The sequence below is a fragment of the Adlercreutzia shanghongiae genome, from assembly GCF_035830635.1.
GTDB lineage: Bacteria > Actinomycetota > Coriobacteriia > Coriobacteriales > Eggerthellaceae > Adlercreutzia > Adlercreutzia shanghongiae.
On sequence record NZ_JAYMFI010000006.1, the window covers coordinates 1 to 57,671 of the forward strand.

At 66.0% G+C, this 57,671-nt stretch carries 21 protein-coding genes (1 of these 21 running past the window's edge); 19 read left to right on the forward strand and 2 right to left on the reverse strand.

Translation table 11 applies throughout. From position 1 onward, the window contains the following. Window positions 1-13: 13 nt before the first annotated feature. From VJ923_RS03800 to VJ923_RS03840, 9 genes are all read left to right on the forward strand, one after another. Window positions 14-28,456, forward strand: coding sequence for an LPXTG cell wall anchor domain-containing protein (locus VJ923_RS03800; protein ID WP_326438722.1), 28,443 nt, complete (start codon window positions 14-16; stop codon window positions 28,454-28,456). Window positions 28,457-28,665: 209 nt separating this feature from the next. Further along, window positions 28,666-29,403 (forward strand): AzlC family ABC transporter permease, encoded by a 738-nt coding sequence (locus tag VJ923_RS03805; RefSeq protein WP_326438724.1) that lies wholly within the window; start codon window positions 28,666-28,668, stop codon window positions 29,401-29,403. Then, window positions 29,400-29,729, forward strand: coding sequence for an AzlD domain-containing protein (locus tag VJ923_RS03810; protein WP_326438726.1), 330 nt, complete (start codon window positions 29,400-29,402; stop codon window positions 29,727-29,729). Before VJ923_RS03805 ends, VJ923_RS03810 begins: the two co-directional genes overlap by 4 nt. Before the next feature lie 14 nt (window positions 29,730-29,743). Further along, on the forward strand, window positions 29,744-31,795 hold the full coding sequence (locus VJ923_RS03815; RefSeq protein ID WP_326438728.1) for an ABC transporter ATP-binding protein: 2,052 nt from the start codon (window positions 29,744-29,746) through the stop codon (window positions 31,793-31,795). Window positions 31,796-31,887: 92 nt separating this feature from the next. Continuing rightward, window positions 31,888-33,687, forward strand: coding sequence for an ABC transporter ATP-binding protein (locus VJ923_RS03820; protein ID WP_394355969.1), 1,800 nt, complete (start codon window positions 31,888-31,890; stop codon window positions 33,685-33,687). A 220-nt stretch (window positions 33,688-33,907) separates the two neighbouring features. Further along, window positions 33,908-34,798, forward strand: coding sequence for an HAD family hydrolase (locus VJ923_RS03825; protein ID WP_326438732.1), 891 nt, complete (start codon window positions 33,908-33,910; stop codon window positions 34,796-34,798). A 105-nt stretch (window positions 34,799-34,903) separates the two neighbouring features. Continuing rightward, window positions 34,904-36,349 carry an ATP-binding protein gene (locus VJ923_RS03830; RefSeq protein ID WP_326438734.1) on the forward strand — a complete coding sequence of 482 codons (1,446 nt, stop codon included), beginning with the start codon at window positions 34,904-34,906 and terminating at the stop codon, window positions 36,347-36,349. 549 nt (window positions 36,350-36,898) lie between these two features. Then, on the forward strand, window positions 36,899-37,792 hold the full coding sequence (locus tag VJ923_RS03835; protein WP_326438736.1) for an HhH-GPD family protein: 894 nt from the start codon (window positions 36,899-36,901) through the stop codon (window positions 37,790-37,792). A 10-nt stretch (window positions 37,793-37,802) separates the two neighbouring features. Next, window positions 37,803-38,366, forward strand: coding sequence for a manganese efflux pump MntP (locus VJ923_RS03840; RefSeq protein WP_326438738.1), 564 nt, complete (start codon window positions 37,803-37,805; stop codon window positions 38,364-38,366). 691 nt (window positions 38,367-39,057) lie between these two features. On the opposite strand, the gene VJ923_RS03845 is transcribed toward VJ923_RS03840, so the two are convergent. Beyond that, complete coding sequence (locus VJ923_RS03845) at window positions 39,058-40,035, reverse strand: hypothetical protein (RefSeq protein ID WP_326438740.1); 978 nt, start codon at window positions 40,033-40,035, stop codon at window positions 39,058-39,060. Between the two features lie 135 nt (window positions 40,036-40,170). Here VJ923_RS03845 and pheA point away from each other — a divergent pair, with 135 nt between their 5' ends. The 8 genes from pheA (at window position 40,171) to VJ923_RS03885 (ending at window position 52,083) form a co-directional block, all read left to right on the forward strand. Further along, entirely contained in the window at window positions 40,171-41,160 is a 990-nt protein-coding gene (gene pheA / locus VJ923_RS03850) for a prephenate dehydratase (RefSeq protein WP_326438742.1), read from the forward strand. 674 nt (window positions 41,161-41,834) lie between these two features. Next, window positions 41,835-43,112 (forward strand): hydrogenase small subunit, encoded by a 1,278-nt coding sequence (locus tag VJ923_RS03855; RefSeq protein ID WP_326438744.1) that lies wholly within the window; start codon window positions 41,835-41,837, stop codon window positions 43,110-43,112. Between the two features lie 17 nt (window positions 43,113-43,129). Further along, window positions 43,130-44,803 (forward strand): nickel-dependent hydrogenase large subunit, encoded by a 1,674-nt coding sequence (locus tag VJ923_RS03860; protein WP_326438746.1) that lies wholly within the window; start codon window positions 43,130-43,132, stop codon window positions 44,801-44,803. Window position 44,804: 1 nt separating this feature from the next. Further along, window positions 44,805-45,491 (forward strand): cytochrome b/b6 domain-containing protein, encoded by a 687-nt coding sequence (locus VJ923_RS03865; protein WP_326438748.1) that lies wholly within the window; start codon window positions 44,805-44,807, stop codon window positions 45,489-45,491. A 180-nt stretch (window positions 45,492-45,671) separates the two neighbouring features. After that, window positions 45,672-48,365, forward strand: a complete 2,694-nt coding sequence (locus VJ923_RS03870; RefSeq protein WP_326438750.1) for a YhgE/Pip domain-containing protein — start codon at window positions 45,672-45,674, stop codon at window positions 48,363-48,365. After that, window positions 48,358-50,550, forward strand: coding sequence for a YhgE/Pip domain-containing protein (locus VJ923_RS03875; RefSeq protein WP_326438752.1), 2,193 nt, complete (start codon window positions 48,358-48,360; stop codon window positions 50,548-50,550). The genes VJ923_RS03870 and VJ923_RS03875 overlap by 8 nt, the downstream gene beginning before the upstream one ends. Window positions 50,551-50,953: 403 nt before the next feature. Next, the gene (locus VJ923_RS03880; RefSeq protein WP_326438754.1) at window positions 50,954-51,406 is read left to right on the forward strand and encodes a viscotoxin-A3; all 453 of its coding nucleotides are present in this window, start codon (window positions 50,954-50,956) and stop codon (window positions 51,404-51,406) included. Further along, window positions 51,403-52,083 (forward strand): hydrogenase maturation protease, encoded by a 681-nt coding sequence (locus VJ923_RS03885; RefSeq protein WP_326438756.1) that lies wholly within the window; start codon window positions 51,403-51,405, stop codon window positions 52,081-52,083. Before VJ923_RS03880 ends, VJ923_RS03885 begins: the two co-directional genes overlap by 4 nt. 53 nt (window positions 52,084-52,136) lie before the next feature. Here the strand turns inward: VJ923_RS03885 and nth are convergent, their stop codons facing one another. Next, window positions 52,137-52,799 (reverse strand): endonuclease III, encoded by a 663-nt coding sequence (gene nth, locus VJ923_RS03890; protein ID WP_326438757.1) that lies wholly within the window; start codon window positions 52,797-52,799, stop codon window positions 52,137-52,139. A gap of 129 nt (window positions 52,800-52,928) precedes the next feature. Between nth and mfd the strand changes: the two genes are divergently transcribed. Both mfd and VJ923_RS03900 read left to right on the forward strand, forming a co-directional pair. Further along, window positions 52,929-57,053, forward strand: coding sequence for a transcription-repair coupling factor (gene mfd / locus VJ923_RS03895; RefSeq protein WP_326438759.1), 4,125 nt, complete (start codon window positions 52,929-52,931; stop codon window positions 57,051-57,053). A gap of 98 nt (window positions 57,054-57,151) precedes the next feature. Next, on the forward strand, window positions 57,152-57,671 hold the beginning of the coding sequence (locus tag VJ923_RS03900; RefSeq protein ID WP_326438761.1) for a DMT family transporter. The gene runs 563 nt beyond the window's last position; 520 of the gene's 1,083 nt are visible here — the first part of the coding sequence; its start codon is at window positions 57,152-57,154; its stop codon lies off the right edge, out of view.

The window sequence follows — 57,671 nt, forward strand, 5'->3', positions numbered from 1 at the left end:
CGCCGACACGGCCGTGCTCACCAACGGCAAGTGGGTCCAGAGCAACGACACCAAGATCGATACGTTCGAGGGCTTCAAGAACCGCTACGACACCCTGTGGAGCATCTACGAGCCCGCGAAGAAGAAGTACGACGTCGCCAAGGCCATCTACGACCGCGAGAACGGCATCTACAACCAGTACAAGACCGATTACCGCCACTACCTGGATGAGAAGACCGAGTACGAGTCCGAGGTCGACTACAGCGCCGGCAAGCTGCTGTTCAACCAGCACGGAGACGCGTTCCCGACCATCTATGACATGGGCGACGCGGCCCGTCTGTACAACTGGGATGCGGGCCTGGTGAAGATTCCGCGCTCCAGCATCACGGGCCTTGTGTGGGACGACTCGTTCTACGAGACCGACGAGACCACAGGAGACGTGGCCGCCCGCAACCGCGCCTACAACGGCCTGCAGGACGACGGCGAGCCCGGTCTCGCCGGCGAGACGCTGTATCTGACCCAGTGGTACTTCGTGCCGCTGAACGACTCCATCCCGGACGCCAATGCCGAGAAGGACGAGAACGGCGTCATCAAGGAGAACAACGACAGCCTTGTGGTGCTCGATCCGAAGACCGCCACGGAGGCCGACATCAAGAAGGCCGCCCACGACGCCGGCATCGACTTCGGCACCGCCGCGGTGCTCGACGAAGACGGCAACATGACCTACAACGACTTCGACCTGGGCGACCACAAGGCCACCACCCAGCAGGTCGAGCGCGTCTACGGTATCGATTACGAGCTCGCCTCCGACGGCTCGGGCTTCTGGGTGCGCAACCTGAACTTCGGTACCGACAAGTTCACCGGCACCTGGAAGAAGGAGACCGTGGTGGACCGCGACGATGCGGGCAACGCCATCGGGTCCTTCAAGCGCGACGCGTGGAGCGCCCCGCGCTCGACCGGCTCGCGCCAGGTGGTCGGCGTCAACGGCGTCATCGCGGTTGAGACCTCCGATATGACCTATGCTCCGGTGCAGGAGGTGGACGCCGACGGCAAGCCGGTGACCGACCGCTACGGCAACCCGGTCTACAAGACCGATGAGTTCGGCAACACGGTCATGGAAGTGGTGGACGCCTCCACGCTCGGCCGCTACTCCTTCGACGAGCTGCCCGCCGCCTACACTGGCGACAAGGGCGAGAAGTACCTGGCCAGCTACCGCGTGGAGCTGGGCTACACCCGCGAGGCCGAAGGCGATGAGACCACCACCTCCGACGACGAGAAGTGGCTGCTCACCCGCTACCACCAGCCCGCGCGCAACGATGCGGGTGTGGCCGGCGATGCGGATACGAGCAAGATCGACTCCGACGTGGAGAGCGCCATCGGCGCCGGCAGCGGCATGATGTTCACCGCCACTGACGAGGTCACCGCCATGGACGGCACGACCCACGAGGGCCTGCGTGCCCACTCCGGCCACATCGTGGTGGCGGGCGTGGCCGACAACACCGAGGGCGCCTATGTGGACAAGCGCACCGACGCCCTGAACGTGCAGCCCTCCAAGGTGACCGTGCCCGTGAGCGACATGATCGAGGGCACCTGGAACGAGAGCGCGACCGCCAACAGCGAGAACCTGAAGGTGAACACGGCCAACTACGTGACCTACGACTACCTCACCTACCGTCCGAAGCTGGACGAGAACGGGGAAGTGGTCATCGACCCGACGACGAAGAAGCCGGTCAGCGAGGTTCACGGCGGCGATGCCGGCGAGGTTCAGCCGCCCACCCAGAAGATCACCGGCGTGGTGTTCAACGATGTCGACAACGACGGCATCAACGGCACCCTGGCCGTCGGTGAGGCCGCCGATGTGGTCGACGAGCCGGTGGAGGGCATCCAGCTGACGCTGGAGCGCTACTTCGCGCTGGCCGAGGGCCTCTCGGTGGAGGACGCCACGGTGGCCTCCGGCACCTGGCGCGCCGACCCGACCTGGTCTGAGGATTGGAACACCCTGGACTACCAGGGCGAGATTGCCGCCACCGGCTCTGCCGAGGGCGTCTACGCCGACGATCCGACGGCGGGCCTTACCGGCGACGACACCTACGGCGCGGTCGTGCCCTTCGCCGATCCCGACGATGAGGAGGCCGAGAAGCCGACCCACAACACCGAGTCGGCCGCCGACGGCACCTACGTCTTCGACAACCTGAAGAGCCAGGGCTGGCTTTCCTTCGACGAGGCGGGCAACGTGGTGCCCGACGGCACCGAGGGCGCCACGGAGAAGCTCGTGGTGTTCGGCTACCGTGTGCGCGTCACCGATGCGGATTGGTGGAACCGCTACTGGGGTACCGCCAAGTACCTGCAGGGTGCCTCCTACGTGCAGACGGCCACCGACTGGATGAGCGACTCCGATTTGGTCCATGCGGACGGCTATCTCATGAGCGGCACCGCTGGTGCGGACGACTCCATGGAGTACACCGTGCTTTTGAACGTGGAGAGCGCCACCACCCCCGATGCCAACAAGCGCAAGTCCCTGAACCCGGACAACCCGAATATCAACTACCAGCTCGCCGTGGAGCGCGGCGACCGCTACGGCATGGATTCCCGCTACGGTGAGCCGGCGCCGGCCACGGTGCTCACCACCAACGCCGCCGCTGCCATCACGGCCGCGGCCGCCGGCATGGGCGTGGCCGCCGAGGGCGACCAGAACGCGGCCGACCGCAGCTTCCATCCGGTGCTCACCTACGATCTCGCTCGCGGCGCCGACCGCCTCGGCAACGATGCCGGCCTGCGCGCGCCCGTGCAGCAGAAGATCGCCGGCCGCGTGTTCCACGACGCCGACTACGACGGCACCCTGGCCCATAAGGCCACGGCCAACGAGCTCGAGAAGCCGAACAAGCCGCTCGAGGGCGATGGTGCGGACAAGGGCGAGGCCCAGGCGCCGGCCATCTCCAGCACCGAGATCGGCTATGCCGGCAAGCGCGTCATTTTGAAGCAGTGGTACTACAAGAACCGCGCGTGGGTGCTGAACCCGAACTTCGGCAACGATGCCTACACCGTCGCCGAGGGCTCCGTCACCTACAAGACCGAGACCGTAGGGGAGGGCGCTGACGCCATTGAGACCAAGGTCGTCGACACCGTGGACGACCCGGCCTACGCTGACGGCCTTACCACCATCATCCCGAACGCCACCTACGTGGAGGGCGTGGGCCTGTACGTCATCACCGATGAGGACGTGTACCGCACCGAGGAGACCGACGGCGCCACCACCAAGGTTCAGGTGAAGACCGCCGGCGACTACCTCTTCGACCGCCTGCCCGCCCGCTATGTGGAGGCCCGCGTGCCCGGCACCGAGGCCACCGATGACACCGAGGCCGTCGAGGGCACCACCAACGCCCCGGCCGAGGAGTATCTGGCCGGCTACACCGTGGAGGTGCTCGGCGGAGAGGTGAACGACGAGAACAGCGAGGCCATCCCCGGCCTGCCCGCCACCTTGCTGCAGACCGCCGATGGCGACGACGCCCAGAACTCCAAGGCCGTAAGCGCCCTGGCCGCGATGGGCTCTGACGAGCAGAACTTCGCCGACTACACCGACGGCAACTACCCGGTGCGCTGGAACGAGCTCACGGTGCAGACCGTGGACGGCAACGGCGTGACCACCAAGGCCACCCTGGACGGCAAGATCATCCTGGCCGCCCGTGCCGAGGCGCAGCCTGCCGAGGGCGACGCCGAGGCTACCCGCGAGCCCGCCGCCGGCAACCGCACCGACGCCGCTTCCGCGGCGGCCCGCGGCACCCAGCCCCAGTACTACGTGAAGGAGACCCGCCTGGCCGAGCTGCCCAAGACGGAGAAGCCCGCCGAGCCTTCCGAGGGCGAGGATGAGACCGAGACGCCCGAGGCGCCGGCCTACGGCTACCCGCTGGCCGGCTCCGCGGCCTCGGCCGAGGTGGCCCCGCGCGATAAGGACGGCAAGCCCGTCGACCAGACCGTCATCTACGACTGGTCGTGCGGCCGCGACGAGGTGCGCATGCACGCCGGCTTCGGCGAGTACGGCTACACCACCATCTCCGGCAAGGTGTGGCGCGATAGGAACTTCGACGGCATCCTGAACGCCACCGAGGAAGTCCTGCCCGGCTACAAGCTGGCCGTCACCCAGTGGTTCTGGGTGACCGACAAGGCTCTCATCGACGCCTTCAGGGCCGATTCCGACCACTTCGTGGTGGACGAGAAGACCGGTGCGCGCGCCAACGTGATCACCCGCGGTGCGGACGGCAAGCCGACTGCCACCGAGGACGGTGCATGGATTCACGCCAAGACCGCCGAGGAGATGGGCGGCGAGGACGCCGTGTCCCGCTCCAGCTTCACCCGTCCGGTGGCTACCACCGAAGAGGGCACGGGCGTCTACAAGTTCGAGCAGCTGCCGAGCTTCGTGTACCTGGCCGGTGACTTCACCGCCGCCACCCCGGAGGTTCCGGGCGAGGACGGCGAAGAGGGCACGCCGGGCACCGAGGCGGCAAACGACCTTACGGTCATCCAGCCCAACGACACCATCAACAACGGCGAGGCCAACGCCATCGCCCTGGACAAGCTCTACCTGGCGGCCTACCGCATCACCATGCAGGAGGTGGCGCCCAGCCATGCCCTGACGAGCCTGCATGTGGGCGTGAACATCGGCGACAAGACTCTGGGCGACCTGTCCACCATCACCGCCAAGGACGAGAACGGCAACCCGCTGCCCGGCGAGGCGGCCGACTCCGACGCCTTCCGTCCGAACCCCTCGGGCGACCGCGTCATCCAGATCGTGGAGGAGTACTTCGACAATTCGTGGGATGGCGAGGCCACCTTCGACGAGTACGAGACCAACACCGATAAGAAGTACGAGCAGGACAAGCGCGACGAGGCGAACGAGAACAAGGCCAATGCCAGCTACTGGCGCACCGACGGCTATGTGATCGTGGCCGCCCGCGGCTCTCATGCCAACCGCTACAACAACGCCGGCAAGGCCACCGACGCGGCCAGCTACCAGTACGAGCAGATTTACAACGGCGTGCGCTACGACGTGCCGCGCCCGATGTTCGCCCAGTCCGGCGGCCAGGCCGGCCTCGTGCAGATTCCGCGCACGAGCCTCACGGGCCGCGTGTGGGACGACACGGGCATCGCCGACGAGAACGGTGTGTACAACTACGCCACCGGCTACAACGGCGTCCAGGACAAGGACGAGGTGGGTCTGGCCAACCAGACCATCTACCTGACCCAGTGGTACTGGGCTCCCGTGACCCATGATGTCACCACCGGCGAGGGCGATGCGGCCACCACGGTGAAGGAGACGACGTGGGAGTGGGTGCGCAACGAGTCGTTCGGCGCCGACACCTACACGTCGAACCGCTACAGCCGCACCGATGCCGACGCCGCCATTGAGCCCATCATCTACGACGGCAACGCCGAGGCGGCCAACACGCCGCTTGAGGCCGTCGACGGCGTGGCGGGCGCCCTCAAGGTTCAGACCAACGAGGACGGTCAGTGGCTCGTGGAGAACCTGCCCACGGTCTACGTCACCGACGACGACACCTATTACCTGGCGTCCTATCGCGCCGAGCTGGCCGAGCTCTACCGCGAGCCGGCGGGCAACGCGGTGGACGGCTCCGACAACCAGTGGATGCTCACCCGCTACCACCACAACGAGACCGCCAAGAAGAAGGACGAGACTGCCAAGAAGGACGCGCTGCAGCTGACGGCCCAGATCGAGGCGATCAACGGCTCCGAGTCGGTCGTGAACGACTCCGATGCGGCCAGCGAGCTTCTGCGCGGCGTTGCCGGCGGCATGGTCATCGCCGGTCGTGTGGAGGGCGTGGCCGATGAGGCCAAGGTGGAGGCCGCTGACACCACCGGCGTTGCCTCCGACGGCGCCGCTGTGGACGGCACCGCCACCGTGCGCACCACCCGCAGCAACAACGGCCAGATCATCCTGGCCCAGGTGGCCGACACCACCAAGGACGATAAGGGCGTCTACACCCACACCAACCGCAACGCCTTCGTGGAGCTGCCCGATGGCCAGGGCATGGGCACCGGTGCCGAGGTCTACGACTGGATTGCCGATCCGCAGAAGGATGCCAAGGGCAATGTGATCCCGGTGGAGGCCGGCGACGTGGGCGAGGTTCGCGCCCCGCGCCAGTCCATCTCCGGCGTGGTGTGGTCCGATAGCGACAACGACGGCATCCGCGAGACCAATGAAGCGGGCATCGAGGGCATCGACATCGTGCTCGAGCGCTACAGCGTGACCGCCACCCGCAACAAGAACGGCATCTGGACCACCAACGGCACTTGGGAGCGCGACCTCACCTGGGCCAGCCAGGCTGCCTGGGATGCCTACGACGCCAACCCCGTGGCCGGTCTTGCCGGCCTGGGCAACGGCGCCTCCCGCCAGACGGCCACCGGCCCCGATGGCTCCTTCGCCTTCACCGACCTGCCGAGCCACCGCTTCGTGGCCGGTGCGGCCGACGACCCGGAGACGACCGACGTTGACGAGTCGACGGCTGATGCCATCGTCCTGTACGGCTATCGTGCCCGCGTGATCGATCCCGCCCTCTGGGATCGCAGCCTGGGCGTGACCCGCTACCAGCAGGGCAACGACTACGCGGTGGATTCCGACCTTATCTACGACAGCGGCTACCTCATGGCCGACGGCGAGTACGCGGTGCTGCTGAACGTGGTCACCGAGGAGACCCCGGCCGCAAACCACCTGGTGGGCCCGGCCAACGGCAGCGCCACTCAAAGCGACATCGACCGCTACGCCGAGGATGCGGCCAAGGATGCGGCCAAGGATGCGGCCTCTGCTAACGAGTCCGTGCTGTGGGCGGCGGCCCAGAAGCCCGTGGCGGTGACCGACCGCTTCGGCGCCGCTCTCGCGCCGCTCTACGACAAGGCCGACAACTACGAGGGCACCCGCGGCTACCAGATCAGCGCCAAGGCGGACGACACCACGGTGTTCACCTACGATCTGGGCCTGGGCGCCAACCGCTACGGCAACGACGCCGGCATGCGCGAGCCTGCCAAGAGCGTGCTCTCCGGCCTGCTGTTCAACGACGCCAACTACAACGGTCTCTACGACGAGGCCGTGGCCGACGACTCGGAGACCCCCGATGTGAACGAGTCCGTCGCGGCCGAGCCGGTGTTCGAGGGCAAGCGCGTGTACCTGAAGCAGTGGTACTACGTGCCCGAGAACCTGGCTACCGAGACGCTCGCCGCCGGCTGGCACCAGAACGTGAACTTCGGCAACGACTACTACACCCGCGCCGCCAACCAGACCGCCTCAGGCGCGGTGAGCGTGCGCCAGTTCGTCATCGACAACGCCACCTTCGAAGGCGCCGAGGGCGTGTGGGTGCTCAGTTCCAACGGCGAGCAGAAGGCGGGCAGCAAGACCATCGAGGCCGGCCGCTACCTGTTCGACAACCTGCCGAGCCGCTACATCGCCGAGCGCAAGGGCAACGGGTTCGCTACCGAGTACCTCGCCGGCTACACCATCGAGGTGGAGGGCAACGCCGCCGATAAGACCTCCATGCACGGCCTGCCGGCCACCCGCAAGCAGGTAGCGACCAAGAACGAGCAGGACGGCTACGCCAAGGAGGCCTATTCCTTTGATGTGGCCACCGACGAGCTCAACTCCGACGCCTTCCGCACGGTGGGCGAGGATGATGCCACCTACGAGGCGGGCAACTACCCGGTGCGCTGGAACGAGGACACCACCCAGGTGGCCCTCGATGACAACGGTGCCACGGTGCCCGCCGGCGATGCCACCTACACCAAGTCCACCCTGGACGGCAAGATCATCCTGGCCGCCAAGGCGGATGTGAACGACAACAGCACCGTCGAGGGCGATGACCGCTTCTCCTTCGGCGCCACCCACGGCGCGTACCTGCGCGAGTTCACGCGCGGCGAGGGCGACGACAAGGTCACCGTGCGCTTCGATCTGTCCGAGGGCCTCGACGAGGAGCGCATGAACGGCGGCTTCGGCCCGTTCGGCTACACCACCATCTCCGGCAAGGTGTGGCAGGACGTGAACTTCGACGGCATCATGGACGGCGCCGAGGCCGGCCTGGCCGACAAGAGCCTGACGCTGACTCAGTGGTACTTCGTCGCCGGTTCCATGAGCGGCGAAGGCGACGGAGCGCATTTCGTGCCCGCCGACGGCGAGGTCGTGCCCGCCGGCGCCAAGGTGGAGCCGGTCAAGGGTGACGGCAAGAACGCCGATACCGTGGTGGGCGCCTGGGTGAAGGTGGACAGCTTCGGCACCTTCGACACAGGAGCCTACTCCGGCATCCTGACGGCCACCACGGCCGCTGACGGCAGCTACGCCTTCGAGGGCCTGCCGAGCTTCGTCTACGCTCAGGACGGCGCCAACCCGGGCATCTACCAGCCCGGCACCAAGCTGGCCGACGGCACCACCTTCACGGGCCCCAACGGCACCGTGGAGAACGACTACAACGTGAACACCGACAAGCTTTATATCGTGAGCTACCGCCTGGTGCTCTCCGAGGTGGCGCCGAGCTTCTCGCTGACCCGCGCTCATGTGGGCGTGAACATCGAGACCGACGTCATCGACAGCGACGGCATGCTCTCCACCACGACCACGGCGGCCGACCATCCGGGCGCTGACGTGGCGAACGACTCGAACGCGGATCCCGTGCGCGACACCACCGGCACCAATGGCCGCGAGGATGCCGACTCCGACGCCATCCGCACCGGTGATAAGCTCGGCCAGATCGAGCTGCGCGAAGAGTTCTACGACGGCGTCATCGCCGCCTGGCGCACCGACGGCTACGTGCTGGTCTCCGACCATGCCCGCGAATCCGACGGTCACCAGTACCAGCGCACCTACGGTTCCGGTGCCACGGGCCAGGTGCTCTACGACGTGCCCGATCCCATGGGTACCCAGCGCGGCGGCGACGCGGGCCTCGTGTCCGTGCCGCGCGCCGATATCACCGGCCGCATCTGGGACGACGCCGCCAAGGGCTCCGATTCCCAGGATACCTACAACGGCATCCAGAACGACGGCGAGCCGGGCCTGGCCAACGAGGCCGTGCTCATCACCCAGTGGTACTACGATCCGGCCAACACCAACCCGGCAGACAACAACAGCCACTGGTTCCAGAACAAGCAGTTCGGCCTGGACCGCTACACCTCCAACCGCGACGGCGCTTATCAGGCCGCTGGGGCCGAGGTACTGGCCAAGGCGGGCGACGAGAAGACTGTCGAGAGCAAGAAAGTCATTGAGGCACTGACGCCCATCGTCTACAACGGCAACGACATGACGCCGCTGGCCTACGTCTACGCCGATGCCTCCGGCAACCGCGTGGATGCCAAGGGCAATCTGTATCATCTCGGTAAGAACGCCGATGGCACGGTCATCGCCGAGGGCGACCTCGTCGCGGGCGTTCTGGCCACCACCACCGGCAGCATGACCAAGGTGAAGGTGCCCGGCGAAAACGAGGGCGAGACGAAGGAGGAGGACAGCGACGAGATCCTCGGCCTGTACCACTTCGCCAACCTGCCCACGGCCTACGTGAACGAGAACGACCAGTACTTCCTGGCCGCCTATCGTATCGAGCTGGCCGATGTGGAACACACCGAGAACGATGACGCCACCGACAACCAGTGGCTGCTCACCCGCAACTACCAGGGCGACAACCGTCTGACCGACTCCGACGCGCTGGATGTCACCGACACCGGTATTGCCGGCGGTATCAAGGTCATCGGCAGCTTCGCCAACGGCAAGGCCACCGGCCGCTACAACAACGGCCAGGTCATCCTCGCCGGCACCCGCTCCATGGGCGAAAGCCTCATCACCGGCGGCGCCACCAGTGGAGCCAAGTCCGTGGTGACCGTGCCCCAGAAGCAGGCCATGGACACCGAGGGCGCCCGCGCCTACGACTGGATGAAGACGGCCACGGCCACCGACACCCCGGCCGCCTCCGTGGACGAGTACGGCAAGACCACGGTGGCCGGCGGCGATGTGGGCGAGGTCCGCGCTCCCGTCGAGGCCATCTCCGGCCGCATCTGGTTCGACGACAACAACAACGGCCTTCTGGACGAGGCCACCGACGCCGATGCCGGCACCGGCGACGACACCATGGCCGAAGGCATCGAGGTCACCCTCGAGCGCTACTACGCCATCGTGGGCACCGACGAGAACGGCACCTACGGCTGGACCCGCGACGACGAGGCCATCAACGGCATCACCATGACCGGCAAGTCCGAGTGGGCCACCGCCGACCAGTGGGAGGTTTACGACCATGACCCGACTAAGGGCCTCGGCGACGGCGATGCTCATACCGACGGTCTGCCGCGCACCGTGGCCACCTCGGTTGCTGCTGAGGCCACCGAGGATGACGCGGCCGTGCCCGGCGGCGTCTACACCTTCGACAACCTGAAGACCCAGGAGTGGGTGACCATCACCCACGAGGTGAACGGCAAGACCGTCACCGAGGACGTGCAGCTCATCTACGCCTACAAGGTGCGCGTCACCGACCAGCGCTGGTGGGATCGCTACTACGGCACCGCCAAGCTGCAGGTGACCGACTTTAACGGCACGAGCTACGCGAACGACTCCGACCTCAACTTCAACGACGGCTACCTCATGGGCGCCGACGAGTACGACGTGCCGCTGCAGATGGCCGACGACAACTCGCCGGCATCCAACAAGCGCTGGGCCGCCAACTCCAAGAACCCGAACAACGGCGAGGATACGGCCGCTGCCGGCACCTCCGATGTGACGAGTGCCAACCGCCACTACGACATGGCCTGGGGTATCAACCGTCTGCACAACGACGGCGGCCTGCGCATGCCGCTGTTCCAGAGCATCTCCGGCCTCATCTGGCGCGATGCTAACGACGGCTTCAACAAGGTCGATGGCACCGACTACAACGGCATCCAGGACGAGGACGAGCCCGGCCTTGCCGGCAAGCGCGTCATCCTGAAGCAGTGGTACTACGTGCCCGGCACGCCCGCCCAGGGCACCCAGGGCACCGAGGACTACGTGCCCGCCACCGATGGGCACTGGGTCCAGAACGTCAACTTCGGTAACGACAACTACACCCAGGCCGAGCAGCGCGCCACGGCGCCCACCAACACCAAGCCGGCCACCACGACCACCATCCCCGGCTCCGTCTACGACGAGCACGAGGGCGGCATCTGGGTGACTACGGCCGATGGTGCGAACGGCACCGTGGCCGGCCGCTACCTGTTCGACAAGCTGCCCACTCGCTACGTGGAGGCCCACCAGGGCACCCAGCTCGGCCGCGAGTACCTGGCCGGCTACACCGTGGAGGTGCTGGGCAACGTGAAGAACAGCGATTCGGTGGCCGCCGGCGAAGAGTCCCAGGCCGTGACCGGCCTGCCGGCGACGCTGAAGCAGCAGCTGCTGAAGGACAAAAAGCCGGGCAGCGACATCCTGAACTCCCAGGCCATCTCCACCACGGTCTCCGCCACCACGGACGCCGCGGGCAAGGCCACGGGCAACTACGCTCTGGCCTGGAACGACGAGACGGCCCAGGATACCTACGACAACGGTGCGGAGGGCGACGACAAGCTCACCTACACCAAGCACACCATGGGCGGCAAGATCGTGCTGGCTGGCGTGGCCGAACAGAACAGCCCGGCCCAATCCGTCGTGTCCGCCACCACGACCAACCGCGACGACAACGTCGAGGTCGCCTTCGATTGGAACCTCGGCCGCAACGAGGAGAACCTCGACGGCGGCTTCGGCGCCTACGAGACCGGCAAGATCGCCGGCGTGGTGTTCCAGGACAAGAACGTCGACGGCTTCTACAGCGACAAGGACATCAACGACCGCCTGACCGGCGACAAGCCCGTGGCAGGGGAGACTCTCCAGGTGGCCCAGTGGTTCTTCGTGCCCAACGGAGACACGCTGCCCTACGAGGTGACGCTGGTCGACAAGAACGGCAACGATGCCGGTAAGACCCGCGACACCTATAAGGCCCTGGTGAACGCCGGCTTCGAGCACGACGATGCCACGAGCAACGACGGCACCTGGTTCAAGTCGAAGAGCTTCAGCTACCGCACCAACGTGGACGCGCTGCCCAAGGTTTCCGTGACCGATGCCGAGGGCAACACCACCACCAAGACCGCCGAGCTGGACACCCGCATCGCGGTGGACGACGCCGACTGGTTCGAGGGCGCGGTGACCAACGCCGATGGCGTGTACCTGTTCGAGGAGCTGGTAAGCTACGTGAACCTGGACGCCCTGGGCTCGCTGGAGGCCGCCAATCTCACTGACGTGCAGCCCTACTTCCCGGGCCGCAAGCACGTGAACCTGCCCGTGGGCGAGGTCACGCTGGGTGGTGCGGCCACCGTGGCCGAGGACGAGACCGAGGATCAGGATAAGGACGAGACCGAGGACCAGGACAAGGACGACAACGAGAACCAGGACCAGGACAAGGACGACAACGAGGGCAACGATACGTCCAAGACGGGCACCGGCGTGACCATGGACGTCGTCGACAGCGGCGCCGACCCGCTGGCGACGCTCGCCGCCCAGGTCAGCAACGACCATATTTACATGACCGCCTACCGTGTGTCCCTGGACGAGACGGAGCCCGACTACGCGCTCACCTTCCCGAGCCAGGGCGCTATCGAAGATGACAAGACAGCCGGTCAGCTCGGCGATGACGACAACCTCGCCCGCGGTCTGACCATTACCAACGACTCCGATGCCATGCGCGTGGGCGACGGCAATACCGTGGAGCTCTTCGAGGAAGTGGCCGGCGAGCACGACGGTAAGGGCGCCCCCGTCCGCGTGACCGTGGTGGACGACAACAGCCAGCAAAGCGTGGTGGAGACCCGCAACGACGGCTACGTCATTGTGGCCGCCGAGATCACCGACGGCGAGAACGGTGCGGCCAACACGCCGGCCGGCGGCCAGTACCAGATGACCGGCAATGTTGCTGCGGCCTCCGGTGCGGCTCATGTGGCCACCGAGGTGTTCTACAACGGCAAGCGCTACGACGTGCCGCGCATCACCGCCAACAAGGTGACCCGCGAGGCGACCCATACCGAGCCGGGCGCCGATGCGGCCGAGACGAAGACCATCATGGACTTCGACAACGCCGTTACCGGCGGCGACGCGGGCCTCGTGGAGCTTCTGAAGGCCAACATCTCCGGCAAGGTCTGGAACGATGCGAACTACGACGGCCTGCAGGACGAGAGCGAGGAGGGCATCGAGGGCGAGGAAGTGCGCCTGTCCCAGTGGATGTACGTGCCCACGAGCAAGTGGAAGTCCTTCGTGGAGAACCACGCCGACCTGGTGCGCGACTCCTTCGGTCTGACGAACGGTATCCAAGCCGACGATCCTGCCGATGCTGATGGTATTGCCGACACCATCGAGCGCGGCGTGTGGATCCGCAACACTCAGTTCGGCAAGGAGCGCTACACCGCCTCCACCGACGAGGACGGCGTGCACCATCCTTACATGTCTAACTCTTGGTACAACGTGCCCAGTGATGATATGGAGCCGGGCATCGTATCGGTGAAGACCTACGACGGCGCCACCGCGGTCAGCGGCCAGACCATCGATAAGGGCGTGTACCTCTTCGACAAGCTGCCCACGGTCTGCGTGGTGCAGAACAAAACCTACGACGAGTTCTATCTGGCGGCCTACCGCGTGGAGATCCCGGCCATGAACGTGACCGAGGCCGTTGACAAGAAGACCGAGGCCAACAAGGGCGGCGTCGAGGGCTCTGCCGACGACACCTGGCTGCTCACGCGCTACCGCGCCACGGCCAAGGGCAAGACGGCGCTGGAGTCCTCCAAGCTCGACTCCGATGTGGCCGATCTCACCCAGACCGGCATCGCCGGCGGCTACATCGTGTCCCAGCAGAACGACGAGCTGGACACCAACAACAACAACGAGCCTGTCGAGCGCCAGAACAACGGCCAGATTATTCTGTCCACTTGGGTGAAGGACGGCGAGGGCAACAAGAACACCACCGAGAACGTGGAAAACGACAACAACATGTGGCAGGGCAAAGACGACGTCACCAAGTACGACTGGATGCTCGAGCTTCCCGACGGCACCGCCATGCACCACGGTGGCGACGTGGGCGAGGTACTGCCGCCCTACCAGACCATTACCGGCCGCGTGTGGAAGGACATGAACAACGACGGTAAGCAGGGCAGTTACACCGACGAGAATGGTGTGAGCCAGCTCGAGCCCGGCGTGAACGACATCCAGGTGTCGCTGGAGCGCTACTACAGCATCGCCGGCACCGATACGTGGGTGTGGGACGAGCAGTGGGCCGATGTCTATCCGACCGACTACAACGACGGCGTTCAGGCGAAGGGCTCTCCCATGCGCCCGGCTGTGGCCAAGAAGTGGACGAAGGATGACACCACGGGCAAGTGGTCTTATGAGCCCATGGCCTACGCCAACGTGGACACGGCGACAACCGTCGCCGGCGTGGACGGCACCTACGAGTTCAAGAACCTCAAGAGCTCCGATCGCCGCGACGTGAACGGCGACGGCGTGGCCGAGGTCATCATCTACGGCTACAAGGTGCGCATCACCGACGAGGACCTGCGCGGCCGCCACATCCTGGCCGCCAACATCCACGTGGGCGACGACTACACCGTCGATTCCGACCTGAACTACGCCGACGGCTACCTCATGGAGGAGAACGAGTACACCGTGCTCCTCGAAGTCGCCGACTCCGACGACTACGTGGCCGGCTCCGAGAAGGACATGACCGACGCGGCCACCAACAAGGCCGCCACGAAGGTGTCCGTGGCCTCGCAGCCTTCCAACCTGTTCGCGGCTGCCAACTCCATGAACCCGAACCAGGATGAGATCGACCGCTATGGCCGCATGCCGGTGAAGAGCAATACCAAGGTGATGACCGCCGCTGACGGCACTGTTACCTACCAGAAGGCCGACGCCATGGCGGCCACGCTCACCTACGACCTCGCCAAGGGCGCCAGCCGCGTGAACAACGACGCCGGCGTCATGGACATCCCGAAGCACTTCATCGCGGGCTACCTGTTCCACGATGCCAACTACAACGGCGTGTACGACTTCGACGAGACGGGCGAGAACGACCCCGAGGTTCTGAAGAAGAACGAGCGCGGCCTGGTGGGCAAGAAGGTCATCCTGAAGCAGTGGTACTTCGTGCCCGCAACCGACAGCAAGACCGCCGGCAAGGGCGGTACGTGGGTGCTCGTCGAGGACTTCGGCAAGGACGACCCGGCTACCACCGTCACCACGCTGACCGACAAGGCCGCCGTGGTGCTGGCCGCTGCGGCCAAGGCGGCCAAGGACGGCGATTCTGCAGACCTCACCGTGCGCACCACGCGCACCCTCGCTGCCAAGGCCGATAGCGCCGAGGGCGCCGGCGACGGCTGGCATGCCGGCTACTACCGCTTCGACAACCTGCCGGTGTATGTGGCCGTGGGCGGTACCGAGTACCTGGCCGGCTACACGGTGGAGGTCGCCGGCGGCACCACCGCAGGCGAGTCGCCCGAGACGCTGAACGTGCCGGTCACCAAGATCGAGGAGCCCATCCTCGGCCAGGACGGCAAGGTGGTCAATCTGGCCGACGTGAACAACAACAAGGCCTACGCCGACACGCACCAGTCCGTGGCCCAGGTCATCGGCACCCAACTGCTCGAGACCAAGACCGAGGACGGCACGGTGACCTACGTCAAGCGCGACACCACCACCGGTACCGACACCTCCATCGACACCTATGCGGCGAGCAATGCGAACTATCCGCTCGGCTGGCAGCACCACACCGGCCAGGCGCCCAAGATGTTCGACAACGACAAGACGACGCCGACCAATAGCTCCAACTCTACCTTGGACGGCATGATCATCCTGGCCGGCAACACCACCACCTACACCCAGGACGACAACTACAAGGTGGACCAGACCCGTGGCGGCGCCTCGGTGTCCTTCGACATGGCCACCGGCCGCGACGAGAGCAAGCTCTCCGGCGGCTTTGGCTACTTCGGCACCACCGAGGTGTCCGGTACCGTGTGGTTCGACGCCGACTTCGACGGCATCAACGAGGTGGGCGCCACGACCGCCGACGGCAAGCCCGCCACCGACGGCGACTACGCCATCGCGGACCAGACCGTGGAGCTCACCCAATGGTTCTACCTGGCCGGCACCGCCGAGGAATCCAAGAAGGAGGTCACCGAGAACGGCGAGAAGCGCGAGATTACCTGGGTGGAGTTCACCGCCAACCCCAAGGTGAACAAAAAGGGCCAGACTCTGCGCGAGAGCAGCACGCTTGTGTTCAAGGGCGAGAAGTACTACGACATCGAGGTTGTGGACGGCGGCGCCTGGATCAAGAACCCGTCCTTCGGCGATGTGGTTCCCACCACCGAGACCGACGAGACCACCGGTACGACCGCCGCTAAGACCTCCTACACCGGCTTCTACACCATGAAGACCGACGCGAACGGCGCCTTCGCCTTCGGCGACGCCAACACCGCAGGCCTTCTGCCCTACGTGCAGTTCGACAAGAACGGCAACCCGCTGGCGGCCGGCGACGATAGCGCTGCCGACGACATGCTGGCCATGGCCGCCTACCGCGTGACCGAGCCGAGCCTGCCGGCGGGACACGTGCTCACCGTGTACCACAACGGTGAGGCGAACTCCTCGAATACCCAGGCCACCAACACCGACTCCGACGCCAAGCGCGACATGAACCGCACGGCGATGGTGGACGGCTACGAGACGCCCATCGTCACGAGCTATCCGCAGTTCGAGGCGACCGGCGAGCAGTCCGACGCCACCTTCGCGAGCGAGACCGGCTACATCGTGACGGCCAACTCGGCGAGTCGTGCCGCCAACACGCCCTACACTCACACGGTGGACGGCGTGGGCTACGACGTGGCCAACCAGGTAACCAAGCGCGAGCATGTGAACACCGGCTTGTTCAAGGTGCCCACCTCCCAGATCACGGGCATCGTGTGGGACGACACCGAGAACGACGACAACACGGCCCCCGACGGCGTGCGCGCCGCCGACGAGCCGGGTCTGGCCGGCGAGACGGTGCTCGCCACCCAGTGGTACTACGTGCCCGCAAACTCCGCGGCCTTCACCCAGATCGACACCAGCGATGACGCCGGCTTGGTCGAGTGGGTGCCCGCGGCCGACGGGGCTAAGAACGTCGTCGCGGCCGAGAACGACAAGGCCGTGGTGGAGAAGGACGAGAACGGCAACGTGAAGTCCGCCAAGGTGGGCAGCCTTGCCGTGAAGGGCGCCTGGGTGCAGAACATCGGCTTCGGTTCCGACTGGGTGACCACCAAGCCCGTCATCGTGAAGGATCCGAACGGCCCGACCGACCAGGGCAAGGTCCAGCGCGTCCCGGTGATCACCAACGGCGAGAACCGCCCCGACGCCCGCAACAAGATGGGCGTGGTGGCCGTGAAGACCTACAAGGCCAAAGAAGCCAAGAAGGTCGTGGTCGACGCGAACGAGGCCGCCGGCTACAATCTGGCGGACGTGGCCGAGGGCGAGTACGTCTTCGACAACCTGCCCACGGCCGTGGTCGTGCTCGACGCCAACAGCGGCACCGACGAGTACTTCCTCGCCGCCTACCGCGTGGAGCTGGCCGCGCCCAAGAACTACCTGAAGACCGGCTACGAGAAGGGCGTGCAGGACCCCTGGCACATCACTACGCCGCACCAGCCCGTAAGCTTCGCCAACGACGACGCGACGGCCAAGGGCCTTGCGACAGACTCCGACGTGCCCGGCACCAAGGCCGGCGTGGCCGGCAACGCCGGTACGCTCGGCATCACCGATACCAACATCAAGGCTCTGTACCAGAGCTGGCCCATCCAGCACCGCTACGCGGCGGACGGCTCGGTGCGCGCCAACGACGGCCAGGTCATCCTTGCCAAGGTGAAGAACGACGCCTCCAAGGGCATCGCCGCCAGCTACGCGGACATCCCGGCTGCCAACGCCATGGATACCGCCGAGGCGACCATCTACCAGTGGACCCATCCGGTGCTGACCGAGGTGGCCGGCGACGTGGGCGAGATCAAGCCCGCCTACCGCTCCATCGGCGGCTACGTGTGGAAGGACAACGACTACAAGGACGGCATCTACAACCTCATCCCCGGCACCTACGCCGACATGGTGAACACGGGCCAGTTCATCGACCTGAAGAGCCCCGAGAAGCAGCCGGTGCCCGATCGCCCGACGAGGATGTACCTGCGCCAGTGGTACTACGATCCCGATCACGTCAACAAGGGCAATGCCTATCCGTCTCCCGACGCGACGGACAACCATTGGTTCCCGGTGCCCCAGGGCGCGTTCACGGAGTACGGCAACGACCGCGACTGGAGTCCGACCGAGACGACCAAGGCGCCCTTCTACTACAAGACGGTGACCACCCGCAACAAGAGCGTCACCAACAAGGAAGCGGACAGCTACTACCAGTTCGACGACCTGCCGGTGCGCGTATTCATCAACGGCAAGGAGTACCTGGCAGGCTACACCGTGGCCATCCGCGGCAACGCCGACTTCAAGCCGGGCAACTACGAGGCCCAGACCTCCGACTACCTGGTTAAGAACAAGCTCACCGCTCCGGACTACCTGGTGGACCAGTGGAACTCCAAGGGTCTGGCCAACGTGCGTGGCACCTCGTCCTACGCCTACCGCTACGGCCCCGAGACCTTCCCGCTCATCCGCAGCCAGGCGTTCAGCTCCAACGGCGACATCCACACCATGGACTCCGTCATCGTGCTGGCCGGTTCCACCACCGCCGATGCCAAGGGCGCCCGCACGGGTAGCACGCCCTACGTGGTGAACTCCGCCGACAAGAACGGCACGGCGCCGCTGGCCTCCTTCGATCTGGCCTTCGGCAAGAACGAGACCCGCATGAACGGCGGCTACATCGTGCCGCCCTCCGCTCCCATCGAGGGCTACATCTGGGAGGATGCCAACTACGACGGCGTCCGCCAGGAGGATGTCTACGACAAGAACGGCAACCTCGTCTCCAAGGGCGAGCGCGGCATCGGCGGCGTGCGCATCCGCCTGACCAAGTACTACCTGGACGACACCGATAAGACCGGCGGCCCGGACGGCACGTGGAAGCGCACCTACAGCCTGGACGAGAACGGCAACCGCGTGCTCGACCCGTACTATCCCTTCACCACCTCCTACGGCACCGACCCGGAGGACGACCTGGAGCTGGGCCAGTACCGCACCGATCTGGTGCCCACGAGCTTCAAGAAGCCCGATGCTCAGAAGCTGAACGAGCCGAGCGACCGCGAGTACCTGTGCGGCTACACCGTGGCCGTGGCCGATACCGATCCGGCCGACCTCTACAAGCAGGTGCCCAACGAGGCCATCGCCGGCTACACCCTGACGCGCCCCCATGTCGCAGGCGAGCTTGACGCCGTGGTGGCCGACGGCAACGCCGAGGGCATGCGCACCGAATCCGATGCCTTCCGCTACTACACCTCCGAGGGTCTGGACGCCATGGACTCCACCACCAAGGCCTTCGGCCTGGTGAACCGCTTCATCGACATGCAGGACTCTGTGCCCGCGCCCGGCGACACGGAGAAGAACGCCGCCTTCAAGAACCGCGTGCCGGCCGGCCGTGCCGACGGCATGGTCATCGTGGCCCACGAGGCGGTGGAAAGCTCTACCAACGACAAGACCCAGAAGAAGTACAAGGGCGTCACCTACGACACCGACGAGAACGTCCAGGTGCAGCAGGGCGGCGACGGCGGCTTCGTGAAGATTCCCGAGACCTCCATCACCGGCGTGGTGTGGGACGACTCCTACAGCGACGAGTGGGCCGCTACCGACCCGGTGCGCGACCGCGCCGAGCACGAGCGCTCCTACGACGGCGTGTACCAGCCCGAGTTCGAGGCGGGTCTCGCCGGCCGCACCGTGGCGCTGACCCAGTGGCACTACGTGACCCACGACATGTGGAAGAACTTCGCGCTGCGCCACGCGCATCTGGTCTACAACCTGCTGACCAAGGACGACCTGAAGGCGCTGGGCATTGATGCGATGGATCCCATCGAGGCCATGAAGACCATCGACAAGTCTTCCGATGCGACGCTCGAGCTGGCCTGGAAGCTGCTGTACACCCGCGCCGAGCAGGGAGCCGCAAGCGATGTGCGCGCGGCGAGCGGCGACGAGGGCGCCCTGGGCTTCTGGGTGCGCACCCGCGCCTTCGGCGGCGACGTCACTTGGGTAAACAACGGCACGGCCGAAGATCCCGAGTGGGAGCGCGTGGTGTCCTACAACCCGACCGAGACCGAGACCGTGCGCGACGGCAAGGTTCAGAAGGTCGTCAACGGCGACGGCGACCGCACGGTGACCACCGGTCCTCTGGGCCTGGACTACCAGGGCAACGTGGTGGACGACCTGAATCCGGGCACCTACGCCTTCTACAACCTGCCCACCAGCTGGGTCGGCTGCGGCGACGAGGTGCACAGCGAGATCAAACTCGCGCCGCGCTACGTCGGCAAGCAGGACGCCGATAAGGCCGGCACCACGCTCGTGAACGCCGATAGGGCCACCGACTACCCGGCCGACTCGGCCCCGATGTACGGCGATACCTACTCGCTGGCCAGCTACGAGGTGGAAGTGGACGGCCTGGCCCACGACGGCTCCGATACCGAGGCCGACGGCACCAGCTGGATGCTCACCCGCTACCATGCCGCCAGCAGCGACGTGGTGGAGTCCGACGTTGAGTCCACCGACCGCTTCGGCGTGGTGAACTTCGCCAAGTACGAGGGCGCGGGCAAGGACGTTCGCCTGGGCCGCACGGTTACCGACCGCACCGTCGTCGCGGCCGAGGTCACCGCTGCGGGCGAGAACGGCGCCGCGACCAAGAGCGTCGCCGAGATCGCCGGCACGCGCACTTCGGTGGGCGACGTGGACGGCGAGGACCACGGCGGCCGCATCGTGGTGGCCAGCAAGGGCGTGGCCGAGGGAGAGAACAAGACGAAGCTTGCCTACGCGAGCGACTTCGCCCGCGTGAGCACCGAGCAGCTGGTGCGCCCCGATGCGCCGCTGTACGGTGTGGCGGCCTACGACTGGCTGACCGTTGACATGGAGAAGGTCGTAGTGGAGACCATTCCCGACGGCAACGGCGGCGAGTGGGAGCACAAGGTGTCGCTGCCCAAGGCCGTCAAGGGCGGAGACATGGGCATCGTGCATCCCACCCTGCAGTCCATCCGCGGCATCCTGTGGAACGATGTGAACAACAACGGCATCCAGGACGTGACCTTCGACGAGGAGGAGGGCACGCGCGACGCCGAGGAGGCCCTGAACGGCTACGAGGTGACCCTGGAGCGCTACTACTTCGTTCCCAACGCCGATAACACCGACGGCACCTGGACCAAGGACGCGAGCTTCTCCAAGACCTGCACCACGGGCAAGGTCATGATCGAGAAGGGCGTGGACGCCGACCATGAGCTGGCGGTGGGCGAGAGCTTCGGTTTCGTGAATGAGAAGAAGTCGGACCTCTACCGCGACGGCACCTACAACTTCGAGAACTTGGAGACTGCGGCCCTGAAGGGCGGCAAGTGGGTCGTCTACGGCTACAAGGTGAAGGTCACCGACCCGCGCGTCACCGAGGGCGAGCTGTTCAAGGGCAAGTACCGCGTGTCCGCTGCCGCCTACACCGAGGACTCCGACCTCACCGTGGGCAACGAGCTTACGGCCGCCGACGAGTACATCGTGCTGCTGGAGACCGTGGCCAAAGACGGCACCACGCCCGACGGCCTCAGCTCGCACGCCTCCAACATCGTGTACGCCCCGGCTTCCAACAACGCCGACCAGACGCCGAATCTGGTGCTGGACGAGAACGGCGAGCCGGTGGTCGACGCGGAGGGCAAGACCCAGACCAAGGCCCCCATGGAAAGCGGCAAGCTCGTGGCCTACGACCTCATGATGGGCGCGAGCCGCGACCACAATGATGCGGGCCTCATCTTCCCGCCGGCCTACGCCATCGACGGCTACGTCTGGGAGGATGCCGACTACGACGGCCTGTACAACTACAACACCGAAGAGCGCACCACGCTTTCCAAGGACGGCCAGAAGGTCACCGAGGACTTCATCGAGTACGGCTACAACAACAAGCGCGTCATCCTGAAGCAGTGGCTGTACAAGAACGGCGAGTGGGTGCAGAACACGCACTTCGGCAACGACGAGAGCGTCATGGCTGAGAAGGTGGCCGACGGCGTGGCCGAGGGGGGCCCGACGCCCACCATCAACCCGGCTGCTAAGGACGGCAAGGTCGACGACGGCAAGGGCGGTCTTAAGGACGTCACGCCGGCCGAGCGCCTCACCTTCGTCATCCCGAACTCCACCTATCTGGGCGGCGGCAAGGTGTCCGTGCTCACCGGCGACAACGAGAACCTGAAGGCGCTGGCCAAGGACGGTGTGACCGAGCTGCACGACGTGTCCGGCTACTATGTCTTCGACCAGCTGCCGACGGCCTACCGCGAGTGGAACGCCGACAAGGGCACCTACGACTACACGCTGGTGTCCTACACCGTTGAGGTGAGCGGCGTGAAGAACGACGCGGTTACGGTGACCAACGACAAGGGCGAGACCGAGACGGTGGATGCCGGCATGGCGTCGCTGCTCGTGACGAGCTACGAGGCCGAGACCACCATCCACGATGTGGTGAACTCCCGCGTCCAGCCCATGGTCACCGCCACCGAGCAGAATCCCGAGACGAACCAGGACGGCCTGGTCACGCTGTGGTCCATGTACGACGCCAACAACTACCCGGTGTTCCTGGGCCACTCCAACATCCAGACCGGCACCGAGCTTGACAGCGATGGCGAGCCGTGCGGCGTGAAGGACCGCATCTGCACCGCCGTGGAGGGCGAGGTCACCAAGAACGACGCCGCCTACCGCATCGTGCTGGCGAGCAAGCAGGAGAGCTACGCTGCCCAGAACGCCGCTATCTGGAACAACCAGGGCGCAGGCTACGCCGAGGTGACCCCGCGTCTGACCGACGACGGCAAGCAGGTGCTTGATAGCGCCAAGAAGCCGGTCATGGACGCGACGGGCCGCTACTTCGGCTACGACTTCGCCCTGGGCCAGAACCAGAACGCCATGAACGCCGGCTTCGTGCCGCCCGACCGCTCCAGCCTGGTGGGCCAGGCGTGGTTCGACGAGGACTACGACGGCAAGAACGACGCCGACACCTCCGACGACCGCATCGATACCGACAACCGCGACAAGGACGAGGAGGGCGTCGAGGGACTGCGCGTCATCCTGACCCAGTACTACTTCGTGCCCGAGCGCGACGCCCATGGCCGCCAGCTGCTCGAGGACGAGGACGGCAACGTCTTCTACCTCGATAGCACCGAGGCTACCGACGAGTACGACCGCGGCGTGCTGCGCCTGGTGGAGAACCACGCCAACAACGTGGTCACCGGCGCCGACGGCAAGAAGGTGTACCTGATCCGCTCCGGCCGCACCTACGACTACGACGCTCTGTACTACGCCGGCATCCGCCCGATGATCGACTCCGGCTACTGGGTGGAGAACACCAACTTCAACGGCGGCCGCCAGTACAAAGACCCGCTGCCCGAGGGCAAGCCCGATGCGGGCGAGGGCGATGGCTCCTCTGCCGGCGATACCGGCGAGTCCGCCGCGGCGCAGGCCAGCCTGACCCGCACCATCACCCAGCCGGCCATGGGCAGCTTCACGCTGCGCGCTTTGGCCGAGGGCGACGGCGAGGGTGCCGGCGATGCCGGCGATGGCGACAACACCGGCGACGGTGCGGGCGACAACACCGGCGATAGCACCGGCGACGGCACCGGCAGCACCGGCGGCGAGGGCGACGGCGACACCGAGGTCACGGTGCCCGGCACCGACCCGGAGTGCACCCATGAGAACGCCACCTACGTGGGCAACAACGAGGGCCGTCACACCTGGTCGTGCCCCGACTGCGATGCCGAGGCCGTAAACGAGGAGTGCTCCGACGGCAACGTCGAAGAGGGCATCGCCGCCGACGGCGTCTGCGACAAGTGCGGCGACTGCCTGCACCTCACGACGAAGTGCGTGGATGCCAAGGACGACAAGACCCACAACGTGGTCTGCGACCGCGACGAGTGCGGCAAGCTCTTCGGCTCCGAGGAGCACGCCGATGCCAACCTCGACGGCATCTGCGACGGCTGCGGCGCCTGCCTGCACCTGAAGCTTGCGGCCACCGCTCACGAGGGCAACACCAAGCAGCACGACTTGGTCTGCAGCAACTGCGGCAAGGTGTGCGGCACCGAGAACCACGTGATCTCGGGCGACAACAAGGACCTGCAGGTCAAGAACGGCTACAAGATCAACCTCGACAACACGCACAGCACCTGGTGCAGCGTGTGCAACGCCTGGGCCGATGTGGCCGAGCCCCACGTGGATGCCGACAACGACGACGAGTGCGACCTGTGCGGCGGCTTCGTCATCGCCCCGCACCAGCTGTGGACGGTCACCGACAAGGAGGGCATCTACGACTTCGACAACCTGCCCGGCTACGTGCTCGTCGGCGACCAGGTCAACCGCCCGGCTGCTCCCGGCGAGGACATCCAGTACGTCTATCAGCCCTACGGCGTGACCAACGCCCAGGGTACGGCGCTGTCCGCCTCCGACCTGAAGGTGCTGTGGAACCGCCCGCTGTCCGCGGATATGATCGGCTCGCTCAACGCCGAGGAGATCGTCTCGCTGTCCGCCGCGCAGATTCAGGCCATCGAGGGCGATGCGACGCTCAAGGCGGCCTACGACAAGCGCCAGAAGGAGCTGGCTGCGCAGAACCCGAACTTCAAGACGGCCACGCCGTACCTGACCGGCTACTCCATCATGGTTATCGACGACTCCGGCGAGTACGTGGCCAGCCGCTTCCATGTGGACGGCGTGGACACCGGCGACAACTCCGATTTGATGTCCTTCAACTCGAAGCTGACCGACAACGTCAACGACAACGACAAGGCGAACGAGGTGTACGCGGTTGTGGCCGAGGAGATCGACGAGGACGCCGATCTGAACGGCGGCATCCTCTCCTCCGCCTACGCGGTGACCTACCGCGCCAACAACTACGACCTCGCGAACCGCATGTACTACAAGCGCGCCTTCGACGCCGGCCTCACCAAGAAGATGCCGGTGCTCATCGACGGCAACGTGTGGAACGACGAGGACTCCGACGGCGTCATGCAAAGCGACGAGGCCGGCATCCCCGGCACCGTCGTCCGCCTGCAGCGCTACTGGTACGACGTGACCGGCGCCGGCTACTGGGAGGTCGATCCCACCAAGCCCAGCTACAAGAACTCCGGCCTGACCAAGGACGAGTACGGCGAGATCGACGGCCTGCTGGAGGATTTGGCCCGCACGTGGAACAACGACGACGACAAGACTGACGGCGACAAGACCGAGGGGACCAAGCCCGAGGGCGACAAGACCGAGGGCGACGAGAACCTCGACACCCACGCCGAGGGCGACGAGACCGAGAATCCCGAGGGCGGCGAGACCGAGGGCGGCGAGACCGAGGGCGGCGAGACCGAGAAGCCCGAGGGTGGCGAGACCGAGAAGCCCGAGGTGACCTTCGACGAGGCCGTGGCCGCCGTGCTGGCCTACCTCAACGGCATCAAGAGCTCCCTGGAGGCCCTTGAGGGCGCTACCGCCGAGGAGAAGGTGGAGGCGTTCCGTGCGGCCAACTGGAAGCTGGATGCCCTGAGGAAGATCGAGAAGGACCACAAGGTCGCCATCGACTCCTTCGTCAACCCGACGACAAACGAGCGCGACCTGTACAACGCCTTCGAGGCCTGCGCGGCCCTCATCGACGAGCAGACGCCCGCCGAGGAGAAGGGCGTGTGGCGCCGCGACTGGACGTTCACCCAGGACGACGTGGTGGAGCTCACGGGCGTTCACGACCTGAGCAAGGAAGAGGACAAGGGTCTGGGCTGGCACACCTTCGAGCCGCTGAGCGCTGACGCTGTGCTGGATCTGGCCGGCGAGGACGAGATCTGCACGCGCTGGGTGAGCGAGCAGGTGCCCGAGTTCCCGTACGTGCCCGGCTCCGCCTTCGACGTGACCGACGAGAACGGCTACTGGGACTTCATGGCCTTCGGCACCGGCGAGCACCAGGCTCTGGGCGAGCCCTTCAACGTGCTGTACTCCTACAAGTCCGAGATTGTGAGCTACCCCGACAGCGACGTGTGGGCCATGACGCTGCAGCACGTCGACGACGATTACGACGATTGGACGAACTCCGACTACGACGAGGCCACCGACGGCCTGCGTCCGAACATCAAAGACCAGCTGCACGAGGGCGACCTGACCCTGCCTGCCGAGCTCGTCGAGGCGGGCAAGAAGGCCGGTGACCTGATCGTGCTCTCGCGCCTGGCCACCGACACCGAGTCCTCGCGCACCTCGGGCGCCTACGCCACCTTCGACGAGGCCTCCTCCGATACGCCCGGCACCGAGGAGCCGACCGAGCCCATCGAGCCGATCGAGCCGATCGAGCCGGTGGACCCGTGCGAGCATGTGGACGAGGTCGGCGCCACCGATGTCGACGGCAACCCGATCGGCGACGGTATCTGCGACAAGTGCGAGGCCTGCCTGCACGAGAAGGATGCCGAGACCGGCCTGTGCGTCGATCCCGATTGCGGCCACGAGACGGTTTGCTGCAAGGGCGAGCCCAAGCCCGGCGCCGGCGGCGGCATCGACTCGGGCGATACGACCGAGCCCGGCACGGATGCGGCCAGCACCTTCACGACCCGCGTGATGCCCATGGCCGAGACCGGTGAGGAGGGCTCCGAGGGCGACGAGACGCCCGAGCAGCCGGCCGAGCCCGAGAAGCCGACCTACACCGACGACTTCAAGGCCGAGGTTATCGCGTGGCTGAAGACGGCCACCATGGACGACCTTGACAAGATGAGCGACGAGTACGGCCTGGCCATCTTCGGCAAGCAGAAGACCGATGCCGACGGCAACCCGCTGTTCATCGACAAGGACGGCCATGAGGTTATCGACCGCGGTTCGGACGACGACCCCAACGAGCCGGTCTACGACGGCACGGGCGATAGCGAGCTGTTCGCCGCCTACACCGAGCGTCTGGCCGAGCTGGTGGGCGACAACCAGTGGTCCGACCTGAACTGGGAGAGCTCTCGCGCCCACGGCTTCGGCCTGTTCCGCATCGCCAAGGCGCACATCGCCGGCGTGGTGTGGCAGGACGACAACTACAACGGCATCCAGGATGCTGCCGAGACGGTGCGCATCCCCAACGTGCCGGTGGTGCTGAAGCGCTACTGGTTCGGCACCGACGAGACCGGTACCGGCTGGCATCTGGACGAGACCTTCAACAAGTCCACGTTCTCCGATGCCGACGGCCACTGGATCTTCGACAACCTCGATGTCGCCGGCAAGCGCGTGGTGAACGGCAAGGAGACCACGGTGCTCTACGGCTTCGAGGTGACGGTGGACGACCTGCCGCGCGGCTACGGCGTGACCCACATGAACCGCGGCTCCGCCGAGCAGGACTCCGACCTGAACGAGGACACCAAGCTCATCGAGCCGGGCGACCCGCAGGGCGGCCTCATCGTGCTGGCCGAGCCCTCCGACCGCCGCGATCTGGTGGGCAACGGCGCCGCCTACATCATGGGCCCGAACGGCACCGTGTGGGTGATCTCGCTGTCCGAGGATTCGAACTTCAACGACACGGGTCTGGTGCCCTACGCGCTCGCGGCCATCGCCGGCGTGGTCTTCGACGATCCCGAGGCCGACGGCCTGCAGGACGAGACGGCCGTGGCGGTGCCGGGCCAGACGGTCTACCTCGACCGCATGGTCATCGATACCGACGCCATCGGCTTCAACGGCGCCTCCTACGCGCCCACGGCCCTGGCGGCCATCGAGGGCATGCAGGTGCGCTCCGAGGACGGCTGGGTTGAGGTGGCCCATATGGACAGCGACGTCAACGGCGCCTACCGCTTCGACAACCTGCCCATGGTGGACGGCAACGACAAGCCCTACCTGTACCGCGTCCGCTCCTACATGCCGGATGGCAAGGAGTGGGTGGCCATCAACGCCGGCCGCGACGAGAACAACGACTCCGACTGGGGCGAGGCAGCCAACTCCGTCATCGGCGCCGGCGGACGGGTCGGCATCACGCCTGCCATGTCCGTGCTCGGCTCCTTCACGGCCACGCGCACCACGCCCAACGCCTACGGCCAGAAGTTCAACCTACTGGTGCCCTACAACTGGGTGCCGGAGGACGGCCGCTCGGTGGATCTGGGCATGACCGGCGACGCCGACGACTGGCGCACGCTGGTGTTCACCACGCCGTGGGGCACGCGCCTGTTCTACGTGAAGCTTCCGCAGACCGGCGACGAGCTCATGCCGTGGATGATCGGCCTGGCCCTCGTGGCCGCCCTCGGCCTGGTGCTGGCGGTGCTTGCCCGCAAGCGCGAGGACGACGAGGAAGAGGAGGACGAAGACCTTTCCGAATAGGCAGACGGCCCTGCGGAATCCTGATTACCCGCAGGGCCACCTGCCGATCGACATACGCCATCTCCGTTGAAGCAGACGGCCCCGTGGAATCCTGATTACCCACGGGGCCACCTGCTTTTTTCGGGCCCGTTTGGAGCGCTTGCGAAAAACCCGCGCCGCGGCGCGGAAGGGGTCTTGGAAATTGCCGAGAGTGGGCTATCATAGGCCCCATGTTTTCTCGCGAGCACATACTCTCGGCGTTCTCCGCCGCCGTTCCCATCATGCTGGGCTATGTGGCCATCGGCCTTCCCTGCGGCATTTTGGGCAACACCATCGGGCTGAACCCTCTGCAGGTGGCGCTGCTGTCCATCCTCCTGTATTCGGGCGCCGGCCAGTTCATGATTCCCAACATGTTCCTCGCCGGCTCGGGCGTGGCCGCCATCACGGCATCGGTGTCGCTGGTGAACACCCGCCAGATGCTCTACGCGGCCTCCTTCGCGCCCCAGTGCGCCGACAGCCCCCGCTGGCTTTCGGCCCTGTTCGCCGCCTCGGTGACCGACGAGTCCTACGGCGTGAACACGGCGCGCTTCGCCGAGGGCAACTGGTCGGTGGACCGGGCGCTGATGGTGAATTTGTTCTCCCAAAGCTCGTGGACCATCTCGAACATCGTGGGCTGCGCGGTGGGCGCGGCGGTGGATATCCCGGTGAGCATCGCCGCCTTCGCCATGACCGCCATCTTCATCTGCCTGCTCGTCACCCAGAAGTTCACTTCCGCCAATATCGTCGCTGTGGTGGTGGCCATGGCCGGCGTGTACCTCTGCAAGGCCCTGGGCCTTACCGGCCCGGCCATCCTCATCGGAGCTATCGCCGGCGTGGTGTGCGCCCTGGCGTTCTCGGCGATCTTCCCGCGCCGGGCGACGCCCGCGACTACCGCCGCTGCCCAAGCCTCGGGCGGTGAGCGCCCATGAGCTGGGGCGAGTTCTGGTTCGTGCTTGCGGGGTGCGTGCTCGCCATGTGGGCCTGCCGCGTCATCCCGCTGTTCTTGCTGAAGGGCCGCGAGCTGCCGCCGCGCCTCGCCCAGGCCCTCGGCTTCATCCCGCCGGCGGCCTTCGCGGCGCTGGTGGCCAACGACCTTCTGAACCCCGGCATGTTCGACGCGGGGGTGTGGCCCGCCGCTATTCCGCTCGTGGCCGCCGTGGCCTCGGCGCTCGTGGCGGCGAAGACACGCTCGCTTCTGTGGACCGCCGTCGCCGGCGTGGCGGTGTACGCGGCGCTTGCCTTCTTCGCGGTGTAGGGGAGGGGCGCACCGTGGGCGTGATTCGGTTTTTCGGCCAGCACAAGGGCGCCGTGGCCCTCGTCATGGTGCTGCTGCTGATAAAGGCCGGCTGCGAGCTGGCCATCCCCGTGCTCACGTCCCAGATCGTGGATGTGGGCATCGCGCAGTCCGGCGTGGAGGATGTGGATGCACTGGAGGGCTTAAAGGCCGCCGGCGTCGATTTGTTCCCCCTGCAGATGGCCTACCTTCTGCGCATCGGCGGCTTCATGCTGGCCTTCGCCGCCGGCTCCATGGCGCTCGATGTGGCCGTGGGCTACGTGTCCTCGCGCACCGGCGCCAAAATCGGGCGCAGCCTGCGCAGTCGCCTGTTCAACCGCGTGGTGGCCTTCTCCGATGCCGAGATCAACCAGTTCTCGGCCGCCTCGCTCATCACCCGCGGCACCAACGATGTGGTGCTCATTCAAAATGTGAGCACGATGCTGCTGCGCATGGTGCTCTACGCGCCCATTCTCGCCATCGGCGGCGTGGTCATGGTGATGGCCACCAACCCTGAGCTCGGCTGGATCGTCGTGGTGGCCGTGGCGGTGGTGTTCTCGGTCATCGCCGTGCTCTTCCGCTTCACGCTGCCCCGTTTCAAAATCATGCAGAAGCTCATCGATAAGGTGAATCTGGTGGCCCGCGAGATGCTCACGGGGCTGCCCGTGGTGCGCGCCTTCAACCGCGAGGGCTACGAGGAGGGGCGCTTCGATGGGGCGTCGCTCAAGCTCATGCGCACCCAGCTGTTCACCAATCGGGCCATGACCGCCATGATGCCCGCCATGATGCTCGTGATGAACCTCACCTCGGTGGCCATCGTGTGGTTCGGGTCGGCCGGCGTGGCTGCGGGCTCCATGCAGACCGGCGACCTCATCGCGTTCATCACCTACGCCATGGTGATTATCATGGGCTGCCTTATGATGGGCATGATATCCATCATGCTGCCCCGCGCCGACGTGGCCGTCCAGCGCATCAACGAGGTGCTCGCCACCGAGCCTTCCGTGCAGGACCCCGCACCAACTCCCGCGGGTGCCATGACGACTTCGGACCCAATTTCCGCAGGGGGCGACTTCGGGCGCGCCTCCTCAAGCGCGTCAATCCCGCCTGATGAGGGCGGACGGGCGTCCGCCCCTGCGGAGGGTGTCTCCCGCCCGTCGCCGGCTCGGGGTGCGCGGGTGGTCTTCGACGACGTCACCTTCCGTTACGGCGACGAGGGCGACCCGGCCCTTTCCCATGTGTCGTTTGCGGCCGAGCCCGGCCAGACGCTCGCCATCGTGGGGCCCACGGGCTCGGGCAAGACCACGGTGGTGAAGCTCATCGAGCGCTTCTTCGATGCGAATGCGGGCTCGGTGTCCGTCGATGGCGTCGATGTGCGGGCGATGCCCCAGGCCGATCTGCGCGCCCAGTTCGGCTACGTGCCCCAGAAGGCCTTCCTGTTCGAGGGCACCGTGGCGAGCAACATCGCCTATGGCGGCGCGGCGGTCGGCGGGGCCGACGGGGCCGGCGCGGCTGGCGAATGCGGTGAGGTCGGCACGGCTGGCGAGGCCGACGGGGCCGGCGTGTCCTGCGCGGTCGGCGAGTCCGGCGAGGCCGTCAGCGAGGACGTCATTCGCGGGGCGCTTTCCGTGGCCTGCGCGCTCGATTTCGTGGAGGCGCGCGAGGGCGGGCTCGCGTCGCCCATTTCCCAGGGAGGCGCCAATGTCTCCGGCGGCCAGCGCCAGCGTCTCTGCATTGCCCGCGCCCTGGCGCGCAAGCCCCGGGCCTACCTGTTCGACGACTGCTTCTCGGCCCTGGATTACGCCACGGACGCCAAGGTGCGCGCGGCGCTGCCCGGCTGGACCGAAGGCTCCACGGTCATTCTCGTGGCCCAGCGCATCTCCACGGTGCTTTCCGCCGACCGCATCGTCGTGCTCGACGAGGGCCGCGTGGCCGGCGTGGGCACCCACCGCGAGCTCATGGAAACGTGTCCCGAGTACCGCGAGATCGCCCTTTCCCAGCTTTCCGAAGAAGAGCTTTCCGGCGAGTGCGTAGAAGGGGGCGCGCGATGAGCGGGCATCCCTCCTTTATCCCCAAGCCCGGCGGCGGCCCGGGCCACGGACCCGGCGGCCACGGTCCCGGCGGCCACGGTCCGGCCGGGCGCATGATGGGCGGCGAGAAGCCGCTGCACTTCGGCGCCACCATGAAGCGCATGCTCGCCTTCATGGGCCAGTTCAAGGGCCGGCTTCTGCTGGTGCTCATCTTCGCCGTGGCCTCCACCGCGTTTTCCATCGTGGGCCCGAAGGTGCTCTCCGAGGCCACCACGGTGCTCTTCAACGGCGCTGTGGCCCAAGCGGCCGGCACCGGTTCCATCGATTTCGACGCCATCGGGCGCATTCTGCTCGCCACGCTGGCCCTCTATCTGCTCTCGGCGTTCTGTTCCTGGGTGCAGTCCTGGGTCATGAGCTACATCTCCCAGCAGACCTGCTACCGCCTGCGCGACGCCATCGCGAAGAAGATCGACCGCGTGCCCTTCGGCTATTTCGAGAAAACCTCTACCGGCGATGTGCTCTCGCGCATCACCAACGACGTGGACACCCTGGGCCAAAGCCTCAACCAGGGCATCACCCAGGCCATCACCTCGTCGGTCACCGTGGTGGGCGTGCTCGTTATGATGCTCACCATCAATTGGGTCATGACGCTGGTGGCCCTGCTCATGGTTCCTCTCTCCCTGGTGCTCGTGATGGCGGTGGTGAAGCGCTCCCAGAAGCACTTCGTGGCCCAGCAGGCGCTGCTCGGCGCCCTGAACGGCCAGGTGGAGGAGACTTTCTCGGGCCATGCGGTGGTGAAGGCCTTCGGGCGCGAGGACGAGACGGTGCGCGCCTACGAGCGCGACAACGAGGCGCTGTTCAATGCCGGCTGGAAGGCCCAGTTTCTCTCCGGGCTCATGATGCCGGCGCTCGGGTTCGTGGGAAATCTGGGCTATGTGGCCGTGGCGGTGTCGGGCGCGTTCTTCGCCGTGACGGGCGCTATCACGGTGGGCGACATCCAGGCGTTCATCCAGTACGTGAAGAACTTCACCCAGCCCATCACCCAGCTCGCCCAGGTGTCCAACGTGCTGCAGTCGCTGGCCGCGGCGGCCGAGCGCATCTTCGAGTTCCTCGATCTGCCCGAGGTGCCCGCGCAACCGTGCGCCGTCGATACCGACGAGCTGGATACGTCGGTGGAATTCGACGCGGTCCGCTTCGGCTATGCGCCCGACAAGCCCGTCATCCGCAACTTCTCCGCGAAGGTGGCCGCCGGCCAGACCGTGGCCATCGTGGGGCCGACGGGCGCGGGCAAGACCACCATGGTGAAGCTGCTCATGCGCTTCTACGATGTGGATGCGGGGGCCATTCGCATCGGCGGCACCGACCTGCGCGCTATCTGCCGCCCCGATGTGCGGGCCCTGTTCGCCATGGTGCTGCAAGATACCTGGCTGTTCTCCGGCACGGTGCGCGAGAACATCCGCTACGGCCGGCTTGACGCCACCGATGGGGAAGTGGAGGCCGCCGCCCGCGAGGCCTGCGCCGACCACTTCATCCGCATGCTTCCCGGCGGCTACGATTTCGAAATCAACGAGGACGCCTCCAACATCAGCCAGGGCCAGCGCCAGCTCATCACCATCGCCCGGGCGCTTCTGGCCGACCGCCGCATGCTCATTTTGGACGAGGCCACCTCGTCGGTGGATACCCGCACCGAGCTGCGCATCCAGCAGGCCATGGACCGGCTCATGGAGGGGCGCACCTCCTTTGTCATCGCGCACCGGCTCTCCACCATCCGCGCCGCCGACCTCATTTTGGTCATGCGCGACGGCGATGTCGTGGAGCAGGGCACCCATGAGGAGCTGCTCGCCGCCGGCGGGTTCTACGCCGATCTGTACAACTCGCAGTTCGCCTCCTGCAACGACCGGTTCGAAGAGTAGCGGCTTTGCGGGAACGAGGAGCTGCTTTGTGGAAACGAGTGGCGGCTTCGTGGGAACGAGTAGCGGCTTTGCGGGAACGAGGAGCTGCTTTGCGGGAACGAGTGGCGGCTTCGTGGGAACGAGTGGCGGCTTCGTAAAACGGGTAGCAGCTCCGTAAAACTTTCTTGCAGAAACGCGGTGCGGCTGGTCGCTAGGGGGCGGCTCGGCTATCATAGGCAAGATGCGTAACGAACCGTATCGAACCGCAACGAACCGTATCGAATCCGACCGCACCGTGAAGGACGAGCGAGTGATCATGCCTGTGGCGAGCCCCTATGTGAGAATCCCCGACGAAGATGCCTGGCGCGGCGATGGGCCTCTTCTGCCCGAGGGCGTCTGCCGCGTGGCCGACGGGGCGCTGGGGGCCACGCGCCTGCTCGGCGGCGATTTCGCGCGCAACGACGAGGGCAAGGTGCTCGTGGCCGCCTTCGATTTCGACGGCACCTGCATCCAGGGCAATTCGCCGGTCATGCTCGTGCGCTCTTTGGCGCGCCGGCGTATGCTGGCCCCCTCGGTGATCGCGCGCATTCTCGGTTGGGGCATCGCCTACAAGACGCGGCTGCCGCAAAACGAGGCCTGGGTGCGCGGGCTTGTGTTCCGCGCCTTCGCGGGGCGCCCGGCCAACGAGGTCAACCAGTTCCTGTACGACTTCTACGACCGCGCCATCGACGCGCGCTTTCGGCCCGACGCCGAGGCCGAGATGGCGGCCCACGAGGCGGCGGGGCACGCGGTGGTGTGCGTGTCGGCCACCTTCGAGCCCATCGTGGCCGCCGCTATGCAGCGCCATCCCATTCAGTACGCCATCGCCACGCGCATGAAAGTCGATTTCCAGGGCACCTACACCGATGAGGTGGAAGGCGAGCCCATCGAGGGAGCCGAGAAGGTGACGGTGCTCAACCGCCTGTGCGACGAGCTGTTCGGGGCGGGGCAGTGGGAGCTCGCCTGGGCCTACGGCGACCACCATTCCGATCGCGCCATGCTCGCCGCCGCGCGCAACGCCTTCGCGGTCACGCCCGATCGCCCGCTCACGCGCACCGCCAACGCCGAGGGCTACGATATTTTGGAATGGTAGCGCTGCAAATTCCAAATCGGTCTTGGCAATCGTACTTTTGTACGATAAAATAGCGCCGAAACACGATTGGGGCCTTCGCGCCCCCAGCATTTGAGAGGTACTGGCATGTTAGAGAACATCGACGCTTCCCCCAACCCGCGCGACGACGGCGCGGGAACTCCCGAGAACTACCTGACCCGCGCGGTGGCCGCCTGCGAGGCCGGCGATGCGCGGCTGGGGCTCCATCTGTATCTGGCCGCGTTCGAGCAGGCCTCCGAGCAGAGCGACGTTCCCTCCGAGGACGCCATCATGGGCCTGAAGCAGGCCTGGCGCGTGGCGTGCTCCACCAAGGAGCGCGCCCTGGCCGAGTATATCTTCGAGCGGCTCGAGCCCTACCTTTCCACCGACGAAGTGCAGGTCTGCCTGGAGCAGCTGCAGACCCTGGCCATGGAGCACCTCGAGGGCATCGGGTTTTCCGGTGAGGACCTGATCGAGGTGACCGAGGCCGCCGACGACGACTTCATGGATGTGATGGGGCCGCTGTTCGCCGCCATCGGGCGAGGGGAGACGCCGAGTCTGGGCCAGGCTGCGGCGGCGCTCGCGGGGCCGGTTGCGGCCTCTGGTGCGCCCGTGGCCCCCGAAGAGGGCGCGCCTGAGCCCGTCGACATTTTCTCGTACGCCAATTTGTCCGGCTACGGCTCTGCCGTGGAGCGCATGCGCTCTTTGGGCGTGGGGCTTTCCGGCACGCCGGAGTTCGACGACTTCGTTGCCATGCTGAATGCCCGCCACGGGCTCGACACCATGCCGGTGGTCGATAGCATCCTGTTCTGCTCGCCGGCCCGCGAGGACGCGAGTCGCTTCATGATGGCCACGGTGGGCGAGCTGGGGCTGCCGGCCATTCGCATGCGCATGGAGGAGACCTTCCAGGGCGTGCCGATGCTCTGCGTGAGCGCCCAGGCCACCGACGCGGAGAAGCTCGCCGGCCTGCGCCAGGGCTTCGCTGGGCCCGGCGTGCTCGTGCTGGAAGACCTCGATCTGTGGGGCTCGCCGGTGGCCGAGGCGGCCGACGATATGGCGGGCTTCCTCATGGCCGCCATGTCCCGGGGCGCCCGCGAGGCCGTGAACCTCATCCGTCAGGCGGTAGAGAACCCCGAGGTGTATGTGCTCGCCTCGGCGTCTTCCGCCGAGGCCATCGATCCCTACTTCATGGATCTTCTTTACCCGGTCACCTGCATCGATATCGATTACCCCAACGAAGAGGAGCGCGCCGATATTTGGATGGATATCGCCCGCCAGCATCCCTCTATGCGCTCGGTGTCCCGCGACGAGCTGGTGCGCCTGTCGGCCCATCTGCCCCGCTACGATATCTACATGGCGGCCCGCGAGGCTATTGAGGAGGCCTACAAGCAGGGCTTGGTGGCCCGGCGCTACATCCCGGTGTCCCGCGAGAACCTCTTCGACAAGCTTGCCGCCTACCATCCCCTCGATTCCGCCGAGTACGCCGAGCTGGAAAAGCTCGTCGTGTCCGATTTCTCGGCCTCCTTGGGCGATTTAGACGATCTGATGGGCTAAGCCGCGTCATCGTTGCGCGAGGGCTTGCGGTGGCGCGAAGTCTTGCGATCGCGGTTGCCTAAGGGCCTGCGGTGGTTCGAGGGCTCGCGGCTGCACGAGGTTCTGCGATCGCGGCAGGATGCGCGGCTGCGCGAAGCCCTGCGGTCGCGGTCGCCTAAGGGCCTGCGGTGGTTCGAGGGCTCGCGGCTACACGAGGTTCTGCGATCGCGGCAGGATGCGCGGCTGCGCGAAGCCTTGCGGTCGCGGTCGCCTGAGGGCCTGCGGTGGTTCGAGGGCTCGCGGCTGCACGAGGTTCTGCGATCGCGGCAAGATGCGCGGCCGCGCGAAGCCCTGCGATTGCGGTTGCCTGAGGGCCTGCGGTGGTTCAAGGGTTCGCGGCTGCGCAAAAGCCTTGCGTTTGCAACAAGATGCGCGGCTGCGCAGAGCCCTGCGGTCGCGGCAAGATGTGCGGTTGCGTGAGGAAGAGTGCGGGCGAGGTAATCCCTCGCCCGCGTTGTGTAGCGGATAAGTGCCGCCAGACGGCGAGCGTAGTATGCCAAGGAGCGGGCGATGATGCAAAAAGATGGGTGCGGGCAGGCAGGATGGCCTTCCCAGCCCAGAGATATCGATGAGTTCGTTTCGGACATGCTGCGCAAGGGTGATGAGCTGTACCGCGATTTGCCCTGGCGCAACGTGGACGACCCCTATGCGGTGCTCGTATCCGAGATCATGTTGCAGCAGACCCAGGTGAGCCGCGTCGGTCGGTTTTGGGAGCGCTTCCTGTCCGCCTTTCCGACCCTTGATGCGCTGGCTGCCGCAGCGGTTCCCGATGTGCTCGAGCTTTGGCAGGGGCTTGGCTACAACCGCCGCGCCCTGGCCTTGAAGCGCACGGCCGACCAATGCGCTGCAGAAGGGGAGGGGCGCCTTCCCGAAACCTGCGAGGGATTGCTCGCGCTGCCCGGCATCGGCCCTGCTACGGCAGCCGGGGTCGTGGCCTTCGCTTACCAGCGTCCGGCGGTCTATCTGGAAACCAATGTGCGCTCGGTCTTTCTGCACGAGCTCTTTCCCGCTGAGGAGGCGGTAAGCGACAAGGTGCTTCTTCCGCTGGTGGAGGCTGCGGCGTTTCATCCTGTGGCTGCCGCCGATCCGCGGCGCTGGTATTACGGCCTGCTCGATTACGGGGCCTACCTGAAGGCCACGGTGCCCAATCCCTCGCGCCGCAGTTCGGGCCATACCCGCCAGTCCGCCTTCGAGGGCTCGCGCCGCCAGAAGCGGGCCTGGATTACCCGTCGCGTGCTCGCCGCGCCGGAGGGGGTGCGTCGTGCCGTCGTGCTTGCCGACCTCAACAAGGCCGAGCTTGCCGCCGCCCGCCCCGAAGTCGATGCCGAGCTCTTCGCGTCCATCATCGCCGACCTCCTCACCGAGGGCTTCTTCCGCGAGGAAGCCGGCCTGCTCATACCTTAAAGGGGGTCCTGTGGGTTTTCTCGAGCTTCTGTTCACCGGCGTCGGTCTGTCCATGGACGCTTTCGCCGTGGCCGTGTGCAAGGGTCTTTGCATGCCCAAGGTGCGCTGGGGGCAAGCCTTCGTCATCGCGCTGTTCTTCGGCGGCTTCCAAGCGCTCATGCCGTTGATCGGCTGGGCGGCCGGCTCTCTGTTCGCCAGCTCCATTGTCGCCATCGACCACTGGGTCGCCTTCGGCCTGCTCGCCCTCATCGGCGCGAAGATGCTCGGGGACGCTTTCCGCGAAGAAACCGAGAAAACCGAATGCAAGACCAAGCTCGATTTGCGCGAGCTCACCCTGCTCGCCATTGCCACGAGCATCGACGCCCTGGCCGTTGGCATCACCTTCGCCTTCCTCGGCGTGAACATCTGGGCTGCGATCGCCATCATCGGCCTAACCACCTTCGCGCTGTCCCTTCTCGGCGTCGTCATCGGCAATCAATTCGGCTCTCGTTTCGAAAAGCCCGCCACCATCGCCGGCGGAATCGTCCTCATCCTCATAGGCCTAAAAATCCTCGCCGAACACCTCTCCTCCTAACCCGCCCCCGCCCCCGACCCCGCCCCCGGCCCTCGGTCCCCGGCCCTCGGTCCCCGCCCCTCGGTCCCCAACCTCCGACTTCAGCCTCGGCCCCCGGCCTCGCTCCCCATCTCCCAACCCTCGCTCCTGGCCCTCACCCCCCAACCTCCGACTTCAGCCTCGGCCCCCGGCCTCGCTCCCCATCTCCCAACCCTCGCTCCCGGCCCTCACCCCCCAACCTCCGACTTCAGCCTCGGCCCCCGGCCTCGCTCCCCATCTCCCAGCTCTCGGCCCTGGCCCTCACCCCTCGTCTTCGCGCGATCACGAAGAAAACCATACAAAAGTGCAGTTTGATACGGGAAAACCATGCATAACTGCCTTTAACTCCTTGCTTCCTGGAGCAAACCATACAAAAGTGCATCCAACTCCTCTAGGGGGATGGCCTTTCTGCGACCGGGGCAGCCATCTAACGACTGGAGAGCGACCTTCCGGCAGCTGGAACGACCTTCCGTCAGCCGGAATGGCCTTCCGGCGACAAGAGCAGCCATACGTCAACCGGAACGGCCCCCAGCAACCAGGAGAGCCCCAAGCAACCAGGAGAGCCTCCAGCAACCAGGGCGGCCTCCCGGTGGCCGGATCGATCTCTCGACGCCGCCGATGCTTCGGTATCGGAGGGGTTCCGAACTGATGTGGCTTTCGATTGGCGACGTATTCAGCGCCAGTAGACGGAAAGCGGAGCGGGGCGATGCAGAAGGTTGTTCCGCAGCGTACGGTGGCGCTCTTGCCAGCTGGCCGTAATCTTCCAGGTCGAGAGCCCCATCGCTCTTCTCAACTGCTCGGCGGTGTTGGCCATGAGCTGTTGCGAGTAGATTATCTGCTTCGTCACCACGATGACGGAGTATCCGAGCAGTCCCAGCTCGTTTCGACGGCGTGCGTCTTGGTGTATCTGCTTCGTTTCCGAGTGCGCTCTCTCGCCGTCGTATTCAACGATGACCCCGTGCTCGGGCCAAAGCAGGTCGGGATAGAAATGCCTCTGCGACACGCGACTTTGCAAAAATGAAGAGGGCTCAAGCTCCGGATTTGCCAACGGTTTCGGAAAACCGAACCCGCCGTGCTTGCGCGGAAGGCACAGGAGAAGATAGAGGACAGTTTCGAAGGGCGAGCCCAGGTTCCCAATCGCAAATTCAGTGGCCCTAAGCGCCTTGGCTCGTCCGCGCAGTGTGGCCACCGAGGCAAGCGTCTCGCTCATTTCGTCAAGCGTCGTCAGCGGAATTGCGTTTACGACCGAGCCATTGGAGGAGGTGGCGAAGCGATAATTGCCCGAGAGACCGCATGCGAGCTCGGCGAGGTTTTCGAAAGGAATCGACGATGCGAACTGAGCCAGGCAGAGCGCTGGAGAGGTGACGCAGAGGCGGTTGCCGATTCGCCACGAAGCGCCAGCTGCTTCAAGGCTCGCAATTTGATGGAACGTCGCTGAATCTAAAACGCGCCTTGACGAAGCGCTTGGAACGGCGAGATGCAGGGGGCGCTCGAGGTGCTCGAACCGCTTTAGCAGCGACGAAACCGTGCGAGCGTCGATTGCTCCCGCCGAGCAGTTGCCCTTTTTCTCGTAGGAGAAGGGCATGTTGCGATTGCGCGCAATATGCGACATCAAAGACAAAGCTGAGCTGTATGCTAGTATTACATCCATGAGGGCACTATAGCGCACATCTCGCGTTCGTCAAGGTGAAAATAGAGAATAAAATCCCAGTTCAGAAGATAAATATTAAGATGAGAATAGAGGGAGAAAGCACGACGGCAGCAGTGCGAAAATGGGGAGGCGGAAGTGTGGTTCTGCTGCGATCAAACAACGGCACGGTTGAAAACTCTCGCGCAGGCGGCTCAAGCAACCGCTGGGGATTGGGGCGCGATGGGTTGGGCCATCCTGGGGTATTATGGCGAAAAAACTCTAGTGGATTGGCATTTTATGACCTTCGAGAATTCCATAGCATTTTTGGGCCCTGCGGGCACGTACTGCAACGAGGCTGCCCTCAAATTCGCCCAGCGCCTTAACATCGACGACCCCCATCTTGTTGAATGCAGCTCGTTCGACGAGGTGTTCGATTGCGTTGACGAGGGCGCCACGCGCTTCGGCGTCGTGGGGAAAGAGAATTCTCTCGAGGGGCCTGTAACGGCAACGCTTGACAATTTCGCTTTCCGCACTGACTCGGTCATCCTGGCTGAAGAGGTCATCGACGTCAACCATTGCCTGGTCGTGCATCCCGAAGCTGACCTTTCCCGCATTGTCCGCGTTGCGTCCCATCCGCAGGGCATTGCGCAATGCCGCCGTTTCCTCGCGCAGAATTTCAAGGGAGTGGCAACGCTTGCGGTGTCTTCTACGGCCGAAAGCGCTCGCATGGCCGCGCATGATCCGTCGGTGGCCGGCATCTCTAACGCCCTTGCCGCAGAGGTGCACGGGGCCCGCGTGGCGCAGCGGGCCATTCAGGATAATTCGGAGAATCAGACGGCATTCGCGCTGGTGGGCCGCATGGAGGATAGTGGGCTGCTGACCGGAACACGCTTTAAAACCACCTTGGCCCTGTTCCTGCGCGCCGACAAGCCGGGCGCGTTGCAGATGATTCTTTCGGAGTTCACTTATGCCGGCATCAACCTGACCATGCTTCAGTCGCGTCCAACGAAGCGTCAGCTCGGCGACTACATGTTCTTTGTCGAACTGGACGGCTCCATCCATGATATCGATGTTCAGACCGCCCTTGAGTGCCTGCGCCTGAAGCTTCGCGAAGTGAAAGTGCTCGGAAGCTATCCCGTCGACTAGCTAAGCGGCTTCGTTGGAAAGCGCGCTGCATTTCGCCGCGCCCCTGTTCTTGCTGCTCTGCTCGGTGGCAGTTCTGCCGCACGCCCCATTTTTGTCGCCGCCCACGCCTGCCTCGCTGCGTTCCGCGCTGGTTCGCCCCGCCGCAGTTCGCCGTCCCTCTGCGTTCCGCGCTGGTTCGCCCTGCTGCAGTTCGCCGTTCCGCTACGCGTTGGCACCCTTCCGCGGACTGTCAGCTGAGCCAAACGTCGTAAACCATACAAAAGTGCGTTCATCTCCTTTAGAGCAAGGAGGTCGGGGCAGTTTTGTATGGATTGAACGAAGATAACTGCACTTTTGTATGGTTTACGCGAGGAGCGAGAGCAAGCGCGTTCCGGGGTGGTGTCGCTGAGGCCGAGGAGGGATGGATTGGCGTTGTTGCTTGGGGCGGCCGGCTGTTGCGCAGGGCGTGTGCTCCGCGGGACCGCTACAGGGCGCGCCCGCCGGCGGGCGGTTTTTCCCGTTAGCGGTGCGCAGCGAAAACCCCCTTGTTACCAGGAGGGGAGCGCGTAACATTTTCTGGCCGCTGGTAGATGATTTGGCCGTTTGCGAGCCTTTGTAAAGCAGTTGTGTTTATCGAAAGGATAATCTAGGACCCGCATGTAAGAGAGACGAGACACCTATGAGGAGGTGTACGCATGGAAAATCAGGCAACGATGTCAGACTTCGACAGCATCCTTGCCTCGCGTGGCGTTTCCCGCCGCAGCTTCATGAAGCTGTGCGCCGGCATCGCCGCCGCAGCCGGCTTGTCCCAGCTCGCGGTCCCGCGCGTGGCACAGGCTCTGGAAGAGTCTGTTATCGGCGCGACGTCTGGCAACCTGTACCCGGTCATCTGGATCGAGGGTGCTTCCTGCACCGGTTGCACGGAGTCTTTCGCCCAGGTGGAGACCCCGGATGTCGCCTCGGTCGTGCTCGACTTGATCTCCCTGAACTACTCGGAGACCCTGTCGGCCGCCGCTGGCCACTCTGTTGAGGAGGCCAAGGCCCAGACCATCGCGGCAGGCAACTACATTCTTATCTACGAGGGTGCGGTGCTCGAGGCCTTCGACGGCAACGCCCTGCGCGTGGCCGGCGAGACCGGCATCACGGCGCTCGTGGAGGCTGCCGAGTCTGCCAACGCCGTCGTGGCCGTCGGCTCCTGTGCCGTCAACGGCGGCTGGATGGCCGCCGCCCCGAACCCGGCTCAGGCCCTTGGCGTCCAGCAGTACCTGAAGAAGGTCGGCGTGGAGACGCCGGTCGTGAACGTTCCCGGCTGCCCGGTGAACCCTGAGTGGGTCATGTCGGTGCTGGTCGACGTCGTGGTCATGAAGGACATGGACCTGCTGCTGAACCGTCTGAACGACTTCAACATGCCGGGCGACCTGTTCAACCAGACCATCCACGACAACTGCGAGCGTCGCGGACACTTCGAGAACGGCGAGTTCGTCTACGAGTTCGGCTCCAAGGAAGAGGAGATGGGCTACTGCCTGTATCCCGTCGGCTGCAAGGGCCCCCAGACCCGCTCGCTGTGCGGCGTTACCCTGTGGAACAACCGTCGCAGCTGGTGCGTCCAGTCCGGCGCCCCCTGCGTCGGCTGCTGCGAGGCCAACCCGAACAACCCGGGCGACAACTGGGTGGAAGTGAACACCCCGTTCTACAAGCGCATGCGCGATCTGCGCATCGGGCCGCTGAACCTGCAGCCCACCACCATCGCCGTGACCATCACCGGTCTTGTGGCGGCCGCCCTCGTTGTCCACGGCTTCGGCATGAAGATGTCCGGCCGCATGGACGGCGGCGCTCCCTTCGAGAAGATCCGCAAGTGGGATGCCAAGCATCCCGACCAGGAGATCGGCACCTACGCCGACCCGGTCAGCGGCGGTCCGGTTCTCGATGACGAGCTGCTCCACAAGAACGCCGATCCCCGCAAAAACGACTAAGAAGGAGGTGAGCTGACTTGACACGTTCTGTTATTGATCCCATTACCCGTATCGAGGGCCATCTCCGCGTCGAGATGGAGGTTGAAAACGGCGTGGTCGCCGACGCTTGGGTGTCCGGCGGCTGCTTCCGCGGCATGGAGCTCGTCGTGCAGAACCGCACCCCCGAGGATGCGGCCCAAATCGTCGAGCGCATCTGCGGCGTGTGCCCCATTTCGCACGCCCATGCTTCCTCTATCGCCGGCGACAAGGCCTACGGCATCACCATCTCGAACAACGCCCGTATCATCCGCAACCTGCTGGAGGGCGCTCAGTTCCTGCACAGCAACATCCTGTGGCTGTACAACCTGGCGGCTCTCGACTACGTGAACCCGCTGAACGCCCTGAAGGCCAACGTGGACGAGGCTTACGCGGTGGCCCTGGAGAACGGCCTGGCGCTGCACTCCGACCTGAACCAGCTTTACGACAAGCTGGCGGCTTTCGCGGCCAACGGACAGCTGTCCATCTTCTCGGGCAACTGGTTCGACGCCGACAACGGCGAGGCCTACAAGCTCACTCCCGAGCTCGACCTCATCCTCACCTCCCATTACCTGGAGGCCCTGAAGATGCAGGCCCGCGCTTCCGAGATGAGCGCCCTGCTCGGCGGCAAGATGCCCCACATCATGACCTCCATCCCCGGCGGCAACATGTGGGTGCCCACCGAGTCGAAGCTCGACGACCTTCTGGCCATGGCCACTGAGGTCCGCGACTGGGTCAACGACACCGTGCTCGCCGACACCGTGGCGCTCGCCGGCCCCTACGCCGAGGCGCTCACCTTCGGCAAGGGCTGCGGCCGCTACATCGCCTGGGGCGTCTTCGAGGGTCCCGATTGGCCCTACGGCGACAACTACACCGAGCAGATGCTCAACCGCTACATGCCCATGGCCGTGCTCAACGAGCAGTTCCAGGCCTCTGACGTGGTGGAGAGCTCCATCACCGAGTACATGGGCCGCTCCTGGTACAAGGGCGACGACACCTACACCTCGCCCTACTTCGTCACCGAGCCGGAGTACACCGACTACAACGTGGACGACCGCTACAGCTGGGTCAAGTGCCCCGCTTACGACGGCAAGCCCATGGAGGCCGGTTCCATGGCCCGCATCTTTGCGGCCTACGTGCGCGGCGTGCCCTTCATCAAGGAGAACGTCGACGCTGTTCTCGGCATCCTCGGCGCCCAGCCGGGCGATCTGTCCGCGTTCCAGTCCACGCTCGGCCGTACGGCCATCCGCCAGGTGGAGACGATGTACATCGCCAACCTCATGGTCGACTGGGTCAACGAGCTGGCCGAGGCCATCAAGGGCGGCGACTCCGAGTACTTCCGCGAGCCCGCCCGCCTCACCGGCGAGGGCACTGGTTTCTGGGAGGCCCCCCGCGGCGCCCTCTACCACTCCGAGAAGGTGGTCGACGGCAAGATCGAGGGCTACCAGATCATCATCCCGTCCACGTGGAATTTGGCTCCCATGAACGCCGACGGCGAGCATGGCCCGCTGGAGCAGGCGCTCATCGGCGCCCCCGTGGCCGACATCGAGAAGCCTATCAACGCCCTGCGCACGGTCCACAGCTTCGACCCCTGCACCGCCTGCGCCGTCCATGTCACGGAGCGCGAGACGGGCAAGCACTTCGAGACCGTTACCAGCCCTTGGGGGGTGAAGTAAGATGGCCCATCTCGCACACTATAAAGAGGCCCATCCGATGGTGTTCGTGGTGACCCACTGGATCAACCTCATCGCCATGATCATGCTCATCCTGTCGGGCATCATCATCCACTTCCCGGTGCTGCCCTTCCTCACGGGCATCGCCCGCGGCTGCCATCTGTTCTTCGGATTCGTGCTGTTCATCAACTGCGTGGCCCGCGTGATCATGGCCTTCTTCGTGAAGACCGCGCCCACCGGCGGCACCCGCCAGCAGGTCACCGACTTCAAGACCTGGCTGCCCCAGAAGGACAACCGCCATCAGGCCCTGGAGTGGATTAAGTACTACCTGTTCCTGAAGAAGGATCATCCGCTGGGCGCCAAGCTGGGCGTGCCGCAGAAGATCAGCTACCTGCTGATCCCGATTCTCATCGTGCTGATGTTCTGGACGGGGCTCTGCCTGTGGGGCGTGACCATGAACGTGGGCGTGTTCGCCGCGACGACGAACCTCGTGGGCGGTCTCATGTCCATGCGCATCATCCACTACTTCGGTATGTACGTGTTCATCATCTTCATGTTCATCCACATCTACCTGGCGAACGTGGAGGGCTTCGAGCCCACCAAGCTCATGTTCATCCACAAGGAGCATGGCGGACTCGTGTATGACCCCGACCTGCACAACATCGTCGGCGAGGATGCCGATTTGCACTAGCGGGTCTGCGCTCAGCGCAAGGAAACCATAGGTTTACCGTAGAGCCGGCGATCTATTCAGGTCGCCGGCTTTGCGTTAGGGTAGAATAATTGTTGCACTTAGGAACTAAACGGCCGCGCGGTCGTTGGGGGCGGCGGGGAAGAGCCGTCTTTCGTTTGGCTTTGGGAAGGGGGCTTGGCGATGAAAAACGTGCTCAAGATACTCAAGCGCGACTTGAAGCGTTTGGCCCACACGCCGCCGGCCATCGTGGTCGTGCTCGCGCTGCTGCTTCTGCCCTCGCTCTACACGTGGTACAACGTCATCGGGTTTTGGAACCCCTACGACAACACCGGCAACCTCACGGTGTGCGTGGTGAACCAGGATGCGGGCGGCAGCTCGGATATCACGGGTAGCTTGAACGTGGGCGACCGCATCGTGGACGAGCTGCACAACAACGACCAGCTGCATTGGGAATTCACCGACTACGATGCCGCCATGGACGAGCTGAAAAGCGGTCGGGCCTACGCGGCCTTCGTCATCCCCGAGAAGTTCACCTCCGATCTGCTCACCATCACCACCGGCGACTTCACCCAGCCGAATCTGGAATACTACGTGAACGAGAAATCGGGGCCGGTGGCGCCCAAGATCACCGACACCGGCGCCACCACGCTGGACGAGACCATCAATTCCACTTTTGTGGCCACGGTGAGCGATGTCGTGGTGAAGACCATCGACGAGAAGATGGACGCCAGCCGCGAGAGCGCCCGGTCGACCCAGTCGCGGGCGGCCGAGAAGGTCTCGGCGGCGGTGGACGCCACCGGCGAGGTGCGCCGCGTGCTTGCAAGCCTTGGCGAGGCCACCACGCAGGCCAAGGACAAGGCCGCTTCGGCCCGCGAGGCGCTCTCCCGTGCCAGCGAGGGCATCGATGGTGCCGATGCGTCCTTGGGCCAGCTGGGGCAGACCTCCACGGCCATGCAGAAGACTATCAGCGATTTCTCCGCCTTCGCGCTGCCGGCGGTGACGGCGGGGCTCTCCTCGCTCACCGAGGCCTCCGGCGAGGCCGCCACCGTCGCCACGCGCCTCACCTCGGCGGTGGGCCAGGCCCAGGGCGGCATCCAGGCCGCGCTCGCCCAGGGCGGCGCCGCCGTGGAGGAGAGCCGCCAGCTGGCCGCCTCCGTTCGCCAGGCCGCCGCCGACCTGCCCGCCAATTCCGAGCACCGCGCGGCCCTTGAGAAGCTCGCCGCTTCGCTGGACGAGCGCAGCCAGGCGGCTTCTAATGCCCTGGACTCGCTCGGCTCGGCCAACGACCGCGCGCAGAGTACGGCCCAGAAGCTCTCCGAGGCCGCCACCTCGCTCGATGGCGCGGTGCGCCAGGCCTCAAGCGGCATGGCCGCGTATTCCACCGGCCTGTTCGGCACCACGCTGCCCGCGGTGAACAGCGCCCTGGACGCCCTGGCCGAAACCTCCTCCGCCTTATCGAGCGCCCTTGACACCCAGCGGTTGCTCGTGTCCCAGACGGGCCTGGTCATCGACCAGCTCGATGCCACCATGGACACGGCCGCATCCACAGTCACCGAGACCGACAAGCTCTTCGCGGGCTTGGAAAGCGAGCTCGGCATCGTCTACAACGACGTGCTCGCCTTCGGCACCTCCGATGCGCTCTCCAAGCTGGTGGGGGACGAGGGGCTCGACGCCGACCGCATCGCGTCGTTTATGGCCTCGCCCACCGAGGTGGTCACCGAGCAGCTGTACCCGCTGAACGCCTACGGATCGGCCATGGCGCCTCTGTTCATGAACCTCACGTTCTGGATCGGCGCGTTCATGCTGCTCGTCATCATGCGCCAGGAGGCCGATGGCGAGGGCATCGCGAACCTCACGCTGGGCCAGCGCTACTGGGCGCGCTTCTTGCTTCTGGCCGCCATGGCCGTGGTGCAGGCGCTCATCTGCTGCGCCGGTGTGCTCGCCATCGGCGTGCAGGCCGTCTCGGCCCCGGCGCTTTTCTTCGCCGCGGCCTTGGCGTCGCTGGCCTACCTCTCCATCATCTACGCGTTCTCGGTCACGCTGCAGCACATCGGCAAGGGCATCTGCATCATCCTCGTGTTCGCCCAGATTCCCGGCGCCACGGGGCTGTACCCCATCGAGATGACCTCCGGATTCTTCCAGGCCATCTACCCGTTCTTCCCGTTTACCTACGGCATCGGCGCCATGCGCGAGGCCATCTGCGGCTTCTACGGCAACCAGTACGCCACCGACCTTTTGGTGCTCGTGCTGTTCTTCGTGCTGTTCATGGCGCTCGGCCTGCTCACGCGTCCGCTTCTGGCCAACGTGAACCGTATGGTGGCGCGCCATGTGCGCGAGGGCGGCCTGTTCAACGGCGAGGACGTCGATATCCCCGTGCGCCCCTACCGCATCTCGCAGATTCTGCGGGCGCTTTCCGACAAGGGCACCTATGCCGCGGCCCTCCAGCGGCGCTACGGGAAGTTCACCCACTGGTACCCGCGCCTCATGAAGGCCGCGCTCGTCTTGGGCATCGCGGTGCCGGTGCTGCTCGCTGTCGTCTTCGCCATGACGCCGGCCGAGAAGGTGTGGCTGCTCACGGCGTGGCTCATCTGGACCGTGGTGATTTTCGTGGCGCTCGTGGTCGTCGAGAGCCTGCGCTACAGCTTCGAGCGCCAGCTGAAGCTGGAGACGCTCTCCGATGCGAGCCTGCTGAACCTCTACGACGCCGCCGTGCAGGTGGAAAGCGCGGCGGTGCTCGACCATCGCGGCGCTGCCGAGGCCGCCGTCGCGACGGCGGGCGAGGGGAGCGACGGGGCCGCCGCCGAGGCCTTCGCGGGAGACGACGGGCGCCGCTCGGATGCATCTGACGATTCTCGGGAGGTGCGCCATGGGTAATATCCGGCGGCTCTTCTGCTTCGACATGGGCCGGCTGAAGGCCAACGTGGTCTCCATCATCATCACGGTGGGGCTCATCATCATGCCCTCGCTGTTCGCCTGGTACAACATCATCGCCTGCTGGAACGTCTTCGACAACACGGGCAACCTCACGGTGGCCGTTGCCAACACCGACGAGGGCTACCAGAGCGATCTGGTGCCCCTGCGCATCAATGTGGGCGACCAGGTGGTGTCGGCGCTGCGGGCCAACGACCAGATCGACTGGCATATCACCGACGAGGAAGACGCCGTCGACGGGGCGAAGTCGGGCCGCTACTACGCGGCCGTGGTCATTCCGAAGACGTTCAGCCGCGATATGCTCACGTTCTACACTGGCGATTCAGGCCATGCCGACATCGTCTACTACGCCAACGAGAAGAAGAGCGCCATCGCGCCGAAGATCACCGACCAGGGAGCCGATTCGGTGTCCTACCAGGTGAATGCCGTGTTTGCCGAGACGCTTTCGGAAGTGGCGCTTTCGCTGGCCGAGTCCATCTCGTCGTTTGCCGAAGACGACGATTGGGACGGTCGCATCGCGGTAGTGGCCGACCATGTGCGCGAGATGGCCGACTCCTTCGACGATGCCGCCAGCGTGCTGACGCTGTACAGCTCGCTTGCCCAGTCCTGCGAGAACCTCTCGCGCAACTCGGCGGCGCTGGCCGAGAAGGCCTCGGGCGCGCTGGATGAAACCCTGAGCGCGGCCACGACCCGTTCCGATGCGGTGCCCGCCACCGTGGGGGCGCTGCGGGATTCCGCCGACAGCCTGAAAAGCTCCCTTGCGAGCAGCACGGCGGGCTTCGAGGCGGTGTCCGATTCCATCGACGACCTGTTCGACGCCGCCTCGGCAGATAGCCAGGGCATTGCGAAGGATTTGCGCACCCAGGCCGACGCCCTCGCGTCCCACGCCAAGATGTATCGCGACGTGGCCGACGGGCTCGACGGCCTGGCCGCCTCGCTGCCCGATACGGTGCGCCCTCAGGTGAGCGCCCTTGCGGGGCGTGCGCGGTCGGTGGCCGCCCAGGCCGATTCCATGGCCGACAGCCTGCGCGGCGCCGCCGCCAAGCTGGAGCAGGGCGATGCGGACGTGGGCGCCGAGCGCGACGAGGCCAAGGCGAAGGCGGCCGAGGCGCTCGCTTCCGTCAAGGCCATCAGCGACGAGTACGAGGCCAACGTGGCTCCGGGACTCGCCTCGCTGGTCGATGAGGCCTCGTCTATGGCCGATTCGCTTTCCACGGTGACGACCAATTTGAAGGGCGTGGGAAGCGAGCTGTCCGCCTCTGCCGGCTCGGCGGCCGATGTGATGGCGGGCACGGCCGAGAAGATCGACGGTGCCACGGCCAAGCTGCGCGAGGTGTCCTCGGGGCTGCGCGAGATGGCCAAGAGCATCGACGAGGCCGTTGCCTCGGGCGACCGCGACGCTCTGCGGGCGGTGCTCGGCTCCGATGTGTCGGCGCTCTCCCGGGCCCTCGCCATGCCCGTGGGCGTCGAGCGCATTCCGGTGTTTCCCGTGGAGAACTTCGGCAGCGCCATGGCGCCCCTCTACACCACGCTCGCCCTGTTCATCGGCTCGCTGCTTATCCTCGTGGTGTTCAAGCCCAAGGTGAGCCGCCGCATTCAGGAGGCCGCGGGGCTTGTGAACGCTAAACCGCGCCAGCTGTTCTTCGGGCGCTTCGCCGTGATGGCGGTGGTGTCGCTGGCCCAGACGACGGTGATGGCCTTGGGCAATATGTTCTTCCTCGACGTGCAGGTGGCCTCGCCCGTGCTGTTCATGCTGTGCTTCTGGGGCGCGGGGCTCGTGTTCACTTTCATCATCTACGCGCTGGTGGTGTCCTTCGCCAACCTCGGCAAGGCCATCGCGGTGCTGCTGCTCATCGTGCAGGTGACCGGCTGCGGCGGTTCGTTCCCGCTGCAGATCATGCCCGATTTCGTGCAGGCCTTAAGCCCCTGGCTTCCCGCCACCCACGTGGTGAACGCCATGCGCTCGGCTATGATGGGCACCTACGGCAACGACTTCTGGGTGCAGATGGGCATGCTGTGCCTGTTCCTCGTGCCGGCCGCCCTTCTGGGGCTCGTGCTGCGCAAGCCGCTGGCCAAGTTCATGGAGTGGTACGTGGAGCAGGTGGAATCTTCCAAGCTCATCAGCTAACCGCCGCTTCGGCGCCTGGCCGCGGGCCCTGTCGCTTCCCGCGTCGCCGCCCGCCAGACCCCGCCGCCTCCCGCGCATTCGGCCACCAGACGCCGCCGCCCCGCTGCGCTCTTGCTTTCCGCGCCGCCTTGCTGACAGACCCCGCCGCTTTCCACGCCGCCGGCCTGGTGTGCGAAGATAACCGCACTTTTGTATGGATATCTCCTTGCAAACCATGCAAAAGTGCTTCTAGCTACCTGAATCGCGCCAGAAACCATACTTTTGTATGGGTAAGTGCGATTGTCGGGTAAAGTGGTTGGAAATCAGGCGACGAAGTGGTTGGAAATCGGACGACAAAGTGGTTGGAAATCGGACGACAAAGTGGTTGGAAATCGGGTGACGGAAAACAAGGAGCGAAATGGGTGTGCCGCTGACAGATGAGCAGATTGCGGAAGAGGAGAAGTTTCTCGCGGGGCTGCCCCGTCTGAACCTGGGGGCGCTGTTCTTGGCGCCCGTGTGGGGGCCGGCCCACGGGATGTGGGCGGCGTTTTTGTTCTTCGTGGCGTGGCTGTTCACCGACAACGTCATCTACGCGGCCACGGTGGAGCCCACGGTCATGAACATGGCGCTGGCGGCGCTCATGACGGCGGTGCTCGTGGGCGCCACCGTGGTGTTCGCCATTGTGGCCCAGCCCTTCGCGGCGCACCGGGCCGAGGCGCTCGGCGTGAGCCGCGAGACCTACCTGCGCCGCCAGCGCATCTGGGCGGTGGCTGGGGCGGTTGCGGCTGTGCTCGTGGTGTCGTTCGCCACCTGGTACAACTTGGAGATGCGCGCGGCGGTGGAAGCGGCCGCGAACTTGCCCGGGAGCGCCCAGTGAGCGCGGGCGTCGCGCCCGGTGGCGTGCCGGAGCGCGAGAGGACCGCGGCGGTCGGCGAGGGGGCTGCGGCGGTTGGCGAGGTGCCGGCTGCCGGGCCGCTTGCCGGTGCCGCGTCTGCTCCCGCGCCTGTTTCCGCGTCCAGTGCAGGTGGTGCCGTGCCCTTCGACTTCCCCGAGCCCGACCCCTCGCGCCGGGCGGCGGTCTTTTTCGTGGGCAACCGCCTTATGATGGACGACGGCGTGGCCCCGGCGGCCTTGGACGCGCTGCTCGAGACCTACGATGTGCCCGACAACGTGCAGCTGATGGATGTGGGCTGCATGGCGCTCGACATGCTCGGCTACGTGGACCGGTGCGACCTCATCCTCACGGTGGACGCCGTGGACGGCACGGGGGACGCTCCGGGCACGGTGTACCGCTTCGAGCCCGACGCCATGGCCCGCCACGCGGGGCCGGAGGCGTCGCTGCACGATCTAAAGCTCGTGGATCTGTTCGACGCCGCCTCGCTCATGGGGTATACGACCGAGGGCTTCTGCTTGGGTATGCAGGTGGGCAACCCGTCGCCCTCGGAGTTCTGCATGGGGCTCACCCCGGAATGCGAGGCCGCGCTGCCCCTGCTCGTGGAAACCGTGGTCGCCGAGCTCGCTCGCCGCGGCTTTCCCCTCACTCGCAAGGCCTAACGGGACACCTTACCCGGTAAACTGTCCCAGTTTCCGGTTTGTGGAGCGCGCCGCTAGGCCCATTGGCCGCGGGTAGGGCACAGATCGCCTACGATGCAGTCGGCGCAGCGGGGGTTGCGGGCGCGGCAGAACTCGCGGCCGAAGTGCACCCACTGGTGGTTGATGAACAGCCACTGGGGCTGCGGGTACACCTTCAGCAGGATGTCCTCCACCTTCTGGGGCGTGTCAGCCGAAGGGCCGGCCAGCTTCAGTCGGTGCGCGATGCGGAACACGTGGGTGTCCACCGCGATGCCCTGGGGGTCTTTGAAGGCCTCGCACATCACGCAGTTCGCCGTCTTGCGGCCCACGCCGGGCAGCTTCTGCAGCGCGTCCACGTCGGCTGGGATCTCGCCGCCGAAATCGGCCACCACCATCTGGGCGAGGGCCACGAGGTTTCTCGCCTTGGAACGGAAGAACCCGAGCGAGCGGATGATTTCCGCCACCTCGTCGGGAGAGGCCGCCGCCAGAGCCGCCGGGGTGGGGTAGGCCGCAAACAGCGCCGGGGTGGTCTTGTTCACGGCGGCGTCGGTGCATTGGGCCGACAGCACCACGGCCACGGTGAGCTCGAAGGGAGTCGTGTAGTCCAGCGACGCCTCGCCCGGTCCGTAGTGGGCGAACATGCGCTCCTCGATGGCGGCCGCGCGCTCCTTCTTGCTCGCGAGAGATTCCCGTGCCATGGCTGCTCCTTGTTGTTTACGCGCCGTTGGGCGCGGGGCGTTTTGCTTGCGCTAAACTTATACCAAATCCGCGCCGCCTCGCAAGGCGGCTTTTGCCGTTTGTCATCCATTGACCAAAAGGGGTCTGCCGTGCTCATCGATTCGCTTGCCTTCACGCTGGAAAAATCCGGCTGCCTAGACGCATTCTGGGGGAAGCTCGACGCGGGCGTCGACGCCACGCTGGGCGTGGCGGCGTCGGCGCGGCCCTTCCTCGTGGCGGCGCGGTTCGCTCATGCGCCCCAGGCGACGCTCGTGGTGGTGGCCGGCGAGGATGCGGCGGTGGCCTTCGCCCGCCAGGTGGCGGCCTTTTTGGGGGAGGAGCGCGTGCTGCGCTTCCCCGAGCGCGCCGACGTTCCCTTCGCGCCCAGAAAGCCCGATGCCCGCGTGATCGCGCGGCGCATGGAGGCGGCCTGGGCGCTTCAGTCGGGCCGCTCCGTCGTGGTGGTGGCGAGCGCCCGGGCGCTTCTGCGCCTCATGGCACCCCCGGCAGTCATGGCGGCGCGCCCGCTTTCGCTTTCCGCTGGCACCGAGCTGGAGGATATGGGCATTCCCGGCGTGGCCGAGCTGGATGATCTGCCTCGGGCGCTCGCGGCGGCCGGCTACGCCGACACCGGCGAGCTGGACGGCCCGGGCACCTTCGCGCACCGCGGCGGCACGCTGGACGTGTTCCCCGGCAACTTGGACTTCCCGGTGCGCCTCGACTTCTTCGGCGACGAGCTGGAGGAGATCCGCCGCATCGTGCCGGCCACGGGGCAGACCATCTCCTCGCTGCCGGCGGTGGAGATATACCCGGTCTCGGAGTTTCCCACTTCGCCCCGGGCGCTGGCCGATGCGCGGCGCGCCCTGGAGAAGCCGGCGCTCACGAACCCGGCTCTGCGCGACGTGCTGGAGAAGATGGAGGGCGGCCTTACCTTCGAGGGGGCCGATGTGATTCTGCCCTACTTGTACAAGCAGCCGGTGACGCTGGGGGCCTACGCGGGGGCGGGCACGCTCACCGCGCTCATCGAGCCGCGCTCGCTCTTCGATGACGCAGCGCACGCGGCTGAGGACTTGTCCGAGCGCGCCCGAGGCACGAACATCGCGCTGGCGGGCCTGTACGCGGCCCCGGCGGCCATGGACTTCGGCGGCGAGGCGCGCGCCACCTACGTGTCCATCATGCGGGTGGGCGGCGAGATAGACGACGAGCTGCCGGTGAAGCGCGTGGACGTGGCCGGCGTGCCCGACAAGATATTCGGGAAGCTGAAGAGCCTCACGACCGACCGCTACACGGTGGTGTTCAGCGCCCCGAACTACCGCGCGCGGGAGACCATGCGCCACGCCTTCGTGGACCACGGCATCCCCATCCAGATTGTGCGTCCGGAGAATCTCGACAATGGCAATAGTGCGGCGGCGGTTGGGCGGGGCGTCCCGCGCGCAGATTCCGCAGACTCGGAAACTGCGGATTTCGCCGTTGCTGACGCAACGACGAATGAGCCGACGCTGCGGGGCTCTGATGCATCTGATAAACATCCTTGTGCAGGACTCGGCGTTGGCCAAAGCCAACTTGGTCCCGCGGCGGGCGTTTCTCAGACGCATCAGAGCCCCTCGCTGACGTTGTCCGACCAGCGTGTGGATGAAAACGATTATGAGGAAAAGGCGGCCAAGCGGCGCCTGCGGCGGGGCGTGGTGAACATCGTGGACAACGACATCCCGCTCGGCATGATTATCCCCAAGGCGCATCTGGCCCTCGTGAGCGCGGCCGACACCCAGGGCTCGCGGGCCGCCAGCCGCGCGGCGCGCGTATCGGTGGACGTCACCGAGGTCACCTTTCCCTTCAAGCCCGGCGACTACGTGGTGCACGCCGCCCACGGCATCGCGTTTTTCCGCGATCTGGTGCGCCGCGAGGTGGACGGCACCGAGCGCGACTACCTGCAGCTGGAATACGCCGAGGGCGACAAGCTCTTCGTGCCCGTGGAGCAGCTCGACCGCGTCACGCGCTACGTGGGGCCGGAAGGCGCGAGTCCCCGCCTTACGCGTCTGAACACGAGCGACTGGTCCCGCGCGCTTGCGAAGGCCCGCAAGGCCACCAAGAAGCTCGCCTTCGACCTGGTGGACGTGTACGCGCGCCGGGCGGCCACCCAGGGCTTCCGCTTCAGCCCCGATACCCCCTGGCAGCGCGAGATGGAGGAGGCCTTCCCGTACCAGGAGACTCGCGACCAGCTGGCCGCCATCGCCGATGTGAAGGCCGACATGGAATCGGCCCGGCCCATGGATCGCCTCATCTGCGGAGACGTGGGCTTCGGCAAGACCGAGGTGGCCCTGCGCGCCGCGTTCAAGGCCACTCAGGACGGCAAGCAGGTGATGGTGCTGTGTCCCACCACCATTCTGGCCCAGCAGCACTACACCTCCTTCAAGGACCGCTTCGAGCCCTTCGGTGTGACCGTGGAGGTGCTCTCGCGCTTCCGCACGAACGAGCAGCAGGCGCGGGCGCTCGAGGGCTTCGCGTCGGGCGACGTGCAGGTGCTCGTGGGCACCCACCGTCTGCTGTCGCGCGATGTGAACCCGCACGATCTGGGGCTCGTCATCATCGACGAGGAGCAGCGCTTCGGCGTGCAGCACAAGGAGCAGCTGAAGAACCTGCGCGAGTCCATCGATGTGCTGACGCTGTCGGCCACGCCCATCCCGCGCACCATGCAGATGTCGCTGTCGGGCGTGCGCGACATGTCGCTCATCCTCACGCCGCCCGACGAGCGGCGCCCGGTGGAGGTGCACGTGGGGGAGTGGGACCCCGATGTGGTGTCGGCGGCCATCCGCTACGAGCTGGCGCGCGGCGGCCAGGTGTACTACGTGAGCAACCGCGTGCGCTCCATCGACGAGGCGGTGGACCGCGTGCACGCCGCGGCCGGCGAGGCGCGGGTGGGCGTGGCCCACGGGCAGATGACCAAAGAGGAGCTGGAACGCGTGATGGAGGAGTTCGCCGCCGGCGAGCTGGACGTGCTCGTGGCCACCACCATCATCGAGAGCGGCATCGACAACCCGCACACCAACACGCTCATTATCGAGGACGCCCAGCGCTTGGGCCTCGCGCAGATGTACCAGCTGAAGGGCCGCGTGGGCCGCTCGTCGGTGCAGGCCTTCGCCTACTTCATGTTTCCCGAGAACGTGCCCTTGACCGAGGAGGCCGCCGCGCGCCTGACGGCCATCAACGAACACCAGGACCTGGGCAGCGGCATGCGCATCGCCATGCGCGACTTGGAGATTCGCGGCGCGGGCAGCATGCTGGGCGCCGAGCAGTCGGGCAACATGTCGGCCGTGGGCTTCGACCTGTTCGCCCAGATGCTGTCCCAGGCAGTGAACGACACGCGCGAGAAGGGCGAGGCCACAGGTGAGCTGCCCCCGGCGCTGTCGGACATCACCGTGAACATCCCGGGCCATGCCTACCTGCCCGAGGAGTACATCCCCGACGCCGACGCGCGCGTGCTGTGGTACCGCAAGCTGGCCGCGGTGGCCACGGTGGAGGCGGTGGCGGCCCTGCGCGAGGAGATGGAGGCGAAGGCGCCTAAGATGCCGCCGGCCGCGGCGAACCTGTTCGCGCGGGCGCACCTGAAGGCCTTCGCCAACGAGCACGGCATCAAGCTGATCTCGGTGGTGGCGGGGCGTCTGGTGGTGGAGCCCATTGATGTGCCCGACGCCAAGATGAAGCCGCTGCGCCGCGCCGGCGGCCGCTACAATCCCGACAAGCGCAAGCTGGCGCTGCCGCTGCGCTACTTCAACCTGGAGGAGCAGGACAACCTCATGGGCCCCATCGCGGGCTTTCTGGCCGAGCTCACCGGCGACGACCGCGCCGAGGAGGGCGAGGGGGAGACCGCGGAGAGGACCGCGCCAGGCGGTGCGGGCGCGGGTGTCGCGGGAGGCCCCGGTGCCGCGGCGGGCGATGGCGAGGGCGCGACCAGCGGAACTGCGAGTGCTGCGACCGCTCGCACGGCTGCCGGCAAGGGTGCTCGCGCTGGGACTGCCACAGGCGGCAGCGCGACGTCCGTCCGCGCGGCGGGCGCGGCCTCCGCATCGCCGCGCGGCGATGCTTCCGCAGGCGGCTCGTCCCCGTCCGCCGCGCGCGGTGGCAAGCTCACGGCTCGCGGCGAGCGCCGGGCAAGCAACCTCGCCAAGGGCGATGCGGCCCGCGACCGCCTGGCCGCCAAGCGCGCCGCCCGCGCCGCCAAGCGCCAGGGGGAGTAGCTCTGGCCAAGCGGGCGCCCGTGGTGACAAGCTCCCGCGCGTGGCCTATGATATCGGGACGCAGGGTACGCAGGTAAGTTCAGAGGAGGGCTGCCCTTATGGGCCCATCGGGACGTTTTTGGCGCGGTGTTGTCTTCGCGCTCGCGGGGGCGACGCTGTGGGGCTTCTCGGGCGCGTGCATTCAGTTTCTCGCCGAGAACTGCGACATTAGCTCCGCTTTCATTTCGGCCGTGCGCGCCGCGGTGGCGGCCGTGCTGTTCGCCGCCTTCGCGCTGGCGACCCGCCGCGAGGCGCTGCTGTCGCTGGTGGGCAGCGCTGCCGCGCGCCCGACGCTCGTCCTGTTCGGCGTGGGGCTCTACTTGTCCCAGATCACCTATGCCGTGTCCGTGGCCCTCACCAACGCCGGCACGGCCACGGTGCTCCAGGCCACCTGCACCGTGTTCGTCATGCTCTTCACCTGCCTGAGGGCGAGACGCCTGCCGCAGTTGACCGATTTCGCCGGCCTCGTCTGCGCGCTGGTCGCAGCAGCGCTCATCGCCACCCAGGGCGATTGGGGCGTTATCGTACTGCCCGTGGCCGGCCTGGTGTGGGGCATCGCCAACGCACTTTCCGAGGCGC

Bases quoted from the DNA above. Each gene is read 5' to 3' on its own strand.
- VJ923_RS03875 (WP_326438752.1), top strand. From the start codon at position 48,358: ATGGGTAATATCCGGCGGCTCTTCTGCTTCGACATGGGCCGGCTGAAG.
- VJ923_RS03855 (WP_326438744.1), top strand. From the start codon at position 41,835: ATGGAAAATCAGGCAACGATGTCAGACTTCGACAGCATCCTTGCCTCG.
- VJ923_RS03845 (WP_326438740.1), bottom strand. From the start codon at position 40,035: ATGGATGTAATACTAGCATACAGCTCAGCTTTGTCTTTGATGTCGCAT.
- VJ923_RS03825 (WP_326438732.1), top strand. From the start codon at position 33,908: ATGCGTAACGAACCGTATCGAACCGCAACGAACCGTATCGAATCCGAC.
- VJ923_RS03835 (WP_326438736.1), top strand. From the start codon at position 36,899: ATGATGCAAAAAGATGGGTGCGGGCAGGCAGGATGGCCTTCCCAGCCC.
- nth (WP_326438757.1), bottom strand. From the start codon at position 52,799: ATGGCACGGGAATCTCTCGCGAGCAAGAAGGAGCGCGCGGCCGCCATC.
- VJ923_RS03810 (WP_326438726.1), top strand. From the start codon at position 29,400: ATGAGCTGGGGCGAGTTCTGGTTCGTGCTTGCGGGGTGCGTGCTCGCC.
- VJ923_RS03865 (WP_326438748.1), top strand. From the start codon at position 44,805: ATGGCCCATCTCGCACACTATAAAGAGGCCCATCCGATGGTGTTCGTG.
- VJ923_RS03820 (WP_394355969.1), top strand. From the start codon at position 31,888: ATGATGGGCGGCGAGAAGCCGCTGCACTTCGGCGCCACCATGAAGCGC.
- VJ923_RS03870 (WP_326438750.1), top strand. From the start codon at position 45,672: ATGAAAAACGTGCTCAAGATACTCAAGCGCGACTTGAAGCGTTTGGCC.
- VJ923_RS03805 (WP_326438724.1), top strand. From the start codon at position 28,666: ATGTTTTCTCGCGAGCACATACTCTCGGCGTTCTCCGCCGCCGTTCCC.
- VJ923_RS03830 (WP_326438734.1), top strand. From the start codon at position 34,904: ATGTTAGAGAACATCGACGCTTCCCCCAACCCGCGCGACGACGGCGCG.